51 protein-coding genes (1 of these 51 only partly in view) are annotated in these 57,671 nt (G+C 37.5%); 33 read left to right on the top strand and 18 right to left on the bottom strand.

What is annotated here, in order from left to right:
• The first annotated feature begins 40 nt into the window (after window positions 1-40).
• Both rplM and rpsI read left to right on the top strand, forming a co-directional pair.
• Window positions 41-469: a 50S ribosomal protein L13 gene (gene rplM / locus IW510_RS12075; protein WP_236674733.1), complete on the top strand. Its 429-nt coding sequence runs from the start codon at window positions 41-43 to the stop codon at window positions 467-469.
• 13 nt (window positions 470-482) lie between these two features.
• On the top strand, window positions 483-875 hold the full coding sequence (gene rpsI / locus IW510_RS12070) for a 30S ribosomal protein S9 (protein ID WP_086348639.1): 393 nt from the start codon (window positions 483-485) through the stop codon (window positions 873-875).
• A gap of 87 nt (window positions 876-962) precedes the next feature.
• Here rpsI and IW510_RS12065 read toward each other — a convergent pair whose 3' ends face one another.
• From IW510_RS12065 to IW510_RS12055, 3 genes are all read right to left on the bottom strand, one after another.
• Entirely contained in the window at window positions 963-2,153 is a 1,191-nt protein-coding gene (locus IW510_RS12065; RefSeq protein WP_202059949.1) for a tyrosine-type recombinase/integrase, read from the bottom strand.
• Window positions 2,154-2,441: 288 nt separating this feature from the next.
• Window positions 2,442-2,708, bottom strand: coding sequence for a hypothetical protein (locus tag IW510_RS12060; protein WP_202059947.1), 267 nt, complete (start codon window positions 2,706-2,708; stop codon window positions 2,442-2,444).
• Window positions 2,709-2,961: 253 nt separating this feature from the next.
• Window positions 2,962-3,936 (bottom strand): DNA cytosine methyltransferase, encoded by a 975-nt coding sequence (locus IW510_RS12055; RefSeq protein ID WP_202059946.1) that lies wholly within the window; start codon window positions 3,934-3,936, stop codon window positions 2,962-2,964.
• Between the two features lie 816 nt (window positions 3,937-4,752).
• On the opposite strand from IW510_RS12055, the gene IW510_RS12050 reads away from it, so the two are divergent.
• Window positions 4,753-5,160 carry a helix-turn-helix domain-containing protein gene (locus IW510_RS12050; protein WP_202059944.1) on the top strand — a complete coding sequence of 136 codons (408 nt, stop codon included), beginning with the start codon at window positions 4,753-4,755 and terminating at the stop codon, window positions 5,158-5,160.
• 83 nt (window positions 5,161-5,243) lie between these two features.
• On the opposite strand, the gene IW510_RS12045 is transcribed toward IW510_RS12050, so the two are convergent.
• Window positions 5,244-6,386 (bottom strand): DNA cytosine methyltransferase, encoded by a 1,143-nt coding sequence (locus IW510_RS12045; RefSeq protein WP_202059942.1) that lies wholly within the window; start codon window positions 6,384-6,386, stop codon window positions 5,244-5,246.
• A gap of 177 nt (window positions 6,387-6,563) precedes the next feature.
• Between IW510_RS12045 and IW510_RS12040 the strand changes: the two genes are divergently transcribed.
• Window positions 6,564-7,769 (top strand): restriction endonuclease PLD domain-containing protein, encoded by a 1,206-nt coding sequence (locus tag IW510_RS12040; protein WP_202059940.1) that lies wholly within the window; start codon window positions 6,564-6,566, stop codon window positions 7,767-7,769.
• Window positions 7,766-9,616 carry a Z1 domain-containing protein gene (locus IW510_RS12035; RefSeq protein ID WP_202059938.1) on the top strand — a complete coding sequence of 617 codons (1,851 nt, stop codon included), beginning with the start codon at window positions 7,766-7,768 and terminating at the stop codon, window positions 9,614-9,616. Before IW510_RS12040 ends, IW510_RS12035 begins: the two co-directional genes overlap by 4 nt.
• Window positions 9,617-9,772: 156 nt before the next feature.
• Here IW510_RS12035 and imm48 read toward each other — a convergent pair whose 3' ends face one another.
• From imm48 to IW510_RS11990, 9 genes are all read right to left on the bottom strand, one after another.
• Window positions 9,773-10,174 (bottom strand): Imm48 family immunity protein, encoded by a 402-nt coding sequence (gene imm48, locus IW510_RS12030; protein ID WP_202059936.1) that lies wholly within the window; start codon window positions 10,172-10,174, stop codon window positions 9,773-9,775.
• Between the two features lie 14 nt (window positions 10,175-10,188).
• The gene (locus IW510_RS12025) at window positions 10,189-10,665 is read right to left on the bottom strand and encodes a hypothetical protein (RefSeq protein ID WP_202059935.1); all 477 of its coding nucleotides are present in this window, start codon (window positions 10,663-10,665) and stop codon (window positions 10,189-10,191) included.
• Window positions 10,666-10,677: 12 nt separating this feature from the next.
• Window positions 10,678-12,189, bottom strand: coding sequence for a T7SS effector LXG polymorphic toxin (locus IW510_RS21575; protein WP_202059933.1), 1,512 nt, complete (start codon window positions 12,187-12,189; stop codon window positions 10,678-10,680).
• Window positions 12,176-12,547 (bottom strand): DUF3958 family protein, encoded by a 372-nt coding sequence (locus tag IW510_RS12015; protein ID WP_202059931.1) that lies wholly within the window; start codon window positions 12,545-12,547, stop codon window positions 12,176-12,178. Before IW510_RS12015 ends, IW510_RS21575 begins: the two co-directional genes overlap by 14 nt.
• Window positions 12,547-12,810: a DUF3130 family protein gene (locus IW510_RS12010; RefSeq protein WP_202059929.1), complete on the bottom strand. Its 264-nt coding sequence runs from the start codon at window positions 12,808-12,810 to the stop codon at window positions 12,547-12,549. The genes IW510_RS12015 and IW510_RS12010 overlap by 1 nt, the downstream gene beginning before the upstream one ends.
• Window positions 12,811-12,882: 72 nt before the next feature.
• The gene (locus tag IW510_RS12005; protein ID WP_442896417.1) at window positions 12,883-13,239 is read right to left on the bottom strand and encodes a DUF3846 domain-containing protein; all 357 of its coding nucleotides are present in this window, start codon (window positions 13,237-13,239) and stop codon (window positions 12,883-12,885) included.
• 970 nt (window positions 13,240-14,209) lie between these two features.
• Window positions 14,210-14,542, bottom strand: coding sequence for a hypothetical protein (locus tag IW510_RS12000; protein WP_202059926.1), 333 nt, complete (start codon window positions 14,540-14,542; stop codon window positions 14,210-14,212).
• A gap of 4 nt (window positions 14,543-14,546) precedes the next feature.
• Window positions 14,547-14,786, bottom strand: a complete 240-nt coding sequence (locus IW510_RS11995; protein ID WP_202059923.1) for a hypothetical protein — start codon at window positions 14,784-14,786, stop codon at window positions 14,547-14,549.
• Between the two features lie 74 nt (window positions 14,787-14,860).
• Window positions 14,861-15,616, bottom strand: a complete 756-nt coding sequence (locus IW510_RS11990) for a LysM peptidoglycan-binding domain-containing protein (protein ID WP_202059921.1) — start codon at window positions 15,614-15,616, stop codon at window positions 14,861-14,863.
• A gap of 157 nt (window positions 15,617-15,773) precedes the next feature.
• Between IW510_RS11990 and IW510_RS11985 the strand changes: the two genes are divergently transcribed.
• The 7 genes from IW510_RS11985 (at window position 15,774) to IW510_RS11955 (ending at window position 24,906) form a co-directional block, all read left to right on the top strand.
• Complete coding sequence (locus tag IW510_RS11985) at window positions 15,774-16,121, top strand: helix-turn-helix domain-containing protein (protein ID WP_202059919.1); 348 nt, start codon at window positions 15,774-15,776, stop codon at window positions 16,119-16,121.
• 1,458 nt (window positions 16,122-17,579) lie between these two features.
• Window positions 17,580-18,953 carry a reverse transcriptase domain-containing protein gene (locus IW510_RS11980; protein ID WP_202059917.1) on the top strand — a complete coding sequence of 458 codons (1,374 nt, stop codon included), beginning with the start codon at window positions 17,580-17,582 and terminating at the stop codon, window positions 18,951-18,953.
• A gap of 168 nt (window positions 18,954-19,121) precedes the next feature.
• Complete coding sequence (locus IW510_RS11975) at window positions 19,122-19,400, top strand: hypothetical protein (RefSeq protein ID WP_202059915.1); 279 nt, start codon at window positions 19,122-19,124, stop codon at window positions 19,398-19,400.
• 41 nt (window positions 19,401-19,441) lie between these two features.
• Window positions 19,442-20,101, top strand: coding sequence for a hypothetical protein (locus IW510_RS11970; RefSeq protein WP_202059913.1), 660 nt, complete (start codon window positions 19,442-19,444; stop codon window positions 20,099-20,101).
• Between the two features lie 533 nt (window positions 20,102-20,634).
• Complete coding sequence (locus IW510_RS11965; RefSeq protein WP_202059911.1) at window positions 20,635-21,510, top strand: Abi family protein; 876 nt, start codon at window positions 20,635-20,637, stop codon at window positions 21,508-21,510.
• Window positions 21,511-21,887: 377 nt separating this feature from the next.
• Complete coding sequence (locus tag IW510_RS11960; RefSeq protein WP_202059910.1) at window positions 21,888-23,603, top strand: metallophosphoesterase family protein; 1,716 nt, start codon at window positions 21,888-21,890, stop codon at window positions 23,601-23,603.
• Window positions 23,604-23,877: 274 nt separating this feature from the next.
• Window positions 23,878-24,906, top strand: a complete 1,029-nt coding sequence (locus tag IW510_RS11955) for an FUSC family protein (protein ID WP_202059908.1) — start codon at window positions 23,878-23,880, stop codon at window positions 24,904-24,906.
• A 143-nt stretch (window positions 24,907-25,049) separates the two neighbouring features.
• On the opposite strand, the gene IW510_RS11950 is transcribed toward IW510_RS11955, so the two are convergent.
• The gene (locus IW510_RS11950; RefSeq protein WP_202059906.1) at window positions 25,050-26,105 is read right to left on the bottom strand and encodes an ankyrin repeat domain-containing protein; all 1,056 of its coding nucleotides are present in this window, start codon (window positions 26,103-26,105) and stop codon (window positions 25,050-25,052) included.
• A 1,380-nt stretch (window positions 26,106-27,485) separates the two neighbouring features.
• Between IW510_RS11950 and IW510_RS11945 the strand changes: the two genes are divergently transcribed.
• From IW510_RS11945 to IW510_RS11890, 12 genes are all read left to right on the top strand, one after another.
• Window positions 27,486-28,598 (top strand): tyrosine-type recombinase/integrase, encoded by a 1,113-nt coding sequence (locus IW510_RS11945; RefSeq protein ID WP_202059904.1) that lies wholly within the window; start codon window positions 27,486-27,488, stop codon window positions 28,596-28,598.
• Window positions 28,599-28,796: 198 nt separating this feature from the next.
• The gene (locus IW510_RS11940; protein ID WP_202059902.1) at window positions 28,797-29,492 is read left to right on the top strand and encodes a winged helix-turn-helix domain-containing protein; all 696 of its coding nucleotides are present in this window, start codon (window positions 28,797-28,799) and stop codon (window positions 29,490-29,492) included.
• Between the two features lie 173 nt (window positions 29,493-29,665).
• Window positions 29,666-31,684: a pectate lyase-like adhesive domain-containing protein gene (locus IW510_RS11935; RefSeq protein WP_202059900.1), complete on the top strand. Its 2,019-nt coding sequence runs from the start codon at window positions 29,666-29,668 to the stop codon at window positions 31,682-31,684.
• Window positions 31,674-34,118, top strand: coding sequence for a WxL domain-containing protein (locus IW510_RS21570; RefSeq protein WP_202059898.1), 2,445 nt, complete (start codon window positions 31,674-31,676; stop codon window positions 34,116-34,118). Before IW510_RS11935 ends, IW510_RS21570 begins: the two co-directional genes overlap by 11 nt.
• 14 nt (window positions 34,119-34,132) lie before the next feature.
• The gene (locus tag IW510_RS11925) at window positions 34,133-34,504 is read left to right on the top strand and encodes an LPXTG cell wall anchor domain-containing protein (protein WP_202059896.1); all 372 of its coding nucleotides are present in this window, start codon (window positions 34,133-34,135) and stop codon (window positions 34,502-34,504) included.
• Entirely contained in the window at window positions 34,504-35,295 is a 792-nt protein-coding gene (locus tag IW510_RS11920) for a WxL domain-containing protein (RefSeq protein WP_202059894.1), read from the top strand. The genes IW510_RS11925 and IW510_RS11920 overlap by 1 nt, the downstream gene beginning before the upstream one ends.
• 33 nt (window positions 35,296-35,328) lie before the next feature.
• Window positions 35,329-36,108, top strand: coding sequence for a WxL domain-containing protein (locus IW510_RS11915; RefSeq protein ID WP_202059892.1), 780 nt, complete (start codon window positions 35,329-35,331; stop codon window positions 36,106-36,108).
• 78 nt (window positions 36,109-36,186) lie between these two features.
• Window positions 36,187-37,302: a DUF916 and DUF3324 domain-containing protein gene (locus IW510_RS21565; RefSeq protein WP_202059890.1), complete on the top strand. Its 1,116-nt coding sequence runs from the start codon at window positions 36,187-36,189 to the stop codon at window positions 37,300-37,302.
• 33 nt (window positions 37,303-37,335) lie between these two features.
• Complete coding sequence (locus tag IW510_RS11905; protein ID WP_202059888.1) at window positions 37,336-38,007, top strand: hypothetical protein; 672 nt, start codon at window positions 37,336-37,338, stop codon at window positions 38,005-38,007.
• Window positions 38,008-38,024: 17 nt separating this feature from the next.
• Window positions 38,025-38,738, top strand: coding sequence for a signal peptidase I (gene lepB, locus IW510_RS11900; protein WP_202059886.1), 714 nt, complete (start codon window positions 38,025-38,027; stop codon window positions 38,736-38,738).
• A 125-nt stretch (window positions 38,739-38,863) separates the two neighbouring features.
• Window positions 38,864-39,589 carry a signal peptidase I gene (lepB, locus tag IW510_RS11895; RefSeq protein WP_202059884.1) on the top strand — a complete coding sequence of 242 codons (726 nt, stop codon included), beginning with the start codon at window positions 38,864-38,866 and terminating at the stop codon, window positions 39,587-39,589.
• 25 nt (window positions 39,590-39,614) lie between these two features.
• Complete coding sequence (locus tag IW510_RS11890) at window positions 39,615-42,551, top strand: YfhO family protein (RefSeq protein WP_202059882.1); 2,937 nt, start codon at window positions 39,615-39,617, stop codon at window positions 42,549-42,551.
• 176 nt (window positions 42,552-42,727) lie between these two features.
• On the opposite strand, the gene IW510_RS11885 is transcribed toward IW510_RS11890, so the two are convergent.
• Entirely contained in the window at window positions 42,728-43,240 is a 513-nt protein-coding gene (locus tag IW510_RS11885; RefSeq protein WP_202059880.1) for a hypothetical protein, read from the bottom strand.
• Window positions 43,241-43,547: 307 nt separating this feature from the next.
• On the opposite strand from IW510_RS11885, the gene IW510_RS11880 reads away from it, so the two are divergent.
• Both IW510_RS11880 and recA read left to right on the top strand, forming a co-directional pair.
• Complete coding sequence (locus IW510_RS11880) at window positions 43,548-44,795, top strand: competence/damage-inducible protein A (protein WP_202059878.1); 1,248 nt, start codon at window positions 43,548-43,550, stop codon at window positions 44,793-44,795.
• 102 nt (window positions 44,796-44,897) lie between these two features.
• Window positions 44,898-45,947, top strand: a complete 1,050-nt coding sequence (recA, locus tag IW510_RS11875; RefSeq protein WP_202059987.1) for a recombinase RecA — start codon at window positions 44,898-44,900, stop codon at window positions 45,945-45,947.
• Window positions 45,948-45,997: 50 nt separating this feature from the next.
• Here the strand turns inward: recA and IW510_RS11870 are convergent, their stop codons facing one another.
• Window positions 45,998-46,819, bottom strand: coding sequence for an LssY C-terminal domain-containing protein (locus IW510_RS11870; protein WP_202059876.1), 822 nt, complete (start codon window positions 46,817-46,819; stop codon window positions 45,998-46,000).
• Between the two features lie 63 nt (window positions 46,820-46,882).
• Window positions 46,883-47,470, bottom strand: coding sequence for a TVP38/TMEM64 family protein (locus IW510_RS11865; protein ID WP_236674718.1), 588 nt, complete (start codon window positions 47,468-47,470; stop codon window positions 46,883-46,885).
• A 640-nt stretch (window positions 47,471-48,110) separates the two neighbouring features.
• On the opposite strand from IW510_RS11865, the gene rny reads away from it, so the two are divergent.
• The 4 genes from rny (at window position 48,111) to IW510_RS11845 (ending at window position 53,478) form a co-directional block, all read left to right on the top strand.
• The gene (rny, locus tag IW510_RS11860; RefSeq protein WP_202059874.1) at window positions 48,111-49,667 is read left to right on the top strand and encodes a ribonuclease Y; all 1,557 of its coding nucleotides are present in this window, start codon (window positions 48,111-48,113) and stop codon (window positions 49,665-49,667) included.
• 166 nt (window positions 49,668-49,833) lie between these two features.
• Entirely contained in the window at window positions 49,834-50,502 is a 669-nt protein-coding gene (locus IW510_RS11855; RefSeq protein WP_202059872.1) for a hypothetical protein, read from the top strand.
• Between the two features lie 373 nt (window positions 50,503-50,875).
• On the top strand, window positions 50,876-52,552 hold the full coding sequence (locus IW510_RS11850) for a peptide ABC transporter substrate-binding protein (RefSeq protein ID WP_202059870.1): 1,677 nt from the start codon (window positions 50,876-50,878) through the stop codon (window positions 52,550-52,552).
• Window positions 52,553-52,680: 128 nt separating this feature from the next.
• On the top strand, window positions 52,681-53,478 hold the full coding sequence (locus tag IW510_RS11845) for a TIGR00282 family metallophosphoesterase (RefSeq protein WP_202059868.1): 798 nt from the start codon (window positions 52,681-52,683) through the stop codon (window positions 53,476-53,478).
• Between the two features lie 65 nt (window positions 53,479-53,543).
• Here IW510_RS11845 and IW510_RS11840 read toward each other — a convergent pair whose 3' ends face one another.
• Window positions 53,544-53,876, bottom strand: coding sequence for a hypothetical protein (locus tag IW510_RS11840; protein ID WP_202059866.1), 333 nt, complete (start codon window positions 53,874-53,876; stop codon window positions 53,544-53,546).
• Between the two features lie 181 nt (window positions 53,877-54,057).
• On the opposite strand from IW510_RS11840, the gene IW510_RS11835 reads away from it, so the two are divergent.
• The 3 genes in view from IW510_RS11835 to mutL are tightly spaced (at most 25 nt apart) and all read left to right on the top strand, a layout consistent with a single transcriptional unit that may run on beyond the window.
• Window positions 54,058-54,429: a YlbF family regulator gene (locus IW510_RS11835; protein WP_202059864.1), complete on the top strand. Its 372-nt coding sequence runs from the start codon at window positions 54,058-54,060 to the stop codon at window positions 54,427-54,429.
• Window position 54,430: 1 nt separating this feature from the next.
• Complete coding sequence (mutS, locus tag IW510_RS11830; RefSeq protein ID WP_202059862.1) at window positions 54,431-57,001, top strand: DNA mismatch repair protein MutS; 2,571 nt, start codon at window positions 54,431-54,433, stop codon at window positions 56,999-57,001.
• Between the two features lie 25 nt (window positions 57,002-57,026).
• Window positions 57,027-57,671: the 5' end (the start) of a DNA mismatch repair endonuclease MutL gene (mutL, locus tag IW510_RS11825; protein ID WP_202059860.1), read on the top strand. 1,530 nt of this gene lie beyond the right edge of the window; the window shows 645 of its 2,175 coding nt (coding positions 1-645); it begins with the start codon at window positions 57,027-57,029; its stop codon lies off the right edge, out of view.

Genomic DNA, 57,671 nt, shown 5'->3' with positions numbered 1-57,671 from the left:
GAATCGAAAATTGGAGGAAAGAAACGTGCGTACAACATATATGGCCAAAGCTGGCGAAGTAGAACGTAAATGGTACGTAGTAGATGCAACTGATGTTCCTTTGGGACGCCTTTCAACAGTTGTAGCATCTGTACTACGTGGAAAAAATAAACCAACATTCACACCACATGTGGATACTGGAGATTTTGTAATTGTAATCAATGCTGACAAAGTGAAATTGACTGGTAAAAAAGCTACTGACAAGATTTACTACCGTCACAGCCAATACCCAGGTGGTTTGAAATCTGTTACTGCTGGTGAACTGCGTGAGAAAAACTCTCGTCGTCTAATCGAAAATTCTGTAAAAGGTATGCTTCCTAAAAACACTTTAGGCCGTAAACAATTTACTAAATTGAACGTATATGGTGAAGCTGAGCATCCACATGCTGCACAACAACCAGAAGTTTTAGATATCACAAACCTAATTTAAGGAGGAAAGTTCATTGGCTCAAGTACAATATATCGGCACTGGCCGTCGTAAAAATGCAGTTGCCCGTGTACGCTTAGTACCAGGTACTGGTAAAATTACTGTAAACAAAAAAGATGTTGAAGAATATATCCCACACGCTGACTTGCGTGAAGTGATCAACCAACCATTTGGCGTAACTGAAACAAAAGGCGCTTACGATGTTTTAGTTAACGTTAACGGTGGTGGTTATGCAGGACAATCAGGAGCTATCCGTCACGGAATCGCTCGTGCATTGCTGCAAGTAGATCCTGATTTCCGTTCAGCACTAAAACGCGCTGGGTTACTTACTCGTGACGCACGTATGGTTGAACGTAAAAAACCAGGTCTTAAGAAAGCTCGTAAAGCTTCACAATTTTCAAAACGTTAATCCTTGTTACACCAAGGGTTTTGGACACTTTCCACTTAGGTTGGAAAGTGTCTTTTTTATTTTGGTTACGACTTTGGTTACGAGTTTTCATAATCCAATACTTCGACGCTCTTCATTCAATCTTCTTAGAGCATCTTTTTGTTTTTCTGGATCATAATGAGTGTAACTCTTTCTTGTTACGTTGGAGCCCTCAACGTGCCCAACTAATGACTGAACAATCGATTCACTGATGTCACTATTAATTAAGTCACTGATATACGTATGACGTAATCCATGAGGCATAATGTGAGGTACCCCATATTTTAATTCCAACCTATCTAATTTATTATTTAAATAGTCAGGATGTAGGGGTTGGTTAATTAGTCCCTTCTGAGTAGTGTAAGTAAATAAGAATTGTTCATTTGACTGAAAAATACCTACTTCTTGTAGTTGCCTAAACTGTTCCATTTTCCACTCTTTTAACAATGCAACAAGTTCGGGGGAGATAGGAATATCTCTCAGCCTATGCTTATTCTTTGAACCTTGAATTCTGGTACGAATCCCTGTTTTTTTATTTTTGATTAGTTTGTGTTCTAATTGGATCGTCATATTATCAAAATCTATATCTTTCCAAATTAATGGATAAATCTCACCTTTTCCTGCTCCAATAGAATAGGTAAGTGCAAGTAAGGTATATTCTTGTAGTCCATAATGTTTGCGCATAAAGTGTAAAGATTGTTTAATAGTTTCTTTAGAATAGAATTTTTCTTTCCTACGTTGTTCTGCTTGTTTTTTGAACTCTGCATTTATAGGTAACTGAAGTAGCTCAAACGGATTTCTCTTTACAATTTCTTTTCTTTCAGCATAACGCATGACTTGTTTTGTATACGATATTAACTTTTTATAGCCTGAATATGGAGAGATATTTCTTTTTTTGTCACCAAAGGCCCAACTGAATTGTAATTTTTCAGCAAAATCAATAGTAATTTTATTCATTTGCATGTGCCCTATTTGAGGAAGTATGTGTAACCTAAACAAATCTTTTGTTCGGTCTAACGTGATTTCTTCATGATGCCTATAAACTGTATAATCATTACTCCACCACATCTGGTACACTTCTTCAAAAGTATATGATTTAGTCTTCTGTTTTACTTCTCCTTTCTTTTTTGCTAATTTTGCTTCTGCTTCAATAATTTCTGCCTCTTGTTTTGTAGACGCATATTGTACAAAACGTGAAGCATTGGCTCCCATGTAAACATTAATTTTATATTTATCATCTGCTAATTTTTTAATTGCCATTCTATTTTCTCCTTTATTGAGAAGGCACATCAAAAAAACTACATTATGATTGTACCGTCCTCGTTCTCTAGTTGTCTGCATTAATTTTTTTGTTATCTTTGTAAGAGTTAAAGGAGACTTGCTATTAACAATATTTTCACTTAGAATGAAAGTACCTGAAAGAATACACTTTTCTAAATGTATTCTCTCTAACATATCTGCCTACATATTAGAGTTGGTCGCTCATGTGGGCTTTTTTTTGTACTTTCCATAAAATTCTCCTCTTAAATCTTGACTGAACTTAATTATCTATTTTTGGTGGTCAAGCATAAATCGTTCCAATTCTTTCCTGTGGTAGTAAATTTTTCCTCCTGAAATGGGCTCACAACGTTTTAATCCTTTAGTTTCGAAACTAAGAACCGTATTTATGCTAATTCCACCAAAATATTTTGGGACATCTTTCTGTTGAATGAATTCAGGTTTCTCTACGGATTGTTCTGCTAAATTCAACATTTTTTCAAAAATTACTTGTGACTCCTCTAATAGCTTTTGTTCAAATTCCTTGCTAAATAACATTTATTCAACACTCCCTTACCTATTTTTACTCCTAAATAATTTAATTTTTTTGTTTCAATTTTGTTTCATCTCTAAATACAACTTTCCTTATTGCGTTGAAGATCTACTCTTCATGACCTAGCATCATTTGATGTTACTAAATGCCTCTAAAAATCTCTTTAAGCACATTTGCCAGTTAGTTAATGTAAATGTCTTTAAATCGCTTAAGTCTGTTAGAAAGCCTTTTTGTACTATTCCTGAGTTCCATTTATGCTCATATCTTGTTTGAATATAGTTGTTTTCTTAAAAAATTTTTTTCAATATATTTTTTTATACTCTTTGCAAGTGCACGTGACACACTGACGGTTACAGCATTCCCAGTTTGCTTGTACAACTGAGTATCCGAAACAACGTATTTCCAATTTTCCGCATCAAATCCCTGTAATTTTAAACATTCACTCGGCGTTAAGCGCCTAAGATTACTTTTTTTAGGATCGATTGCATTTTTATCATCTGTAACATAATTATTTTTAGTGCATTTGTTGTGCGTACCTGAAGATGTGAGTAGTGTTTTAGCAACCTTTTGATTGATTGGCACTTTGGATAGATCACCATTTTTGTTACTTGGGACATCCAACACATATTGTTTCACTTCTTCAGTCAAAAAATAGTTGCTCTCCACCTCCTCGTCCAGAATATCCTGTAAAGTAATAGTTAATTTTTCTCCTTTTGGAAATTGGAAGGGGATATTCTTGAAATACTTCTTATGAAAGCAAACAATAAATACTCTCTTTCGTCGTTGCGGCACTCCAAAGTCCTGACTATCTAAAACTTGATAGGATGTACTATAACCAAATACATTTAAGCATTGCAGCATATGCCTAAACGATTCTCCATTATCATGATCTATGAGGCTTGCCACATTTTCTAAAAGGATAACTTTAGGCTGTCTAACACGAATGACATCTAAAACATCAAAAAACACAAGCCCTCTGTCATCATAAAAACCTTCGAGTTTACCTGCTAATGACCAACTTTGGCAAGGTGTTGAAGCTAGCAATATATCATGTGTAGGTATTTCTTTCATTGCTGCTCTTATAGAGGCGCACATAACCTTCTCTGATATATTTGCTTTATAGCTCTTTATGCACTCTTTATCAAAATCCACCGCCAACTCTAAATCAAATCCCTCTTCAAGAAATGGAAGACCTAAACCGCCAATACCTGAACATAGCTCTACTATTTTCATTTTTCATGCTCCTACATATGGTTTTATTAAGTTTAAACTTATTTTTCTACTTATTCTGATTTTCGTTAACGTCTTTCTCGTGATCACATTTACAGTATACACCATAAAAAACGCCCTTCTCCGTCATTTTTACACTGATTTCATTTTTCTAAAAAAAATAGCTACAATATAAGACTTGTCTATACTTACAAATATGTTTTCTCTTCCATTTTAGACCATACTAATTCAATCATCTTCGTTACAATAACTTTCACACAATTATTTTTTAGCTCATATACACCTCTGTATAATACTTATTCTGTCTACTGTTCATTTATAGAAATTATTCTTATTTATCCGTACAGATGCATTTTCAATTATTTCATAGAACAATTTTTTATTTTTAAATTCTTTTCTACAAATCAAACCCTAATTCATTGGAACACTTACTTAATATGAACATCCCTATACCTTAATACTAATTCTCACTACTCAATTTCAGCTTGCTACTAAGCCATTTTCAATCTTTAGACAATTGTAGTAGGCAATAAATCGTTCAAATCCTTATACTTCTTGCTTTTGATCTTTATATGAAAACTTTCTAGATTATCTGCCTATCTTTTTTGTCATCGCAATAATCGTCATTTAATGATAGAGGTATTGTTGTTGCATCAAGCTTTTAAGTATTAAGTTACCCAAAAAAATATATTTTCAAGGAAACGTTGAAATATTTTTTAACTTATCTGCTTACTTACCAAATTAGTAAGAAAAAGAAAGTTGCTTCACTTCTTTTATTGTTATATTCTTGAATTATTAGATTCAATGCGGGGGTATGTTATGAAGCAGTTTGCTGTAAATATAAAAAATGCTAGGAAGAGAAAAGGGTATTCGCAAAAGGGGCTTGCCAAAGAGGTGGGATGCCCGCCGACAACGCTAGCGGGATGGGAACAAGGAAAATTTGTGCCGAATAAAAAACATCTAGGGAAGCTTTCATCTATTTTAGATTTACAAACGGAAGAATTAATTGATTCCACTGAGAACACTGAGGATGAGTTAAAAGTTTTAGCATTAGAACAGGCCCAAAACATCTCCAATTTTGAAGATGTGGATAAAAATGTGGAAACAGAACAATTGTCAGATTTAATTAAAGGGTATTGGGTTCTAAATGAAAAAGAACGTTTCCAATTGATAGAAATGATGAAAATTCTTATAAGTTCTCGAAAATTTAACAACAAAAAAAGGTAGCGAGTTGCTACCTTTTTCATTTTATGAAGTATATTCAATAAAGCTTTAAAATCTATTATATGGTTCTTTAGAAACACCAACATTTATATCCTAACTAGGTTAGCTACAACTTCTCCATCTTCTTGAAGTAAAATAGCTGGTTGTAATTTTTGCGTAGGCTCGACAAAGTCATAATCAATTCCTGCAAATGTCCTTAAAACGGCCATCATAATATGTCTCAAACCTTCGGGTGGAATAGCCATTCCAATTTGCTTTCGAACGCTTTCTTTCCCACCTTGGAAGTGATAATGATCTGGAAAAGTTTGAAGACGAGCACGTTCCCGATTTGTTAATGCTCTATTCTCAGTCCAGTGATACATATGAGTTCCACCACCACCAGAGCCTGTTACTGTATACGAAGGTGTATTTCTATTTAGTCTTTTGTATATATTACTCAATTTGGCACCTTTAACATTTAGGCGATATTCTTCAGGAATATCTTCCACCCATGCATTCCCACCTTCTGGTATATAAGAAAGCATATTAACGGTTCTAGGATTATGATTGGTTAATTCATGATTGAATGCATCGTTTGGTATTGGAGGTTCCAAGATAGCTTCAGATGAGGTCATATATTGATCAGGATAAGGTGTAGTAGGTGCAGGTACTTTAAACTCAATCCCTGCTTGTGCTAAATCATTCCTGATGCCAACAATAATAATACGATGGCGTGCTTGAGGGACACCATACTGCTCAAATTTATAAAAATGAGGTGTAAGTGTATAACCTGTTTCTTGTAATTCACGCACTATTTGAATAAATGCCTCACCTTCATTCGCAGATGAAAGACCACCAACATTTTCTGCAATAAAGACACTGGGTTGAAACTCACGAAGTGCTTCTACACCATATTGATATAGCGGTCCGTAACTTCCATCTAGTCCTTTTTGTTCCCCAACTAATGAATAATCATTACATGGAAAACCAAAAATCAAAGCATCAATATCTCCTAAAACATTTCGATCATGCAAATCAAAACTTCTAACATCTTTACAATAAACAGATGTTGCATTTGGATCCTGTAATATATTTAGCTTATATGTTTCAACAGTATCGGGGTCATATTCGTTAGCCCAAGCATGTTCGAAGCCCCATTCTTCATCATGTTCATCTACAAATCTTGAGGTCATTGCTGCGTAGGCACCGCCACCGGGTCCCGCAAACAGCTCTCCTGTATTGAATATCATTGTCGTCCTCCTTATATACGAACATAAGTTTTAGCATATGCCTATTATTATATTATACCGTAATCAAAGGAAGTGCAACAAAATTCGCTTAATTTCTAAAGAGGGTGGATAAAAAGGTGTAAACAAGCTATCATTAATGTATAAATATGTGACTACAAAAATGAGAGGATTGATCATATGGAAATTCTTTATTCAAATATTCCGCCCTTAACCATTGGACAAGATCAGAAAACTATTGCAAATGAAATCAAGGCTAACATAGCTCTTTCAGATAAAATTGTTTTTGCTGTTGGTTATGTATCAAGAAATAGCTTGATTGAACTTGACCGCTTGGTAGAAGAGCATAGCTTGAAAAATGTAACCTTAATTGCTGGTATGTACGCTACAGATGGAATTCCTGAAAGTATATATATTGAGATTACAAAATTGCATAATAAGTGGATGCGTAATAATATTGGAAACATCTATTTTGTTAACAATATGAGTTATCATGGAAAATTATATACTTTCTGGAAAAATGGAAGCATATTCAGAACGATTGAAGGTTCTGCCAATCTTAGTGTACTTGCTCCTACAGGGACTACACTAAGACAATATGAAATAGCAACTTCCATTGATGATTTACAAAAAAATATCGAGTTTGCTGAACACCTTGAGATGTTACAAAATCGTTGTACATCTATAGCTTCAGAGTTAGAAGGGTTTAGAATTGTTCATGAACCGATTGAGCTATTAAATGGAATTGAAAATATAACTGATCTTACCCAAAGTGCTGTTGAAACATACCAAAATTCACAAATAGATATTACAATTCGCTTTCCTATAAAAGCTCCTCTTTTTGATAAGCGTTTTAGTAATGACCGTAATGATTTTGCAAAATCAAATATTAATGTTTGTTATGGTGTAGGGAGAAAGAATTCTAAAGGGACTTACGACCGACGTAATTGGTATGAAACTCAATTAACTGTTGCAAAAGATGTTTGGAGTTTACCTTCATACCCCACCGACAAACCATTTTTCGTTATTACTGATGATGGGTATCAATTCGAAGCACACACTACAAGTGATAATCATAAACAATTTACTGCTTATGATAGTGATCGTATTCTGGGGAGATGGATTAAAGGGAGACTTGTAGCTAATGGTTTATTGTTACCAGTTGATGATGTAAACAAAGACCCAGATCATTTGGGTGTTGTTACTTCAGAGATGCTTCAACAAGCTAATATGGAAGTATTGGTCTTAACCAAAACTAACCGTCAGGAATTAGGGCGTGTATATAATAGAAAAGATAATGGTCGATTGGATAAGAGTCAATGGACTTATGAACCACTAGATGTATGGACTATTAGCTTTGACAAGGAAAGGGGAGAAAATGGATGACTTATTTAGAAACATATGTACAAAGTATTAGAGATAATAACCAAGATGAATTAGCAGATTCTGTCAAAAAAACAGCTGATGATGTTGGGAATAAATATCTGTCTAAATTTAATTATAGATCAAATCAAATAGGTATGCTACTTGGCAATGTTCAATCAGGAAAGACCGGACAAGTCTTTGCTATAGCATCAGAAGCTGTTGATAGAGGTTTTCCTTTTTTTATTTTATTAACTACTGATAACACTCGCTTACAACAACAAACTTTTGAACGAACACAAAAGGATTTAACCGCATTTGTTGTTTGTGATGAAAAAGAAGAACAAAAATTTAAAAATGCAAATGGAAAACCAGCAATACTCGTTTTAAAGAAAAATACCAGTATATTAAGAGAGTGGGCAAATATTTTAAAAAATATGCAAAGTTTTAGAGGGAATCCGCTATTTATCATAGATGATGAAGCTGACGCTGCTTCTTTAAATACTAAAGTAAATCAAAATGATGTTTCTACAATTAATAAGTATTTAACTGAAATCCGAGATACAGCTATAGCGAGTATCTATCTTCAAGTAACTGGAACACCGCAAGCTTTGCTACTTCAATCATTAAATACAGAATGGCATCCAAGCTTTACTTACTACTTTGAACCTGGAAAGGGGTATCTAGGAGGGAATTTTTTCTTTCCAAATTCAGGTGAAGTTCCAAAACATGTAAGGTTTGTAGATAATAAAACCTCAGTAGAGTGTATGAAAGAAGTTGTGATTCGGCATCTAGTTGTTACGGCACAGGCTTTTTTGAATAATGAAAATGTATCCAATTGTTTAATGCATCCAGGTATTCGACAGGCTTCCCATGAGAAGGTAAAAAAAGAGCTGGAAGAAATGCTTTTGTATCTAAAAGCACATATTAACGATATTGAGATTTTAGAAATGATCAAATATGAATACGATTTAATTGATCCTAAAAAAAGTTCTAAGGTTCTCCTTTCTGATTTAAACGATAAGGTCAAGTCATTGTTGATTTCATCTGATTATCAGATATTGACTCTAAATGGAACTAGTACGGATACCAGCTCTGATTATGAAACTGGTTGCAACTTTATCATTGGAGGAAATACACTTGGCCGAGGCATAACCTTCAATCGATTAAACACATTTTATTATATAAGAACTAGCAAGGCCCCCCAAGCAGATACAATGTGGCAACACAATCGGATGTTTGGTTACGACAGAGATCCAGGATTGGTTAGTTTATATTGTACTCAAGAACTGTATCAGTTATTTTATGATATAAATGAAACTAATAATCACATTATTGACCAAGTAAAAAGAGGAGCCAATTTTACTATCGCATATCCAAGTGGCCTTAATCCCACACGAAATAATGTATTAGATAAATCTATACTAGATATTGTGATTGGAGGCTCTAATCATTTTCCACTTGAACCAGAAAACCATTCTTTTGATGATATTACGGCTATGGTTGATGGATTTAGAGATGAAGATGATGCGATAAATGTCAGTTTGGGATTTGTCCTCCAACTCTTAAAGCATTTTAAGGCAGAAGAATCATTTAATTTAAAAGGTTATATGAATATTATTGAATCTTTGTTCAAAAGTAGTCCAGCTACTCAAGGTCGCTTATTAGTGAGAAGAGATAGAGATATCACTCGTGCAACAAGAGCATTGCTTTCTCCAAATGATTGGGCTGAAACTAATCAATATGAAGATCAATTTGTTTTAACACTGTACTGTGTGAAAGGTCAAAAAGAGAAAGGTTGGGAAGGTCACCCAATATGGGTACCAAACATCAAATTACCGAAATCGAAAGACTACTATATCATAGAATAAAAAAGTTAATAACTTAACAAATAAAAGGAACGTTACTAGCTCTATCAGAGTATAACGTTCCTTATTCGTTTCGATTTAAAGATGAAGATATCGTCTTGTCGAATAAAAGTTATAATTGTATGGATTGTTGTCATTCACTAATAATGCTATTTTTATCTAGTCAGTTTCCTTTTTTATAGTATCTAAAATTTCAGTAAAATCATTCACCAATTTAGTATAATCTTTTTCTTTGTACATATAGTAACCTTCTAATCCGCGATGGATTATAGAAAACATTGTAGGATGAAATTCTCTATCTGTTGAGTTAATAATAAATTGACTTAGTTGAGTTGCACTTTCGATGGAATAATTAAGTTTGTTTGTTAATAACTTAATTAAATTAGCTTGAATATCTGTAGGTTTAACTCCGCATTCTCTACCAAGGCCATTTAGCATACCAAATAGATATGTGCTTAATATCTGTTTTTCTTGCTCATCATTCAAATTTATTTTAACCACTTTAAGTAGTTCGTCTGATATTACTTCACTCTGATTGAAAAAATTATTATTTTCTTCCAAAACATTCACTCCATTCAAATTACTTTTATAGTTCCTTTGGGATATTGTCCATTCCAACCACAGGGAATATAGCCACTTTGGTAAATATTTGATAATAAATCATAAAATTCAGATGTGTAAATATCATCATAACTTTTGTACAACGCAATATTTATTATATCAAATAAAATTTGGTTTATCATTTCTTTCAAAATTTTTTGTTCTTCAATTAAGGTAGTTAACTTTTTCTCAATAGTTGGAATGACTTGTTTCTTTATTTCTATTGCTAGTTCATTCCAAGTCTTTTTATATAGTTCTTTATGATTTTTTGAGAGAAATGCAGTAACATTACCAATCTCTTCTAAACAAAGATTTTCCCATTGTAGATTGTTTATGCTTTTTGCTGCATCTTTCAAATCTTTTGGGTATTCAAAAGGAATATTCAAGTCTTTAGTATGTGATAAAAAATCAATGGTACATAAGGAAAGGATAATCTCTTTTTTTAAATTCATTGGTATTCTCCATTAAGGTTTTGGTTTTGGCAGATTTATTCTCCCAGGGATTCGAGGGATAAAATCATCAGAAAATAACCCTGCATTTGCTTGTTGGGCAGCAGCTTTTAATACAGCTGCATCTGCTTGTGCTTCGGATAATCCGGCATTTAGAAGCGATTGCTTTAATGCAGCATTATAATCAGATAATGAAGGTTTTAATCCAAGTAGATCGCCATTTTTTCTATAATTATTCCAAAAACCTTCTAAGCTTTCGTGAGCGTTATAATGTGGGCTTCCAATGTCTGTAAAAATATTCCCTTCTAATTTTACTGCTAATCCATCATTTTTAGGAATATAATCTCTAAATGCAGCATCTTGATTTAAGTGGTGGGCTTGACCAGGTATGTCTTTATTAGTTCTTAAGTTCTTATATGAATCGACCAAAATATCATCAGAGACGGTACTTGCCCTAGCAATATCATCTGCAATATCTACACCTTGCATCATTGCATAACCTTTTTGTAAATTTGTTAGCATCTTGATTCCTTCAGCAGTAGATACGGCTCCTAGCAATCCTAATAAGCCAGAAAGGGAGCGCTGATTATTTGTTAGCTTTTCTCCGGTAATAGGGTCAACACCATTAAAATATCTATAGAAATCATTGATTCCTGTCGTTTCTAAGATAAAATTACCCAACTCACCTAACTGAGCTTCTCTCATCATATCAGTCATTTTAGTTGTTAATTCTTCATTTCTTTCGCCATTTCTATAAATTTCGTAAACAACTTCATAACCCAGCAGTGTTCCATTTTCTCTATACATTGCTTTATAAGTTTTCACCATTTCTAGGCGTTCTGTTGGTTGTGTTTCATTATATTTACCAATATTTTTATACCATTCTTTATCTTTTAGGGAAATAGTAGAAAAGTTTCCTGTGCCTGCTTCAAAAGAAACCGACCGATTTAATTCTGACAAACCTGTTTTTAATTGAGTGAGTGCATCTTGAACAGTAGAGAAATCATTAGCATGTGCTGCTTCAAAAGATACATATTTTTCAAGTATTTCAATATCTTTGTTTAAATCTTCAATAGAGTTATCTAATGCGGTAGTTCCAAGACTGGAGAAAGAAGTACCAAACATGGTTGTTTGTGGTCCATATTTTACTATATTTGCGCCTCGTTGAATTTCAGCTAAGATAGAGGCCTTTTCACTTTTTATACTATTTAAACGATTGTTTAAATCAATAAGTTCTTCCGAATCCAATCTGTTTTTAGGGCTACCAACCTCTGATTGAAAACTAGAAAGATAGAGGTCTAATGTTTCACCAACCTCTGCCAACGTGTTGAATACTCCTGTTACGACGGGCGGAAGTTGAGTTAAATAGTTTTTAGCAGAGTCCCATGAATCTCCTGTAAGCTCAGATTCACCAGAAAACTCATTTATAGTAGTGTTGAATGGATTAAAATGATCTAAAATAGCTAATCTAGCTTGTTGAACAGTTTGTTGAACACTTGTTAATTCAGAATAGTCAATCTTCGTCACTAGTTGTTTCCTCCTGATTTTCTATGTTCATTCGTTGATATTCTGTGTCACTTAAAGTCTCCCTTAATGAACGTTTTTGTTGTTGGAATGCTTCTTCAATATCTGAGAATGTTTGTCTTCTTTGGCGTTCAATTAGTTGATGCTCATCATAAGATCGAAGGGCAGAGGCTTCGGCTACTGTTCCTTGGCTCAGAAAAGCAACTTCTTCTAACAAACGTTGTTCTTGTTGTTGGATTTGCTCATAAATTTCCAAATTTTCGGACATTTTCCTTTCTTCTCTATCCAAGTCTTCAAGGTATTCCGCTAATTGACGTTCTTTTTTTTGCAATTCTTCTGTAGAGAGAGTTTCTTTCGTCATTAGTTTGCTCCCCCAGCAATTTCAGCATCTTTTGCTATCCAATAATTAGATAACTTAGTAATATTATCTCCTTCTTTAGTAGCAACCTGAGAAAATAGAGTGACTACTTCAGTAGAAAGTGCCAAAGCCTGTGTTAGCCCAGATACTGCTCCGCTTTCTGAAAAACTAATAGTTACTGCAGGATCAAATGAGACGGTACCATGTGTTTTTAGCTGTGATGCATAGTGTTCCGCACGTTCTGGATTATTTTTGATAACAGCCATATATTTTAATCTCCTTATTATTCAATTTGTTTAATATATTATAACTTCTGTTACCACTGTTGTAAAACTCACTTAGTTAATAAAGCCAATTGGTTTTTGCCAAATTTGGATATTGTGATTGATCCACTCTATTTCTTTTTTCGATAAACCACGTGTTTTTCCGGTGTCGCTATCTAACCCTAACAATAGAATTTTCCCTACTAGTTGGTAATCGTGACTATTGATGTTTAAACCAATGATATAATTCCCTTTTTTTAATGCTCCAAAATCATCAACCCAAGCATCAATTGAGTTAGTTAGTGATTGAACATCTGCGGAATCAACATTTAAGCTTTTCTGAATTACATCTAGGTCATTTTCATCGTTCCAAGTGATTCTGTGAGACATAACCACATCATCTTTAAGATATATTTTTATTGCATATGACATTATCAACTAGTCCTTTCTATTACTCTCTAACCTTAATTTTATCATAGTATATATATTTGTATTCAAAAAATAGGGGAGTTGAATTTTTAATATAAAATAACGAATATGGATTTTCTAAACATAAAATTGAGTGATATAGTTTGGTGAGAATACTCTACACATATTAGTTGAAAAAAGTAGGAGTTTATCATCATGATAAACTTTTTAAATAAATAGCTGTTCTACAAAAAAAGTACTATTTAAGCAGTTTTTTTGTTTATTTTTGAAGAAATTGCTTGGAGTTTATCATGATGATAAACTAATTTTTTTGGTGATGTGCTCAATTTTCTCTCATTCAAACTCATTTTCTATGTCTAATATGTTCAGATGATTCTCACAATTTAATTTCATAAATACTAAAATGTCTATATAATTCTCACGATTTTAGTAAAATACAATGATTTCATATTTGATATGTCTAATTAATTCTCACTAAAAAAATCAATCAGCTATAATGTTCAACTGATTCTCACTAGCAAATAGCATGACAGCAACGAAAAAGAGAATTAACTATTTTATTCACGAAAATAGTTAGTTCTCCTCAAAATGAATAAATAACAATTTATACAATCATTTCTTCCACATTAAAAAGACATATTAGAAATCTTTTAAGGACATCTAAATGAACCATATCATCCACCTTTTTATCAAAAATGCATATTTCTGATAGGTAAACTTCTAGAATATAGTGGTATGGTTCGGTATTAATAAAGATTTTAACAGGATTTTCACCAACCAGTTGTTTGGTATCTTTTAGATTTAGCCATTCAATGTCAGAAAATAGTTGTGAATAATCTATTGCCATCACCTCTTTAAAAACCATTTTATCGCATAATTATAGGTAACACAGCTAGAATAAAGGATTTTTAAATACAGAAAATATTAATCATCTTTAAAAAGTTACTGAACAAATAGACATCTATGAAGATGTCTATTCCCACGTATTCCTCTTGTTAAATATGCGGTCACTCCGTTTTTGTTTTTCCATTTCTCGTTGCTGTTGAGTAGCTTGTTTTATTTTTTTTCGAACTTGCATTTCATCTTTCTGTAATTGTTCTCGTTCTTTTGCTTTGGGACTAAAAAAGTTATGGTAAATGGATCTTTTTGTCATGTAAATAAAGAATACTGCTAGCAGTATCACTATAAAAAATGCGAAAAGCATGACTAAAAACCCTAAAATGGTTTTGTAGAATAAAAAGAACAAAATGAATAGAACCGGAGTAGCCTGTAAAAACAATTTTTTTTTAGTCATTAAATCTTTCATATGTTTATTCCTTTAGATTAAAGTGCTGTTGAAGTATTTGTTTTGCATGAGGCCAATTGGTATCTGATAATGTGAATCCTTGGCCTATTAAGGAAATATCATTTAAGAAGAGTGAGTATGTTGTTTCTTTTCCAAAGAGTGGAGAAGAGACACGAAGTTCAACAGGAGAATTATTAGCAACTTCTTTTGCTGTCATTAATTCGTACCACTCATCTTTTGTAAAGCAATCTTTATAGTCAACCATGTTATTACCTCCTAATATGAATGAAAATAATAGACTATCTACATACTTATATACGTTTCTTTATTCGTACTAACTTATTGGGTTACCCACACCGCATAGAATCCATAACCATTATTTAAAATCACATAATCCCAATCTGAGCCATGTAAATCATTCGTTAGCTTGTAATCATCCATCGCATCCATTAGCGCAGTTTCATCTGAATAAGTTCCTACAATTCCATTCTCAACACCTGGAATTTGGGTTCCAGTATAAGGGGGCTGTGGTAATTCGGGTTCTGGATCAGTAGGCTCCGCTGGATTAATTGGTTCCGTTGGATCTACTGGATCAATCGGATTAGTAGGTTCAACAGGTTTTGTAGGCTCTGTTGGTATTGCTGGCTTAACTGATGTATCTGGGACAACAGGACTTACAGGTGTGGTTGGAGTTGTAACTGACGGATCAACTGTTACACCAATATCTTGATTTGGGTTAATTTTTTGCTCGTCACTCACTACAGTTTCGCTTATAACATTTCCATTTATTTCTTTTACAATAACTGTATTTCCATCAAAATAAATTGTGCGTCCTACTGGCAATAAGTATTGTTCTCCTAAATTTAAATTAATGCCATTGATATCTGCTAAAGCTTGAACAGTCAGGTTAGTCCGCTGAGATATCGCCCATAAAGTATCTCCAAGGATCATAGTATAACTAGTTTGTCCGTCCTGAATTTTTAACATGTCTGGTGTATTAGCTGTCCATGGATTGGCATAAGCTGTTTTTGTACTTGTTAATCCTGTGGTTAATAGGACTCCGCTAAATAATGACATAAATAAAAACTTTTTCATTGATATATTCCTCCCTTGAATTATGACTATTTACAAATACGATTTTAACATTTGATAGTGTTTTAAACAACACTTATTTTTATAAAAAGTGGCTTTAGACGCCATTAAAGTGTTCTGGAAACCACTATATGATAAAAGAATAAGGGTGGTGTATGGAATGGAAAAAAGTAACCTTAGAAATTTTATAGCTAAAAGAGTAAAGTATTTTAGGAAAGAACTAGGATTTAGCCAAGAAACTGTATCAGAAAAGGCTGGTTTAGAACCTAAGTATATAAACAAATTAGAAAATGAAAAATATAATCTCAAAATAGATACTTTGGAACAAATTCTAGATGCTTTAAATATCTCGTTAGATAATTTTTTCAACTTTAAATTTCCTGCTAGTAGTAAAGGGATTGAAAATTTATTAAAGGATTTAGAGAAAGTTCCCGAAGAAGATCAAGAGGCTGTTATTGATGCAATTTCAGTTTTAGTGAGTAAAATCGTCAATAAAAAAGAAAAGTAAAATGATGATAGTAAGTACTAATTAAAATATATTTATAGCTGTAGTTTTTTTGATGTACCATAATCTAATTTGGTTACGATTTTTGGTTACGGCGTAATGAATATGGCTTAAAGTCGTTTATAGTAAATCAACAAAGTTGAGCTAAATTTCCTCTACTCTAATGCGGATTGAAACTAGGTGAAATCAGGGAGTGACCAACCAGGGCTTAAGAAAGCTCGTAAAGCTTCACAGTTCTCTAAGCGTTAATTGCTGGAGTCGTTGCGAATTTATTCGCTTACGAATACAGTATGGAACGGAGATTTCTCAGGAAATCGAGTGCCATTCAATCGAAAGATTTCAAGACACTTTCCAGTTTTTGGAAGGTGTCTTTTTTTTGTTTTGGTTACGACTATTTAGCCAGTCGTAACCAAGCTCTTACTCTTGTCTTCCATAATTCTCTAATAATTAAATCGTATTGATTTTTGTTTGGTTATTTGCATGACCGTAAACATCACGAATTATGTTAGAGGTTTCTCCATGCCCAACCGGTGACTTGATGATTAGATTGTCTACTAAATCAGAAACAAAGCTATGTCTTAAACCATGAGGAATAATGTGAGGAAGCTCATATTTTTTCTCTAACTGATTTATTTTATTATTTAGCAAATCAGGATGCAAGGGTTGATTGACTTCGCCTTTTTGTGCTACATAGGTAAATAAAAATTGTTGAGAAGTCTGTTTGATTCCTAGTTTTTTTAGTTATATTGCTTGTTTCTTTTTCCAATTACACTATGTTTATATAGATAATAATATTTGGTTTGGAGGAGGAAATTACTATGATTGAAGATAAACATGAAGCAAAAGTCGAGATATTGATAAATGAGTTGCTAGCAGAAAAATTTAAGAGAATTAGCTAGATTATAAAGAATAGAACCATCAAATTTAAGTAATATTTCTAACGATAGAATGAAAGAGAAGCTATCTGTAACATATTGAGTGGATAGCGGATGCCTTGAAGATTGATGATATATTGAGGATTATGAGATTGAAAAAAGAGAATTGAACAGTCTGAGAATAAAAAAATATTTTGATATGAAATTATTTTCATTTTGTGATAAAATGAAAGTGTCCACAAATTTTAAGATTGATGGAATATGATGTTTGAAACTGTCTACTAACAATTTAATCAGCCAACTTGGCAAGTATTGGATTGGGGTTATTTCAATTATTAATAACGTTATTACTAATCGAAATAACCAACTGAGTGAGGAGATAAACAATTGGATATATATTTCCATGAGATCACCTTTCTTTGAGTTATCTGGATAGTCATTAATATCATAACATATGAGTTGAGTAACCCTGGCATGCTGCACATAAAAAATGGGGCAATAGTGTGGCGATTATGTCCCGGTGCAGGAGAAATATGTATCAGGGGCTAGGCCTGATATTTCTCCCGCTCAAAAGTGAGGTATAGAAATGCTAGATAGAGAAATTGTTGATAAGCATTTTAATATAAAAGGTTATCTTCATTTTGACAGACGAGTACATTTTAGAAATGTTGAAAACTATGTAACTAATCCTAAAAAGATTATGTTTCATAGTTTTTTGCCTTTCCTTCACTATGTTGATATGTCTGAAAAATTTACAGGAAAAGCTAATCCTAAAATAGAAAATCGTCCTATCAAAGAGAAGAAAAGAAAAATCATGTATGCTGGACATTTAGATGGCTATATTTATAAGTATTATTCCATTTTAGTAAATAAGGACTATGATATATGGGCGAGTAGACATAAAATTGATAACTGTTCTCTCGCTTATCGAGATAACAAGCCTAGACAGTCGAATATAGATTTTTCTGCAGAAATTATCAATAAAATTGTTTGTTTTGGAAATGCATATGTTTTGGTTGGAGATTTTACTGATTTTTTTGATAGGCTTGATCATAGAATTTTGAAAAATAATCTAATTGATGTTCTAGCTGATGCTAAACTGATGGAAAATAGGAAACTGAGTAAAGATTGGTACAATGTTTTTCGTTCTGTTACTAAATTTGGCTATTATGATAAAGTGGAGATTAACGAGATTTGTGGAGAGGATCAGGAATTATGGGGAAATAAGCAACATAGGTATTTCAAATCAATTAATGAATTAAGAAAATATCAAAAAGAACATAAAGCACAATACAACAAAAATTCTTTTGGTATTCCTCAAGGAACTGCGATTAGTGGTGTACTTGCCAATATATATAGTGTCAATTTTGATTTAGAATTAATGAAAATAGCTAATCAATATGGAGGAGTATATAATCGTTATTCCGATGATTTTATTTTGGTGATTCCTAAAGCTCAAATAGTTAACATGGGATTGAGTGAATTTAATGAAATAGAGTCTGAAGTTCGAAGGATAGCGAAAGAAAATAAAATTATTTTGCAGGAAAAAAAGACAGCTAAGTATGAATATGATGGTTCTAAAATAGTTAATTTAGAGAATCAGGAAGACTCACGCGTGGACTATCTAGGTTTCGTTTTTGACGGGAAAAGTGTTAGGATGAGAGGGAAAAGCCCTTATAAATTTTATAGAAATGCATATGATTTAGTTAGAAGAGGTAATCGTATTAAGAGAAAAAAGAATTTGAAGAAAATACCTTATAGAAAACAGTTATATTTGTTATACACTGATTTAGGGACGGAATTAAAGCCGTATGGAAACTTTATTTCATATGCAAAAAGATCACAAGAAAAATTTGATGAGCTGTCTCCGAAGACAAAGAATCTGATGATGCGTCAAATAAAAAATCGCAAAAGGAAAATTGAAAAAAGGCTTGGGATTAAATTACATGTTAAGATATAAATGGTTTAATATAACTGTTACATTTTCTAATTATACTTTGAATTGAATAATTTGAAAAAAGTAAAAGGTACTTTTCTAGTCTGAAAAGTGCCTTTTAAATATTGTCTACATTTGATAAAATATATTTAGTTCTAAAAGTTTTTAAAAATGTTTTTTTAGAGAGGATTAATGATGGGGATATCTAAAGAGTTGAGAAAAGAATTAAAATTACCAATAACAAAAGACATAGTCTATTATAAACGTGTCATTGGTAAAGAATATGATAAGTTTAATGTAGATGCTATTGAAAAATTAAATCAATACAAACCTTCTGGAAGTTACTCATTACGAATTATATTATCAGGTTCATTAATGAATGAGTCAGAACAAGTGGATATACTTTCAGATTTCTTAGCTCAAATGCAAAAGCCAACTTTTATTCAAGATGTTAATGATATAGATTATTAATTAATCGCTACAAATAATGATATATTTATGGAGGAAAAGAAGTGGATTCTAAAACTCAATGGTATAAAAAAGCTGAAAAAGATAATTGGAAAGCTAAGTTTAAAGTTATAGTTAAAAATGTGGAATGGCATAGTGAAGAGAATTATGTAAAATTTTTAGGTGAAGTCATTGAGCATCAATCTGAATATATGCGTAAAAATCCTTCTTTAATTCCTTTATTCAAAGGATATGTAGATCACCGATTATCGGAAGGAGAAGTTTTAGAGTGTATAGGGAGAGGTCGATTGGGTCATAAATTAGGACACTATGAGATAAGCTTCATCAATCCAAAAGTCATTGTACTGAAAGAAAGTCTTGTTGAGGTTACAGAAATATTGAGTGAACCAACAGGAGCGGTAGAAAGTTCAAATGGAGAAATTAGATACTATGTGAGACATGGAGATTTAAATGCAACATATAGTCAGTCCACCAGTTATGAAGGGATAAAGAAATCTCTAAAAAATGTCGGAAGAAACAGGCTCATGAACGATTGTGGATCGTTTAATCTAAAAGAATTACGCATGAATGATAAAAATAACTCTCCAGTCACTTTAGCGCGAAAATATTGGGAATATCGGTCAATTGAAGACATTAAAAATAATGAAAACTATAAAAAAATTAATGGAGAAGCTGAATATAAAATAATAGAATTATTGTATTAAATGTGAATGTGCATTCTGACGTGCAAGATATTTATTCGATTACGAATATAGTACGGGACGGAGATTTCTCAGGAAATCGAGTACCATTCAACCGAAATGTTTCGAGGCACTTTCCATTCTTTGGGAGGTGTCTTTTTTTTACAAAGTATAAAGGAAAAAGAATTCATAATTACTGGGAAAATTAGTTGTTCTAAATATGACGAATAAGTGGAATGAAGGGGATAATTATGGAGAAATTTATAGGTTTGTAGACAATATGAAAGTATTCTATTTTAGTTATTGTTTTATACATAAGAAGTAACTTTAAAATGAACTAAATGCGAAGTTTTAGACAAGAATTTTGAGGTATATTTATATTAGAGAAAATTACTACTTTTTTATGACATACAGAGATATGATAGTTACGGTAGTTTGATTCTTGATTAAAAGCGATTGACTTATAATATTTTATAAGATATATTTGAGTTAATAGAACCCCGCACACCTCTCAACGATGTGTCCCAAGCGGGGACGTTTTTTTATAGGAGATTAATATGGTTGATTATAATAAGCCTGCTACTACTTATGACGAACAAATAGAATTGTTAAAAAAACGTAATTTGGTTATTGAAGATGAGAACACAGCTAAAAAATATCTTAAGAGTATAGGCTATTTTAGGCTCTCTGGTTATTGGCTTACTCTTTGTAAAAGTAAAGATAATTTTAAGAATGGAGCATCTTTTAATCAGATTATCAATATTTATGATACAGATGCAGAACTAAAAAAGCTTCTATTTGGTTTATTAGAAGATATCGAAATTAATTATAGAACTATTATTTCACATGCATTTGCATTTCACTATAGCCCAGTTGATCACTATAATAAACAAAATTTTGTTAAAGAAGACTGGTATGATAGATGGGCAGCAACTTTTGAGGAATCGGTAAAGAGGGCCATTAAAAGAAACGAGTTGTTTGTAAAGCACTATAACCAAAAATATGAAAAGATATTTCCGATATGGACTGCATTGGAAATGTCTAGTTTTGGCGATTTATCAAAATTTTATAATAATCTGAAACCCGATATGAAGAAGATTATAGCCAAAGAAACAATAGGCTTTAGCAGTATATATTTAGAAAACTGGCTATATGTTCTCTCTGTTATACGAAATATGTGTGGGCATAATAGTAGGTTGTATGATAGAAGGTTAAACATAAAACCAAAGTTAACAAAAAAAGAAATTACAAAAATTAGTAATTCATCATTATTTTCAGTTTTAGTTATTTGTAGAAAAGTTTCTTTGCAAGAAGGCAGTTGGCAGTCGTTCTATGAAAATATTTTAAGAATTAGGAATGAAAATAGGGATGGAATAGATTGGAAGTTATATGGATTTCCAGAAAATTGGAAAGAATATCTTTCTGACGAATAAATTATGAATATTTTTAGGCTCGCATATTTTCATTTGAAATTCAATAAAATTTTTGAACATGAATCACGCTGTATCCACTGACACTAAAGGTTTTTGAAACTCATTCAAAGTCCGAACAATCGAACCGGGTCTTAAGAAAGCCCGTGAAGCTTCACAGTTCTCAAAACGTTAAACCTTGTTATATCAAGGGTTTTAGGACACTTTCTCATTGCGAGAAGGTGTCTTTTTTAATATTCATTCCCCCCACCCAATTTTTAAGCACTTACCTCTTTTATCCCCTCCCACCAACTAAAGAAATGCTATAATAAGCGTAGCAAATACATAGTTTTATAAACTACGACAAAATAAGCATTAATCCTCGGAGGTGAGAGGTACGAATGGCATCAGATAAAAGCAAAGAGCTGATAATAAGAGAAAATCAATCACTTTCATCCATGAAAGCAGAAGCTGGTTTACCAGCAGCATTGGCTGACAGGTTAGAGCTGTATCCTGAAAACAAGCGGCGTCCTGTGAATAAAACGTTGTTTAGAAATGATTATTTCCAATTAACCTGTAACATGAGGGACAATTCGATGTCCATCTCATCAAGAGGTGATATTGTCTATTCAGCGATTCCTTATGATACAGCGAGAAACTATATTCAACGGGCAGCGATTCAGTATCTGCTTCATCCGGAAGAGGTACGCCGTTATATCGACATGCATAAGCCGAACATCGAGCAGTATTTGGTGCTCAGCATTTTTCAGGTGACGGGGAAGCGAGTGAGCAAAGACTCTCCTGAAGTCGCACAAGCCTATCGTGCAATTCTGGAAAATCCTTTGTTGGAGATTCAAATTTTAGGGCGTTTGCTGCAGCATGATGAAACGGGGCCGTTGTCAGCTAATCTGGCGGGGAAGTTCTTGTTTAGTGAAAATGTAAAAACAGGAATAGCCGGCTATGTTTCGGAATACCTCAACTTTGTCGTACAGCTTACACAGGCCTTACCATTGACGACAGATGGGAAAAACATCCAGCTGTTGGAGTCTACGATACCGGCAGCTCTGGAAGGTGAAGAAATGTATAAACAGCTGACCTACGAATCAGATATCGCACCAGCATTGGATCTGCTGCCTCAAGAAATCAAGCAAACCATTGAACGTTCAATCCTCCATGCGACACAACCGATGCTTACGAATAACCAACCGCTATTACGCTCAGCGTATGGGAAAGAGCTTTCTGACGTTCGTAGGAATTACGTAGCACATAGTGTGGAACCGCAAGAATTGAAGCAGTATTTTGAAAATGTGTTGCCGACAGAGAATATGAATATAATTAATGTCGTGTCGGATATGCATATTACTGATGGCAGATTCCCCTTCAGCAATACACACTATAATATTTTGGCTGGAGATATTATAGATTCAGATGTCACCAATGAAAAAATCAAAGGTATCTATGTTTTAGGAAATCATGAATTAGCTGCAGTTTTACCTAAAAATCTTGAAACGAGCAATGAAGAGTGGGAGAAATGGCAGCCCTTCGCTAAGTATGAATGGTTTAAGCTGCTTATGGAAAATCCCGATGACGCGTGGCCATTGCTGCCTGTTGGCGATCACGACTATTACGAAGTTGTGAAGGAAGAAGTTGAAAAAAGATTTCCTAAGATGCAGGTGCTGAATAATAGCAGTATCATTCATGAGGGGATTCGCTATATCGGTCTGACCATCCCTGTGGCATTGGTTCAACGAAAGAAGAGCCTGCAGAAATTTATTCTGAAGTCGTTGAAGAAAGAGCTTGGTGAAGATAAAGAGATTCCAACCATCATCGTTTCTCATGCGCCGTTGTTCAATGAGTTGAGCAGACTGTCACCAAGAAGCAAGTCCTATAATAAGGCCTATGTATGTTCAGAATCGGCAATCGAGCAGTTATTTGAGCAGTATAACATCATTGGCGCCATTCATGGACATCATCACATACCAGCAGCTTTTGGCAGATATGGTGTAGTGGAGTTTGCAGGCAAAGAGCGATTCATTGTTTGTTCCATTTATTCAGATATGAACACCGGTTTTGAATTGATGAGTTTGATTAACCAACAGGATTTGAGTGGAAGATAGAGTCTGTTACTAGACGCTGCGCAGTCTTTGTGCGGTGTCTTTTGTTAGAAATTGTGATGTTTACTTTATCCGAAAATTTGGATAGAACAATTTTTATGTAAAGTAAAGCTGTAAAAATAAGTATTTCTTCCTATCCTTACTAGGCGTTTTGATACTGTTCACGAGTTTGACTAATTTCCTTTATCATTTTCAGTAACTGATTCTCGTCGAGCGCGCGTTAGCAAAGATTTCAATGAAAAAACTGTACAATAAAATATAGAAACGGAGGGTATTTATGAAGGATAAAAATACAATATTGCGTCCATTAGGCTCTGGATTGGCGATGGCTGTTCCTCTAGTGATAGGTATCCTAACGAACGATCTGAAAATCAGTTCAGTAGGAACGATGGGGGCTTTTTCTTATTTAGCGTTTCAACATCGCTCACTGGCCTATAACATGAAGGCTATTTCTATTCATGGTCTTTCTTTATTGACGGCGTTTATATTGGGAGCTGGAACGGCGATGATTCCTTGGAGTGCACCGTTCATTATTAGTATATTATCTTTTGCGGCTTTTGTAGCCTCGAAGGTTTTTCGTATTCCAAAGCCGGATTATTTTTTTGTGATTATGCTTTACGCCACAGGGTTCAATTTTCAGGCAGATTCATTTGTTGGAATTTTGCATCATAGCACCTACCTGTTATATGGAATAGCCGGTTCATTATTCTCAGGCTGTTTGATTTCATTGCTGGAAAAGCTTCCGCATAAAATACCGAAAGAACGCTATCAGCAGTTGTCTGCTGTTGATAAATATTATCTGACGATGTATGAGCATCCGAATACGCTGGTAAAGGCACTGCACTTCTCTATGGTTTTATTTATTGCGACATACATAGCTTATCTTTTAAGGGGGAGCAATGGTTATTGGGTCTTGATTTCTGCGGCTGCGGTACTGGCCGGAGAACATATGGACAGAATCAAGAATCGGACAGTTGGTCGAGTAGTGGGCGGGATTGTTGGTATCATGCTGGGCTTTCTTTTAGTAACTTTGGGATTGCCGCTGGAAATCAATGCAGTAATATTGGTTATTCTCAATATTTTGACGGAATTTTATATGCCAATCAATTATATGGTAGCAAATTTCTTTACGAATCCGCAGGTACTGCTTCTGATGGCCATCGGTACAAATTTTGTGCCACTTGAGTTGATTCCAATGCGTTTATCCGGTGCATTGATCGGAAGTTTACTGGCGATGTGTTTGATTTTTGTGATGGAGTACTGTTTGCAGCAGCTTCAACCGGATAAGGGAGCATCAGATAGATGATGTTCACTTCGGGAAACTGATAATGGACGGATAGGGGTAAAAAGTAAGTACCCGATTCTTAGTAATCTTACTTATAAGCTTGAACACTAAAGCGTATCACAACTCTTTTGATATCTGAAAAGAAGGTTGTGATACGCTTTATTTTATCGCTTATAATCAGGTGTCTCTAATTTAAACGGCACAGGATTCAGCAATACCCACTGAACGGCCAATTCACTGAGTCGCCCCAGCTCCTCATCGCCATTACCGCCACTGATTGCTTTTGTAAGCTGCTTGGTTTCTGTCAATTGTTCTTGAGGAAGTGGTTTCCCAACCATAAAATAGTCATTCAACGAACGAACCATTTTATTATAGTCACGATCCCAATTACCGCCGCCGTTTCGGAAAATCTCGTCTGCCGCTTTTCCGGTAATACGAATGACTTCGCCTTGTACTGTTTGACAAGGACCGCTCCCTGGTACTAATAACTCCCAAAGCTCTCCGTGCTGCTTCTGCCAGGTTGTTGCGTTGACCGAGATGGGAGAGAGACCATCATGCTCTCTTCTTCTGGAAATTGGCGTCACGTTGAACTGTTTGTATAATGTTTGCAGTGCTACATCTGTTTCTTCAAGGCTTTCCGGATTGAAATTGCTGCGGTAAAATTCAAAGGTTTCACCGATTTTTTTTACATGGTCAGCCATCTTTTCATTTTTTTCTGCTCCGGCTTCCACTAATAATTCGACGACTTTCGCGGCTTCTGTCAAACTAGCGTTTGTGCATTGGATTAGACAGAGCTCTAAAGGGGTTATTCCTGCATCATTTTTCCCATCAATTGGTGCATGATAAGCGAGCAACGATTTTACCGCTGCCGTTCTGGCGGCTCTAGCTGCCTCGTGCAAGGGCGTGTTTCCGTTGGCGTCAACAACAAGAACCGAAGCATCATTTTGCAGTAAAGCACCGATACTGGATTTCCAATAAACGGCATGATGATGTAGTGCTGTTTTCTTATAGGTATCCTGTGCGTTAATGTCCGCTCCTTGCTCTTTTAGCCAAACAATGAAGCTTTCAGGGATACCGAAACAGCTGTAGGCGGTAGCTTTGCTATAGCCGGTATAAGCTTCTAAATCACAGTGTTGATAAACAGCTTCTAACTCATTAAGCTGTCCACGTGCACAGATGTCTTCAAAATCTTTGGGTAATGTCTTTCTTTTTCTTTTCACAAGATGACCTCCAAGGTTAGCTTTGTTTCTTTTATTATAATATAAACGATAGAAGAGAAATATAGTGGGAAATAATCTATGTGGATAAAGAAAAGATAGAAGCGAGGAGATTTCTGCTAGGAGTTGTCTATCTATTTCATAAAGACTGGTTTTCAAAGAACGTGAAACCCCGCATATTTACTGATAATTATTGATGCTATCGCTAATTTAGCTTGACTATTAAACGGATTCTCTTTAAAATAAAGCATGTAATAGTAGCGTAAATCAAAATAAAAAAAGGCACTTTGCTTCATGGCGGCAACCATGAAACAAAGCCCTGTAAGGATAGTGTGACCTATCAATACAAGTTGCCTTAGTCAGCCAACGCGAGCGTTGACCTGTATTTATTTTACTCAATTTCATTAGAAATTTCCACTCTTTTTATTTTTCTGTATTTCGTATGCAGAGAAACAGAATGAGGAGAGGACAAAGGACGATGATTGTTTCGGATTGGTTTTTTGAAAAAGGCCGAACGGGATTGAGTAAATGCGGACAGGGATAGATAATTGTTGATTAAGCAGTATTGAGAGAGACATATGTCCCCTCGATACTGTTTTTTTGGTTTACCTACTATTGCCTTAATGAAAAGTTTAAAGCGGAATTCTTTTCGACCGTACTGTCAGTGACTATACGACCTTAAAAAAATGAGATTATATTAGACCTGAACCTGACAAACAACGCTTCATAAGATAATACTACCTACCCATAACACAACTGAAAATACTGACAGTACGTAAAAAAAGACCGGAGAAATCCGGTCTTTTTTTGCACATCGTGAGTTGATTATATGAGAGGAACATAAGATTCTTAAAATAATAGTAAAAAAATAAACTATTGAGATGAAATGGAATCACTGACTATTTCATCAAAAGAGCTTAAAGGGTATATTTATAAAAATACCATTTTAATATTAGTACGTACTATAAGAATACACAGGTATTATTTTTCTTAACTTTGTACGTATGAATTTTTATTATCAAGTAAAAACTTTACCAAAAAGATAAAATACATATTTGTTAGCTATAACACGAAGGAAATGCCTTATTATGTAATTAATGGAGTATTTTATCATTTAAATTTATGTTTAAAATAAGATTCTTGTAATTTAGTATTACAAGAAAAGAAAATATTGATATTATTTCGATGTATTCAAATTATAATTCATATTTTTTTGATAGTCTATACCAAAAACGGTAAATATTTCTAATATTTTTCATTTATTAAACAAAAAAATGAGAGAATATATTTTATTTTTGATGTATTGTAAGTTATTTCAAGGAATCTGCTTTTAAAGAATGCAAATAAGTCGTCAAATGAAACGTCAAATGGGAGTGAAGCAACGTGGCTAAAAGAGGAGAAAACATTTACAAAAGGAAAGATGGGCGATGGGAGGGAAGATATAAGAAAGCTCGAAATAAAAATGGACGAATCATTTATGGGTACATATATGGAAGAAAGTATAGCGAGGTTCGACAAAAACTGTCAGAAAAGAGGGTGCATTTTCCAGCTGCTAACCTCAAGGTATTTGATGGTACAACCGCTGAATGGTTGGACTATTGGTTGTATACGGCAATTAAAGAACAGGTAAAGCAATCCACATGGACAAGCTATGAATCGAAACTGAGAAATCATATTGTTCCATTTCTGGGAAATAAAAAGCTTCATTTAGTAGAACAAAAAGATGTTCAGGCATTTTTAGAGCAGCTGTCGACAAAAAAATATTCCGAGAATACGATTCAAAATGTTTTTACCATATTAAGCAGCAGTTTTAATTATGCTGTTCAAACGGGTCAGTTAGCAGTGAATCCTTGTCGTAAGCTGACGGTTTCTTCACGTAATAAAGTAAGAGAAGTGCATGCTTTGTCTATTGAACAGCAAAAGAAATTGGAACAGCTGGCCTTTCAAGAAACGGGCTGTTCAGCAGTCATTATTGGTTTGGCAACCGGGATGAGAGTCGGAGAAATCTGCGGACTGAGATGGTCAGATATTGATTTCGATTATGGAATCATTCACGTGACCCGTACACTACAAAGAATTCCAGACCCAGATAATTTGAGACAAACGAAAGTATTAATTGATACACCAAAGACAAAAAGTTCTATTCGGAAGATACCTCTTGCCAAACGCTTGAAGAAATATCTGCTTGAAAAAAGGAAGAGTAGCGATTCAGAATATGTGGTTTCTATTAATGGGCATTTTGCGGAACCAAGAGTCATAAATTATCGCTTACAGCGCTTAATTGAGCGGACGGGGCTGGAATCTTTTCATTTTCATATGCTGAGACATACATTTGCGACACGCTGTATAGAGAATAATGTAGATATTTCTTCATTGAGTAAATTATTAGGACATACATCGGTTAAGTTGACCTTAGATACCTATGCAGATTCATTGTGGGAAAAAAGAAAAGAAGCGATGCAAATTATCGATCGGTTGCAGTTTAAAAACAGCTGAGACGAATCTATTCACCGTCATAAAAATCGTCAGTTATTGAAAAAGACCTTGATTTCATTGAGAAATCAAGGTCTTTTCTTGTAATACTAAATTACAAGAAAAGTGTTTTTGCTTGTCTATCTGCTTCACTAAATAATAAAACATCGATAAAAAAATTGGAAATTTAATGCTGTAACTACATAAGAAGGAGGATGAAGGATGTATAACATAGGTGTCAATCAGCCAACAGATGAATTTGAGCATACGTACATAGAAAACTTGAGTAATTCTAAATGCAATCTTGTTCAGGTTGATTCGGAGAATATGGATGCAATAATCAGTGACTTGGATGGTGTCTTTCTTAAGGAAGACACTAATCAAAATATTGGGAAAATCTGCGGACTAATCATGAAAATTAAGGAAAAGTCCAATCCGCTTATCTGGGTATTTTCTGAGGAACCTTCTCCGATTCAAAAAATTATTTATCTTCAAATGGGGGCGGATGGCGCCTTCACAAAAGAAGATGAGCCGGAAGCGGTAAATTTGATGATTAACAATTCGCTGAAACGGTACCAGCAAGATAAGAAAGAGGAAATGATTGAGCAGTTTGTTGACAAGCCTTGTGGGATTGAGTTAATCCCGCATAACCTGAGTGTTAAATTTTCTGGAAATTCAGAGGAAATTGCATTAACGAGACTGGAGTTTCAGTTGATGCAGCTGCTGTGTGATAACTACTTGAAAGGGGTCTCCTACCAAGAGATTCATGAGCATATCTGGCAAACCTCTTATAAAAATAATAAGTATAAGGTGGCGAATCTGGTTTTTCACTTAAGAAGTAAATTGGAAAAGTCAGGTGTAGAGCCGATGCTTATTCGAACGGTGCGTTCCAAAGGGTATATGCTAAGCGAAGTCTAGCAATTGGTATAGAGTGGTATTTCATTTTCTGAAAAAGTGGAAGGGTTATGTTGGAGGGTACACAATATGAAATCTAATCCACAACCATTCATTTTTAAGGGGAATTGAAATAGATGTATATCTGCCTTTAGATATGCAAAAAAATAAGAAAGGAAAGGAGATGAAATTATAGAATGAAAAAAGGCAAGAAGAAAATTGCTTCATCCTTATTTGCGACAGTAGTTACTGTAGGAATATTGGGCTCATTCTTATTGGGAAATGTAAGTCCAATTCGTGCAAACGACTCTCTTTATGGTAATGATATTCCCGCTTCATCAGAAAATGAGGAAGCAGATTCAGAATCATTTGTTTTACCATTAGTTGGCGATGATCGCTCAGTTACTGCGTTATCTTCCAGCACATATTCAACAGATTTTGATTATGGAGTATCTTACAAATCAGATTCAGACCCAAATTGGGGAAAGATTGAAAATGCAACGACGATAGTCCATGTATACAATTGGACACAATTGCATAAAGCAGTAGTAAGTGGGACTGCAACAGCAGATCGTTTTGTAGCAGCTGATGGTGTCGATCCAGTAGATGGTGTTGCATATTCGGAGAAAAACAATGCTGATTATATTGTCTTGATGAACGATATCATTGGTACATCATTTGCAATTGGCGTAGCTAGACAAAATTCTCCAGCTACTCGTCCAGATTACGTAATTGATGGAAATGGCTTTAAATTGGATTCGGGTGCTCGTTCGTTTGGTTTTCCTGAAAAAGCTGCAGCCACCGCTTGGCAAACACCAAACAATGTATACGTAAAGAATATTACCATGTATTCTACTAATCCGTATGGAGCATTTATGGGGCCGGAAAACAGCTATAACTTCTATACAATTACCTATGAAGATGTCAACTATATCGGTTCACAGCTGACGGCTTCGTGGACATCTACATTGATTTTCAGAGGGACAAACCATGTGGAGAGTACAAACTCCTATACGATGTCTTATGAAAATGTCAACAATACGGGTGTTAGCGCAACTGTAACTAGACCGACTTATACAAATCAATCTGGTTTAGAAGCGCATCGTGTTATTTTCGATAAAGATAGCGTGAATACATTCGATATTGAAAATGGAGATGGTCTGTTGATTGGAGGCTATCTTAGTAATAACGTAGCTAACGGCACAAACGGTAGTGGACGGGCGATTCCTTACGCGGCAGTTCGTGAGAATGCTGATGTGACGATGACTTCAAAAGGGAATTCTGGTGAATCGTATAGTTATAATGCCGGTACTTCAGGGGTTATGTATGCGGGAATCAACATTCAAAATGGTGGTCAGCTATACGTTGGAGAAAATGCAGACCTGTTAATGAATACAGCAGGAACAACACGTGCTGGTATGCGTTTGACAGCATCAACAGCAGCAGTCAACGCAGGAAGACGTCCGGTTGCTACTATTGCCAGCGGCGGAAATCTTCAATTCAACATGGATGGCAATATGAACACTGGAACCTATTATTCAGGCTTTTTCTTGGAGGGCTATGCGACAATCAACGTTGCTGAGAGTGGGCACTTAGGTTTGAGCATGAAGAATGAACAAAATGGCAAACCAGCTATTCGAATGGATGCCAACAGTACAGTCAATATAGGGTCTGAAGGTCTATTGAAAGTAGACATGGATAATTCTATAGGTAGTGCGATGCAATTAGGAACCAGTTCGAAGTTTGATGTGGAAGCGTTAGGACAGGCAGCTTTTACCCTATCAAATCAGGGAGGAGCTAGTTCAAACGTTATCAATGTGGCCGGAGGAACTTTTACGATTGGAAAAAAAGGAATTTTTGATCTGAAAGTAGCTGATGGTACTGCGGCGAGAAATATGTTCTCTGTATCCAGCGGTTCATTTACATTTGCCGATGCTTACCGAGTTGACTTGGACGCACAAGGCAATGACAACGTAAATATTGTCAATATGAACGGTAGCTTTAATGCGGATATTCAAGCGGTTTATGCGTGGAATAAAGGCAATCAAGCGACAGCTAAAGAGAATTCAGACTTTGATTGGACACCAATTTATAACGCAAAGGTAACCTACTCAGGTGCTAATACAACAGCAGTTACTGCAAACAGTGTTTCAACAACGACAAAAAACTCTTTTCAGGATAATTACAGAACACAGAATTTCAACCGTGTGGTATGAATGGATACCGGATGTCGAGGTTGAGGTAAACGAAGTTTCAGATAACGAAACAATTCTAAGTGGTCAGCAAATCTCAGGACGTACCAATCCGTTGGCGATGGTGACATTCTATATTACTCGTGTTGGTTCGTCGACAGAGGAGAAACTCAGCGGTGCTAATTTGACAAACGAGGTTGATGACTGGGCTAGTGATTCTAGTTACAACTACCATGTCAATGCGGATGCAAATGGGGACTATGTCTTTACTCTTCCAAGTGATGTGACCTTGTATGTTGGCGATACCATTCGCGTACACTCATGGCGCTATGGGAAAGAAAACGATACGACAACTGTCGTGTTGGATAGAACTGCACCAGAGGTCGTAACGAAAGATATCTACGTAATAGTCAATGGAGCGGCACCGGCTGCTTCTGATTTTGTATCAAGTGTGACGGATAAAGGGGTAACACCTGCTATTTGGGACGCGACATATAATGGTGCAACCCCTCAGGCTACGATTGACAACTGGGTAACAACGGTAGGTGACTACACTGTGAGTCTGGATGTTGCAGACCAAGCAGTAGATGCAGATGGAAACGCAGCACCAAATAGTAATGATCCTAGTACACCGTGGGAAGCAACGCTTCATGTTTTAGCGGCAGATAAGGATATTACAGCAGATGATATCACTGTTCCGGCAACAACGCTTCGAGGATTAACTGATGAAGCAGCATTGAGACAGTATATCTTGGATAACAGCAATAAGTCAGCATATAAACTGGACGGTCAAGCCTATACAGACTTGACGAATCAGGTCGCTGTAACAAACTTGGGTACATTAACTACGAATAGTGGTGCAGGAATCTATGAGGTTGTTTTAGGTGTAACTGCTGAAGGCTTAACAGTGAAAATCAATGTGACTGTTACCGACGATGTTCCTCCAACAGGGACAGGGAAGCTTACTCTGGTTCCTAAAGGCGACGCTGCTTATATTACCGGTGAGACAGATTTGACAAAATTCTTATCGGCTTATGGTGACGATGTGACTGAGAAGGCGAATATCACTATCAGCTTTGCTCCGGGTCAAGATTTTGATGCATTAGTGGCAACTGCTGATACCGGCAATTCATCAACTAAGAGCTTTGATGTGATTCTTAAGGATGAAGCTGGAAATGCGGCAACAGTTGCTGTTCCAATTTATGTTTATGATGGTGAAGTCAATGGCTCTGTCGCTGTAAAAGGCTCTGACATGCGTGTTGACCGCAGTGATTGGAATGACGCGGTAACGAATGGGACAATCCGCGACTTTATCATTAATAACGGCTTAGTTAACGCGATTGAAGTGAATAGTGCCGGTTCCATTGTTGATGTAACCTCAGATGCTGCAAAACTGGCAATCAATTATTCTTCAGTTGGACAAGACGAAGAGACTGAATATTCAATCACTTTGAAAGTCACTGGAGCAGATGGCAGTGTGGCAGAAACAACAATCAAGGTAATCTTCAATGATAAAACACCACCGACAGCTGTTGAAAAGACAGATACTCCGAGATTCCCTGTAGGAAAACCGGAATTAATTACCGGGCTTGATTCAGATGGGTTGAAAGACTTGTTTGATTCAGTTTCAGATAATGTTTCCGATGCGGCTGATGTAACGGCTGTATTAACTGCAGGACAGAATATGGCAGATATCTTTGCGACAACAGGTACAAAGACAATTTATATCGATTTAACTGATGAAGCTGGAAATACTGACAGTATCCCATTGGAAATTATTGTCTATGACGATGCTGTGATTGTTAAATTTATTGATCGTAACGGCGACGAATTATTGACGCCTGTAACGATTAATGGATTTTCTTCCGGACAGACAATTGATTTAACGGATCCTGTACAAGGAGCAGCAGTCCTTACAGCAATTAGTGATGTTGAGGATAAACGCTATCAAATCTATCAGCGTCCAAGTGATGAAAAAGCCGTCCTGGTAACAGATGCCGGCACAATTGTAACGTATGTATTCGATGGGACTCTTGCTATTTATCAAGCACCAAAAGTAATTAATTTTGGTGTAGAGAATGTTGTGGGTAAAGATATTCGAGTAGATACACCAGTTTATGATCAGGATTTTATCATTTGGGATAATCGTTACCAGCGTACGGAGTGGTATTTGACTGCTGAGCTGGATTCACCATTAACCAGACAATCAGGTACCGGCACCGTTATTCAAAATGCAATTCGCTATCGGAAAGTCAACGATGATCCGAGTAGTGAACTCATTTTAGGCTCACAGGCACAGGAAATTGTTGATCGTTCTCAAAGTACAGATACGTACAACATCTCAGATGAATGGCGTTCAGGTAATACCGGTTTTAAGTTGGAAGTTCCTGCAGGCTCCGTAAAAGGACTTGGAGAATATCAAGCAACAATTTTATGGGTACTTAGTGATACACGATAGGAGAGGAAAAAGACATGCGGAAAAATAAATTAGTTTTAAGCTTGCTTGTAGTACTCTCCCTTCTTTCATTAACGCCACTGACTGCTTTTGCAACAAGTGAGAAAGATTCAGAAAAGTCTACGAGTGTACAGACGAATGGGGCAATCACATTTGAATCGGAAGCCACTATCGACTCAACGACACCGATTACTACAGAACCCACCACTACGCCGACTGAAAAGCCGCCAGGTGGCACGACAAAGCCCGGCGGAACGTATCCGTCAACAGGTGAAATTGTGAAAAAGGGTCTGACCTTTGGTGGTGCAGGGATTGTGGCGCTTGCTCTGATTCTCTTTTTCTGGAAACGGAAAAAGGATGAAGAACATGAAGAGGGGGATGTGCATTAATGAAAACATGGACACTACTCTCATCGATTGCATGCGGCTGTATTCTATTCGGAGCTGTTTATGCAGCTGTCGAAGCAGAAGCTACATCAGGTTCGGCAACAGGTACGATTGAGTTCGAAGTAGAGGATAAACAACAGGTTTACGATCCAGAAAATCCGGGAACAGTTGTTGATCCGGGAGATTCACCAAAAACTGAAGGACCATTGAGGATTGATTTCGTTCCGCAGTTCCGTTTTGGAACAAATAAAGCTGTCAATGAAGACACTGTTTATTCAGCCTATGCACAGCTGTTTAAGGATGATACCAGTGCAAGAGGAAACTTTGTTCAGGTATCGGACTACCGAGCGGAGGAATCTGGCTGGGAGCTGTCTATCAAACAGGAAGCGCAGTTTGAAAACGAAAATGGACGTACCTTGGATGGCGCAATCATTTCTTTGGACCATTCTTGGACAAGCTCTATGAGTGACTCTGCGACGGCACCTACGGTTAAAAAGGACGTTATTACTATGAGCGTTGGGGAATCACAGATTCTTGCAACTGCAGCAACTGGTACAGGTGGGGGCACCTGGGCGATTAATTTCGGTGCTTCGGCAGCTAATTCTGCCGGGCAGCAGGACACATTGACTCCATTACTTGATGCCAATGGGAATCCGGTTCCTGACAGTACTTTTGGGGACAAACCGATTTACTTGAACTCTGCTATCGGTTTAAACATTCCGGGGAGAGCAGAGAAACAACCCGGAACCACTTATAAAACGGTGATAACTTGGACACTGTCCGAGTTGCCATAAATAAAACAAAAAGAAATTTAGGAGGAAACACACATGAAATCAAGTTACAAATTCGCTTCAGCAGCTTTGCTGGCTGCTTTAGGTCTTGGCCTAGCAGTAGCATCAGAAACAAAAGCTTACACACAAGATGAAAAAGGAACAGGGAAAATTGAGTTTACACAGTCAATTGACTCAAACGATCCAAATGAACTTAGCTTGCCACCAGATACAACTGAGCCATACATCACTCTTACTGAACCAGATGTAATCCCTGGAACAGAGGAATTACAACTACGTGTTATCACGTCAATGGATTTTGACAAGCATAACTTGGTTGCTACTGATACAGCAGCAAAAACTTGGCCTGTAAAAGCATACTCAGCTGAAAAATTAGATGGTTCAGGCAACTTCGAAATGCCTCATTTCGTACGTTTCCGTGACTACCGTGCAGAAGATGGAAAAGAAAACAACTACAAAATTTCTGCAGCAATGACAAGTCAGTTCAAGAACGGTTCAACTGTATTAGGTGGAACATTGAACTACAAAAATACTAAACTAACTACAACTACGAACCAGCAGACTTTACCAAGCCAAGCTGTAGTTCAAAGCGGTGGAGTGTTCTCATTGAATCCTGAAGGAGATTCAGTAGACGTTCTTATTCAAAATGAAAACGGAAAAGGTTTCGGATTGTTCGATCTTATGTTTGGTGAGTATAGCGAAATTACTGCTGATGGAACAACTGATGCGGTTACTTTAAGCGTGCCTGCTAACACTAAAATTGTTAAAGGAACATACACTGCAGAGATCACTTGGACACTTTCAGATACTATCTAATTGTCGAATAGGTCTTATGAGTCAAGAAATCACCGGTTTCGGTGATTTCTTGCTTAAAGTGAAGAGAGGAAAAGCAAAGTGAAGAAAATATATAAATCCATTTTAGTTATTTTATACATAATTAGTTTATTTATAGCTTCTCCAATAATCAGCTATGGAGAGGAGACAGGAACAGCGGCAGAAGAAGCTCAAGTAGAGGGTGCAACATTCAGCTATGAAGTTATTAAGCCTGAAAATCAAGTAGACCCTTCTGTTGGTTATTATAATCTGAAGCTGGCTCCAGGTCAGGAGCAGACAGTTCAGATTCGTCTAACTAACCCGAGCGCAGTAGAGGTAGCTATTGAAGTTGCCTTGAATGGAGCCGTAACCAATGGCGGCGGCGTTATTGAATATGGTCCGAATAAGATTGAAAATGATGCGTCATTGAAGTTTCCGTTTACAGAGGTTGTTTCAGCGCCGGAAGAAGTGGTACTTGCGCCTGGTGAGGAAAAGATGTTGGACATCACAATCAAAATGCCGGAAACCTCTTTTGAAGGCTATATTTCCGGAGGAATTCGTCTTTTACGTAAAGGGCAGGAAGCAGAATCTGAAACAATGGTTGTGAATAAGATTGCTTATATGGTTGGGATGCTCCTGAGTCAACAAGATCCAACGGATATTGAGAATATTTCTGAAGAGTTAGGGTTTAACCAAGTATATCCGGCAACATCAAATTATCGAAATGCTTTTATGGTTAACTTTTCTAATATTCAACCAATCTACGTAGATGATATGACAGTAGAGGTGCAAATTACCAAAGAAGGCAGCGAGGCGGTTCTTTATGATACGAAGAAATCGCAGATGCGAATGGCACCAAATTCAATGATTAATTTTCCGGTGGAGCTGAATGGTGAAGCAATGGTGCCCGGAGATTATCGTGCAAAAATTTCTGTGAAGAGTGGTAAAGGCGGCAGCTGGCAATGGGATGAAGCATTCACAGTAACAGATGAAGAAGCAGAAAAATTTAACGCACAGGATTTGTCATTAGTACAGGACCCAGGTCTGAACTGGCAGCTGATAGCGATGATTGCCGGTGGTGTATTAGGCGTTCTTCTGGTGATTTTCTTAATTATTCATTTCATCAGAAAGAAAAAAGGCGGAAACAAGAAGGCCAAACGGAAAAAAAATAAAAAGAAACCTGAGAAGAAAAAATAAATTAGGCCGATACAGAGGAAAGGAGAAATGATTATGGGGTTGGAAATGCTGGATTGGCTGCTAATCGGTCTGATTGCGGCAACAGTGATTTTCCTCGTGCTCTTCCTTGCGTATCTGATTCGTTTTTTCTTTACCTCTCGTAAGCTGTCCGTGCTAAAAAGGAAGCGTCCGAAAAAAAAGAAAAATCGAAGAAAATGGGCAGGCCAGGTCAAGAAAATGGAAAAAAAGAAGAAAGGAGCCGTCAAGCTGTTCCTATTCTTTTTACTTCTAGGTGGACTTTGCGGCGGCGGTGGCTATTATCTGAAGTATTATCAAATGACCAACCTGGCTGATAAAGATAAGGAAGCATTGGTACAAGGATATTTTCTGATGACAACAATTGAAGAGCAATTAAATGAAGCCGCAACAACAGATAGTCCTAAACGGGTTCAGGGGACGGTTTACGATCTTTCCGCACGTCTGGCAAGCTATGGTGCGACGACACCTGATGGACGCCTGTCGAAGGACGGGTACCTGTTACTAAAACGATTGTATCAATCGATGAAGGAACTTGGATTAGTCTTGACTTCAGTAACGGAGGAAAGTATTCAGAATCCGGAATCCATTGAAGAGTACATGGGAGATATTGAGAAGACGAAAGCACATCAAAAAAATGTTTTGGAGCATTTTCGCATCGATGAATCTTCCTTAAAACAAGATAATTAAGAGGGGTTGTTGGGCAAATGGTACAAAAAAAGCAGACAACAGCAAGAAAGAGATCCCTTCAAAATACCTCTAAAAATAGGAAAGAAAAAACTGTTTCTAAAATGGTGAAGCAGTCTGCTCAGCGAAAAAAACAGCGTAAAACTGCTTTCGGATACAGTAGAGGTAATAAGCAAACAAGGAAAAGGAATGATAAAAAGCGTTGGCAATCTTTCAAGAATGTTCTTGTAGAGCTAACGCTTGTCTTGTTTCTATTTGGCCTTCTCTTGATTCCGATTTTTCGTTTTTTTGTTGTCTTTCCTGAAGCAGGAGGATATGCAATGAGCCCTACCTTGCAGGATGGGGTACGTACAATGGTTTATCAACAGGGGAAAGTCAAACGGTTCTCTTTAGTCTATTTCAAGGTTCCGCAACGCAACGATGGTATAAAGACGATTCGTCGAGTGATTGGTCTTCCCGGTGAGCGTGTGGAGTATAAGGATGAATGCTTGTACATTAATGGCGAAGAGAAGGTAGAACGTTTTTTAGGTAACCAGCTTTTGGCTGCTCAAGAGGGAGGCTATACATTAACAGAGAACTTGTCACTTGAAGAGATACAGGGAACGGAAAATGGTGTAATCCCTCAAGGATATTATCTGGTTTTAGGAGATAATCGAGTGTTTTCTGTAGATAGTCGGGAATACGGGCTCGTCTCGGAAGAGGAGATTATAGGGACAGTGGAGTTGATTTTTTGACATTAGAGAGCGGATATTCTTGATAATATAGTGAAATGTGTCAGATGGTCAGTACTTTTCCCAATTTACAATGCGGTGAGCAATTTCTCTGAGATACATATGACAAATTTTAGGATGAGGACAAAGTGGAAGCGAAAAAAAAACAAACGATAAAGAATAAAAGAAAAAGGCCTACTGGGAGTAAAGGGCAGAAAAAAAGGAAGCGGCGACCTTCTACAAAAAGGACTGTGAAAAAGAAAACTGGCAAGCTGTCACGGGTACTGAATCAACTGCCAATTAAGTGTCCATTTCCGTCGTTTTGGCAAAAACTGCGGGCATATCGTGAAGGGTTCCTCCTATTTGTGATAGTGTGTGCAAGTATTTGGTGTTTTACAACCTTTACTGTTCATCAAGTTTCCGGAGAGTCGATGGTACCGGCATTGGCGGATAAGGAACGTATCGTCATTCGGAAAACAGATAGTCCGAGTCGTTATGACATTATCACTTTTATTCCGGAGGATGATCCAAAAGGAAACTATGTAAAACGAGTAGTGGGTATGCCGGGCGATGCGTTCTATATTCAAGGAAAAAGGCTATATCTGTTTTCTGCCGGTGCAGAATTTGCAGATACAGCAGATTTATTGTATTCCAGTAATTTGCCGGATAGTACAATATCGTTTTATTTAACCGATGAAGCAGTCAATCAACTGCTTGGTAAGAATAAGATTCCGAAAGATTCTTATTTTGTTGTTGGCGATAATCGTCGTCATTCAACAGATAGTCGAGCCTTTTCATTTGTTGAAAAAAACCAAATAGAAGGGGTTGTATCGTTTCGAATGTACCCTTTCAATAAATTTGGTGTCGTACATTAATCATTAAGTAAATGGAGAAAGAAGAATGAAATCAAAAATTATCAAGTTTATCAAACAAAAGGGTATACTATTTGGCTTGCTCAGCTTTTTGATTCCGGTTGTAATCATGGCGCTTGCCTATTATAAGGTCGACGTACTTCCTATTGAGGGGCACCGGTCAATTCTGGCATCAGATGCGTATTCACAATATTCGATGTTTTTCGGAGGCTTTAACAATTTAATTCGGAATGGTGAAAGCTTGTTGTTCAACTGGTATGCGTCACTTGGACTGAATAATGTAGCTTTTATGTCGTATTACTTAAATAGCCTATTTACACCACTGGCTTTGTTATTTGAAAATATTCATATGGATTACTTTATGTATTATCTCACGCTATTAAAATTTGGCTGTTTAGGGCTGGGTTTTTGGGTGTATGCTTCACAGACCTTTAAAATCAACCGATGGCAGCATTTAATCTTGGCGATTAGTTATGCCTTGATGAGCTTTGCAGTCGCTTATTCGGAAATCACGATGTGGTTTGATGGGTTAATGTATTTGCCTTTGGTTATATTGGGCGTTAATCGTTTGATGGATCAGAAGAAACCAGTCGTGCTGTTTGTGTTTTACTTCCTATTGTTTATATCTAATTTTTACATTGCTTTTATGATTGGTGTATTCTCGTTTCTCTATTTTTTGGCTCGTTTTGCTACTGGACCAAGCATATATAAACGAAGTGTTTTGCTGTATTTAGGAACATCTTTCGCGGCGGGTGGCGCTTCTATGCCGATTATTATCCCAACAGTTTTGGATATTACCAGTAATGGGGAAAGCTTGACCGAAATTACCCGCTTATTTACTAAAACAGCGGCACCGCTCAGTATTTTTATTAAAAATATGGTTGGGGTGTATGACTCTACGAAATACGATACGGTGCCGTTTATCTATGCAGGAACACTCGCGTTGGTATTCTGTATTTTCTTTTTCCTGACAAAAAAAATTACGAAGCGAATGAAGCTGGCCTATGGGAGTGTTTTAGGGTTCATTTTTATCAGCTTCAATATTGAAGCGTTAGATTTGCTGTGGCAAGGGTTGCATGCGCCGAATATGTTTCTGTTTCGCTACAGCTTTACCTTCTCTTTTATGGTGCTGATGCTGGCAGGTTATGGTTGGGAAAAATATTCAAAAGAAGACTTTTCTAAAATCATGCGTGTCATAGTGACTCTATTTGCCATTTTTCTAGGTGTAAAAATTTACACAAACTTTAATGAGGATAATTACAAATATTTTTATATTAGCAGCCTTTTATGGAGTACGGGTTCCCTATTCAGTCTGCTGGGTCTCTTCTGGCTGAAGCAGAAAGAGAAGCTGCCGAAAATCAGCAGTCTATTAATGGTGGGAGTTGTTGTTGTTGAACTATGGGCGAACACGACAGGCTTGGTAGTCGGTATCCTTCATGATTGGACCTATCCGAACTATATTGGTGTGACCAATGTGTACAATGATATTGAGACACTGGTTGATTATACAAAGGAGGAAACACCAGACAGTTTTTATCGAATGGAAAACTTGACTCCTATCACGATGAATGATTCCTTCCTATTTGGTTATAGTGGCGTATCGATGTTTTCTTCGATTCGAAACCGTCATTCCTCTCAATACCTTGATCAGCTGGGCTTCCGCTCGAAAGGAACAAACTTGAATGTTTTGTATGCCAATAATACCTTGCTAATGGATAGCTTGTTGGGAATAAAGTATAACCTTTCTAAAGAAGAGGACTCATTGAAGTTTGGTTATCGTGCGATTCAAACAAGTGGTGACTATACGTTGTATGAGAACGAGTATGTTTTACCATTAGGTATTTTGACAGATGACTGGATTTATCAGGAGGGAGCGGTCGATAACCAGACAAAACTGATTAATCATTTGGCTGGTCAGGATGAGAACGAATCGATGTTTGCCTTTACGGAGGCTGAGGTTATTGATAGTAAAAATATAGATTTTGATTCTCAGATAGTTGAAGGAAATAATGTAGAGATTGTTACATATGCCAGAACTAATCCGGAAGAGCCAATGGAAATCACTTATGAGGTTGAAGTTCCTGCAAAGCAGCAAGCCTATTTGACGATATATCAGGCGCAAACAGATGGCGTAACAGGTGCACCGATAATGAAAGCGGAGGTCAATGGTACCACTCACTCTTGGATGTTCGGCAGAGTTGGACAATACATTTCATTAGGATACCATGAAGAAGCACAGACTGTTCAGGTGAAGCTTACTTTTACTTATACCAAGGCCGGAGATGAGGAGAAATCAGTCATCATTTTAAAACCTGATGCAGCATTGATGGACACGGAAAAATTTGTTTCTACATTGGAAAAGATACAGGAAAAAGGAGTAGACATCGAAGTGAATGGACGCCATGCTTCGGCTTCTGTTGATTTAAAAGAAGATCAAGTGTTAATGACGACGATTCCGTATGATAAAGGGTGGAGGGCCTATGTCGATGGAGAAGAGGTCGAAATTCCGACCTTCAAGGACGCTTTCCTGACGATTCCATTAGCAGCGGGAAAATATACTGTTGAGCTGGTTTATTTCCCTTATGGCATGAGACTCGGACTTTGGATTGCCGGCGGCAGTGTCCTACTATTCTTAGCAATCATTTTCTGGCTAAGAAAAAAGCATCGTGAAGAGCCGCAATGGATGAGTAATGTATCCGCTGAGCCAGCGGGAGAGTGTACTCAGAAATTAAACCGCTTAGATGAACAGTCAACTTCTGGAGAAATACAAGAGGCTCCAAAAGAATCGACTGTCGCAGAAACAAGCGAGCCAAACGAAAGACTGGATGGAGCAGAAGGGAAAACTAAGCAAAAGCAAGAATCCTTAGTCACTACTTTTTCATTTTCTCAAAAGGAAGAAGACCCGTTTTCTTTTGATTTTGACACAACGAGGATAAAAAAATCAGAAGACCCTCCTAAGGACTAGTCGTCAGCTCGGTTTTAAGTACAACATATAAGAAAAAATCAGACACCTCATACCTAGACTCAAGTATGAGGTGTCTGATTTTTTTATTTACTTCGTTGATGGGCCGCTGTTAACCACAACTGTCGTACTATATCTATGCCCAGATTATTTAAAAATAGTAGTTTCTGTTCTGCGTATTATTGCAAGTTATTTTCTAAAACATATTGAAACTCACTGAACGCGACTTCATCAATGCCGCCGTTCATTTGCAGTAGGACCAATTTTGTTTCGTTAACTGCGGTCCATGATTTGTATTGTTCATTTTCAGCAGTTAAATTGTCATAGAAGGCTTTTGCTTCCTGTAAATCTGCTAAATTTGTATAGGCGGTTACACGACCGTTTAAATACGAAGCGGAATATTCTGAGTAAAATACTCCGAAAATAACACCCGATGCTGCTTTCATAGGTGCCAATCCGTAATCTGCTTCCGTCATATCTCGCTCTTCATATACTGCCAAGCCGGCTTCTTTGAACTTTTGAACGACTTCCTGTGCAGTGATGAGGGGTTGTGCAGGAGCTTCACTGGAAACTGTTGTACTGCTGGCTGTTGTTGTCGAACTGTTGGATGTTGTTGGTTTTTCATTGTTACTGCAAGCAGCCATCATGAAAGAGCACAAGCCCAATAAAACAAAAGCAATCCCTTTTTTCATACTTCTCCTCCTTATGCGCCAAAACTGATAAATATGTAATTTCTTGTTATCGCTATTCTAACATGTTTTTTAAAGGCAAAGCTACAAGATTAATCAAAAATGTATATATGTTTTTTTATTAAATGAAAAAAACGTCTCATTTGATTTAAACATGTACTGTTAGTAGAATTTGATGAGGAAAAGCAGGATGTAATCAATGGATGGATATTTTACATATTTTGGAGTTGCAGGTCATTTGTAACAAAATTTCTGTGTGTTAAAATGAAAGTAGAATTTTTTACGTAGATTAATTGAGAAGAGGAAAAACATGAAGGCAGAGATTATAGCGGTTGGTACAGAATTGCTGCTGGGGCAGGTAGTGAATACCAATGCAACATTTTTATCTGAAGAGTTGGCAGATTTGGGCATAGAAGTTTATTATCATACAGTAGTTGGCGACAATCTTCAACGCCTACTGGATATATTGAATGAAGCAGAACAAAGAAGTGATCTAGTTGTTCTATGTGGCGGATTAGGGCCAACTGAGGACGACCTGACAAAGGATGGCGTAGCTCTTCATCTTCAAAAAGAGCTGGTTCCAGATTCGGATGGACTGGCTAAGCTGGAAGAGTTTTTCCGTTTTTCCCAACGAAAAATGACACCGAATAACTTGCAACAAGCACTAATCATTGATGGAGGAATAAGTATTCCGAATCCAACAGGTCTGGCTGTGGGTACCTTGGTGACTGAACGGGAGACTAGTTATTTGTTGCTGCCGGGACCGCCAAGCGAGCTGAAGCCGATGGTCTTTCAGCACGTATGTCCGTTGCTAAAAGAGCTGTTTCCGACAAAAGAGCAGTTAATATCACGGGTTCTGCGTTTTTATGGTATTGGCGAGTCTCAGCTAGTCACTGATTTGAAAGAGCTAATTGATCAGCAAAGCAATCCAACCTTGGCACCATACGCCAAGCCCAATGAGGTAACACTGCGTCTTACAGCCAAGGTTACCTCTCAGGTCGAAGGAGAAGCGATGCTGCAGGAATTGGAAGAACAGATTCTGGCAATTGTAGGAGAGTTCTTTTACGGCTATGGAGATGAGAACAGCTTAGAAGAGACAACCGTTAAGCTATTGGCGGCCCATGGTAAGACCTTAGCGGCAGCTGAGAGCTTGACTGCGGGACTTTTCCAAAGCATGGTTGGTAATGTCTCTGGTGCGTCTAAGGTGCTTAAAGGCGGCTTTGTTACCTATTCTGCGGAAATGAAGACTGCGCTTCTGTCTATTCCGGAAAGCCTGATTGAAGAACACGGAACAGTTAGTGAAGCATGTGCACTGGCGATGGCTGAGAGTACACTCAGACTCACTGGTGCAGATTTGGCAGTTTCCTTTACGGGAGCTGCAGGTCCTGACTCGTTGGAGGGGCATCCGCCAGGCACCGTGTGGATTGGTCTTGCGGAGAAAGGACAGCCGACAAGAGCTGAGCTTTGCCATTTTAATAGGGATCGGCAATATGTTCGATACAGTGCAGCGATGAAAGGACTGGATTTTGTTCGACGTGCCGTTTTAGAGGGAAAATAAAATGCGAATGTTTGTTCGTTTTTTCTTGATTTTTATTTGTAAAACAGGTAAGATATGATTACTGGAAATAAAACTATGTTTATATATAAGGAGGATTATCAATTGGCTGATGATCGTAAAGTAGCACTGGATGCTGCGTTGAAAAAAATAGAAAAGAACTTTGGTAAAGGCTCAATTATGAAGCTGGGTGAAAAAATTGATCAGCAGGTGTCTACAATTCCAAGTGGTTCTTTGGCGTTGGATGTTGCTTTAGGTGTTGGCGGATATCCTCGTGGAAGAATTATTGAAGTATACGGACCGGAAAGTTCCGGTAAGACGACTGTTGCTCTTCATGCGATTGCGGAAGTCCAAAAGCAAGGCGGAACGGCTGCCTTTATTGATGCAGAGCATGCTTTAGATCCGCAGTATGCGCAAAAACTTGGTGTAAATATTGATGAACTGCTGTTGTCACAACCAGACACAGGGGAACAAGGATTGGAAATTGCAGATGCGCTGGTTTCAAGTGGTGCGATTGACATTGTTGTTATTGACTCGGTAGCTGCTTTGGTTCCGCGTGCGGAAATCGATGGAGAAATGGGTGCCAGCCACGTTGGTTTGCAAGCGCGTTTGATGTCTCAAGCATTGCGTAAACTATCTGGTTCTATCAATAAAACTAAGACGATTGCTATCTTTATTAACCAAATTCGTGAAAAAGTCGGCGTAATGTTCGGTAATCCGGAAACAACACCAGGAGGACGTGCGTTGAAATTCTACGCAACTGTTCGTTTGGAAGTACGTCGTGCAGAACAATTGAAACAAGGAACGGATATCGTCGGAAACCGTACAAAAATCAAGGTTGTAAAAAATAAAGTAGCGCCGCCTTTCAAGGTTGCTGAAGTTGATGTTATGTATGGACTGGGTATTTCCCAAGAGGGTGAACTGTTGGATATGGCTGTAGAGAAAGACCTTGTGGAAAAAAGTGGTGCATGGTACAGCTATAATGGTGAACGAATTGGTCAAGGGCGTGAAAATGTTAAGACCTATATGATTGAGCATCCTGAGATGATTGCTGAGCTTTCTCCGAAAGTCAGAGCAGCCTATGGAATCGGTGACGGATCAATCGTTGTTGAAGAAACAGAAGGGCAGGAAGAACTGCCGTTAGATGAAGAATAAGGTATAATCGACTCAATAGAAGACGCTCAATAAGACAAGGAAACAATGTCTTATTGAGCGTCTTTTTTTGTCTTCTTTTGCTGTACCTCAATGGTGATGAAAGGGAGTGCACCATCAGTATAGATAGCATCACCGCCACCATTGAAGCCATGATAGCTGGTTGTAAAATGTTCAACAATTTCGATAGACAGGGGCAGCTTCGAAATTCTAAAAGTATCCAGAACAAAGTCTCTTTCGTCATCGATATCTGAATTAATCTTGTGGGTAATTTGTCCTGTAAATGCAGAAAATCCAACTTTTCGATCGTAGGTAGCAGCTGCCAGCCAATCTGCTTCTTTTCCGCCGGGAAGGTACCAATTATCAGGTGTTTGCCAAATCCGAACATGATGCCGCCTTCTTGGATTATGGTTTATTTCTTTTTCAAAAGCTAAATCCTGTTTGCGACCAAATAGAAATAACGAACTGACCGGAGCTGCGGGATAGCTATGTCCAAACACGCTGGATATAACCATACGAATCGAGGAGGTCAGAGAGAGGGGCTGAGCCAATGTCCAACCACTTTCTGAAAATAGTTTTATGAGCTGCTCTTTTTCACCGATAAAAGCCAGATTAATGGGATCGCCAAGCAATCCGTCGTTTGTTCTGGAACGTCCAATGAAATAATCAGGTAAATAATGGTTGGTCATTACTTTATTGATTAAAGGCAAGACAAGATAAGAGCTGAACAACCACAAAATAATATAAGCAAGTATGTGGATTTTCTTTGTCAGAACCTCTTCAAGCAGAGCTTTGTAAATTAGATAGCCGATAATAATAATAAAAATAAAACGCAAGACTCTGAATAAACTATTAAGAATAAGCTGCCTTTTCATCGCTCGTTTCCTTTCTTTAATTAACAATGTTTTTCATGGCACCAAACGATGTTGGATGCATGGTTAAAATGGATGATGTTCAAATAGATACACCATGATATAGCTGTACACGCCGATAGACCAAGGCTTCAACAGCAAGATGATTCTTAAGAATTTTTTTAAGGAGATGTCTGTCATTCCCGCAACGAGACAGACGATATCATCTGGGGCAAAAGGAATGAGCAGCGTCCAAATCAGTAGTCGTTGAATTTTTCTATCATCATTGGCATTGACTAAATCTGTGAATTCCTCATATTTTTTTGGTGTTAGAATCGCTTTAACAAACCCTTTTCCATAATGTCTAACAAGTAGAAAGGCTAGAATCTCACCAATTACCAGCCCGATGTAGCTATAAAGAAGTCCATAGATATTACCAAACATCAGCATTCCCGCTACTGAAGAGATACCTCCGGGCAATATAGGAATGATTACTTGAACAATCTGAAGAAGGATAAAAACAATGATTGCCCATTGACCGAATTGATGAATGAAGTTCTTTAATAATACCGGAGACTTGAAAATTCCCAGGTGCAATCCATAAAGAACCAAACCAAAAAGAATAAATAGTCCTAGAAAAGGAAGTAAACGAAGCGATTTTTGAAGACGTGTCAATATAATTCCTCCAATCACACGCGGCTCATGTAACAGGTTAGAAGCCGTCGAATAGTACAAGTGCTGATAAAATCGTAATAACTTTGTTGCCTTAATTATATAGCCTTTCTCCAAAATGAAACAATTATCAGCATTTCAGCAGAGGTGGTAAAAGCTGGGATAGCTGAAAGACATTCAATTGCTATGCCTGAGAATTATCGTTGCCCCAAATGATTGATACAAATAAAGAAGTGGTCAACCTGTAATGTATTGGCTCAAATAGTATCGAATAAACAGCGCCATCTCTTCTATCTAAAAAGTTGGATACTTCGTTTGACTGTTGATTAAGAAGAAGTGTTTTAAAAAGCTGTAAAAAAATTTGATTTCAAATAGGATTTTTTTCCTTTTTTTTAGTTGATTGGAGCATAAAACCATTTAGTATCAACATTTGTCATTTTTAGGATAAGAACAGGTGTTTCAAATAGGCTGTGGTGTTGATTATATTAGCTATTTTAAGTTGACACACTGATAGACAACAATTAGAATAAAGTTGTGTGCATTTTCTGTGCATGCACCATTGATGTATTGATAATGACAATCACTTTTTGTCAATAAAACTACATGAATATTGAAGTGAATAGATAGTATGGAGGTGGAAACAATGGGTTTATTAATTCCCCTTGCTATCGTCGCATTAATTGTCGGTCTTGGAGGAGGGTTTTTAATTGCAAAATCCCGTCATGAAAAGGCAGTGGATGGAGCAAAAAACTCCGCTGTCGGTATTATTGAAGATGCCCGCAAAGAAGCAGAGACTCTGAAAAAAGAATTTTTGCTTGAAGCCAAGGAAGAAAACCAGAAGTATCGTTCAGAGGTTGAAAGTGAGTTGAAAGAGAGTAAACTAGAGTTAAAAACACAAGAAAATCGTCTTTTGCAAAGAGAACAGACATTGGATCGTAAAGATGATGTTCTCGAAAAACGTGAAAGCTCACTGGAAGACAAAGAAGAAAAACTGGTCGCAAAGCGGCAATTAATTGATGAGCGGGAAAAAGAAGTAGAACAACTGGTAGAGAAGCAGCAGCAGGAAATTGAACGCGTTGCATCCCTATCTAAAGACGAAGCCAAAGACATCATTATGAAATCAACAGAACAAGAATTGAACCATGAACTGGCTGTGCTGGTTAAGGAATCAGAGCAGCGAGCAAAAGAAGAGGCAGATCGTAAGGCGAAAAACCTGCTTTCTCTGGCAATTCAACGTTGTGCAGCAGACTCAATATCAGAAACAACCGTTTCTGTTGTCAGCTTACCAAATGATGAAATGAAGGGTCGAATCATCGGTCGTGAAGGTCGTAATATTCGAACACTGGAAACTTTGACAGGGATTGATTTGATTATTGATGATACACCGGAAGCGGTCGTACTTTCCGGCTTTGATCCAATTCGAAGAGAAATCGCACGCATGACTCTTGAGCGCTTGATTCAGGACGGACGTATCCATCCGGCTCGCATTGAAGAGACTGTAGAGAAATCTCGTAAGGAAATGGATGAACGGATTCGCGAATATGGGGAGCAGGCAGCCTTTGAAGTCGGTGCCCATACGTTACATCCGGATTTAATCAAAATTCTAGGTCGGTTGCGTTTCCGTACCAGCTATGGTCAGAATGTATTGAATCACTCAATTGAAGTTGCTAAACTGACAGGTGTGCTAGCTGCCGAGCTGGGAGAAGATGTTCAACTGGCAAAACGTGCAGGACTGCTTCATGACATAGGGAAAGCTTTGGATCATGAGATTGAAGGCTCCCACGTGGAGATTGGTGCAGAACTAGCTGCGAAGTATAAGGAAAATGCTACAGTGATTAACGCAATTGCTTCTCACCATGGTGATATTGAAGCGACATCCGTTATTTCTGTGCTGGTTGCAGCCGCAGATGCTCTATCTGCAGCAAGACCGGGTGCTCGTAGTGAATCTCTGGAAAATTACATCCGTCGTTTAGAGAACCTTGAAAATATCTCTAATGGTTTTGCCGGAGTAGAATCAAGCTTTGCTGTACAGGCTGGGCGCGAGATTCGTGTAATGGTGAAACCGGAAGAAGTTTCTGATTTAGAAGCGGTTCGCTTAGTGCGTGATATTCGTAAGAAAATTGAAGATGATTTGGATTATCCAGGTCACATCAAAGTAACTGTTGTTCGGGAAACCAGAGCAGTAGATTACGCGAAATAGAAAAAACTGTCTTTCATCGAAATAGATGAAAGACAGTTTTTTTGTTGTGTATAAAATTCTAAAAGTAAACAATATATATCTATTGATATAAAATGTATTATTTGTTAAGATTAAATAGTAAGAGATAATTAATATCTTACAAAAAGAATTTTTAAGGAGAGATAGAATGATTAAAAGTGTAACGAAAACAAGTATCATCTGGAAAGCTTTGGCATTACTAGGCGCGCTATTTATGTTTGTCGGAACTTTCGGAGCAGAAGCAGAGGCGGCAGAGAAATCTACACGGGGAATCTCTGTTTATGAACGTGGTGTATTGAATTTGACTGGTGATACACAGCAATGGGGTGTTGGCTACTACGGACCTGCAAATGCACGTGGTGTATTGAATTTGGAATACTATGCGCAGTATGGTTTCGGTGTTGGTATCGCGGACCAAACGTATTACACAGTGAAATTGCCGGATGAGTTTGCATCAATCAGTGCAATGCCTGAGTTCAAACAGGCAATCACAGGTCTTTACAGACAGAAAGCTACCGGAATCACATTGAAGAGATATGAGTATATGCAACAGGATATCGCGATTGAGAACAATACAGTTATTTTTAAAAATCCAAAATTTTCATATATCGTTGAAACAAGAATTCACGTGGATGTGCAAATTGATTTAGGTGCATTCATCAATAACACTGGTGTACACATTCCTAGAGCCGTTGGTGCGAACTATCGCTTTATGGGAACTAACATCCAAAATACAAATCTTCTGAACTGGAACATTTTCAATGGGACAGATGCAGATGCACGTACTGTAACAAACGTGTTGGATTTCATGGCATAAACGAAGTAGTTGAGCGCAGAGCAGCCTGTAAAGGAGGTTGTCCTGCGTTTTTTTTGTAAGTAAAGGGGATATAAATTTTTTAAAGATGTAACTCTAGTGAGGCAAGTGAGTGGGAAGGAATCATCGGGAAATTGTCTAGCTTTACTAACTCGTTCAGCTTTTCTAATCGGATGGTAGAGTAAATAACTCAGAAGGGCTGAAAAAGATAAAAAATAATAAGAGTATCCAGCTATAAACTACATAGGAAATTTCTCATCTTATTCTCCCTGAAAACTTACTGTTTGCTTAAAGTAGTGGAGGTGTATATCATTGCGATATTAGTATTTCTTTGATATATTTCTAATAGGTCTAATTATATATAGGAGGTTTTCTAATGGGGATCAAGAAAAAAGCAGCTCTAGGGCTTGTTACAACCGCTTGTGCAGTAGTTTTAGCTGCGTGCGGAACAACAACTGGGGGCAGCACATCTGACAGTGATAGCGGATCAGGTGGGTCTGCAAGTGGAGAACAAGTATTAAAATACATTGAAAGACAGGAAATGCCAAGTGCGGATCCATCTTTAGCAACGGATGAAGTGAGTTTTGTTGCGCTAAACAATGTATATGAAGGTATCTACCGTATGGATAAGGACAACCATCCACAACCGGCAGGTGCTTCTGAAATGGCGGAAGTCAGTGAAGATAGTCTGACTTATAAAATCAAACTGAGAGAAGATGCGGTTTGGTCAGATGGTGAACCTGTAACGGCTGCTGACTATGTCTACGGATGGCAACGTACGGTTGATCCTGATACAGCGTCAGAATACTCATACATGTTTGCACCTGTAAAAAACGCTGAAAAAATTGCAGCGGGTGAAATGGATAAAGAAGAGCTAGGAATCAAGGCTGTTAGTGATTACGAATTGGAAATTACTTTGGAAAAAGTAACACCTTATTTTGATTACTTGCTGGCATTCCCTTCATTCTTACCACAACGTCAGGATATTGTTGAAAAATATGGCAAAGATTATACAACAACAAGCGATAATGCTGTTTATAATGGCCCATTCACATTGACAGATTTTGATGGACCGGGAACTGACACAGCATGGTCTTATACGAAAAATGATACTTACTGGGATAAAGATACAGTAAAATTAGATAAAGTTGTTATTGATGTAGTAAAAGAAGCACCAACATCTCTGAATCTGTACCAAGATGGTCAAACGGATGATACACCGTTGACTGGTGAATTGGCTCTGCAAATGAAAGATGATCCGGATTATCTTGTTCTTGAAGATGCATCTACTTTCTATTTGGAAATGAACCAAAGAGATGAAGATTCTCCATACCACAACATCAATTTGCGTAAAGCATTGGCTTATGCAATTGATCGCGAATCTTTAGTAACACAAATTCTGGCAAATGGTTCAACAGTTGCGGAAGGACTTGTGCCAAAAGGTCTATCAAACAACCCGGACTCAAACGAAGATTTTGCTGAAGAAGCGGGCAATCCGATTTCTTATGATGCAGACAAAGCGAAAGAATATTGGGAAAAAGCTAAGAAAGAACTGAAAATCGACTCTCTGGATATGGATTTATTAGTTGATGATACAGATGGTTCTAAGAAAATGGCTGAGTTCTTGCAAGGTGCCTTGGGTGATACTTTAGACGGCTTGAAAGTAACTGTCAGCCCTGTACCATTCTCTGTACGTTTGGATCGCACAAGCAAAGGCGATTTTGAAGTAGCAGTTGGTGGATGGGGAGCAGACTATGCAGACCCAAGCAGCTTCTTGGATTTATTTGTTACAGGAAACTCTTACAACCGTGGACGTTACTCTAATAAAGAATATGACAAACTGATTGAAAGTGCGTCAACAAAGAATGCCAATGATCCGGAAGCACGTTGGCAAGATATGCTGGATGCGGAAAAACTGATTATGGACGACATGGGTATTATCCCGGTTTACCAAAAAGCAGAAGCGCATCTACGCTCTCCAAAAGTGAAAGACATGTTCTATCACTCTACTGGAGCAAAATATGACTTCAAGTGGGCATATATTTCTGAATAAGCCTATAAGTATTGAAACAGAGAGAAGAAGCAGAAAACTGCTTCTTCTCTTTTCTTTTTAAATCTTTTCATTCGGGGTGAAAAGCTCTATAATGAAACAGTAAGATTAAAAGAGAAGAGGAAAAGTGTTTGCGTATATTATTTATTGGAGATGTTGTAGGTTCACTTGGCAGAGAGACGATTACAGAATACTTACCAAAGCTGAAAAAGAAGTATCAGCCGCAGGTAACAATCGTAAACGGAGAGAATGCTGCAGCCGGCAGAGGGATCACTGGGAAAATCTATAAGAAGTTTTTGCAGGATGGTGTTGATGTCGTAACTCTGGGCAATCACACTTGGGATAATAGAGACATTTTTGAATTTATCGATGATGCGAAAAAGATGGTTCGACCAGCGAACTTTCCGGAAGGAACTCCAGGACAGGGAATCGTTTATGTCAAGGTCAATCAGCTTGAACTGGCGGTGATTAATTTACAGGCACGTTCATTTATGGTGGATTTGGATGATCCGTTTAGAAAAGCTGAACAGCTGGTGGAGGAAGCAAGAAAGCGGACACCATTGATTTTTGTTGATTTTCACGGTGAAACGACCAGTGAGAAGCAGGCGATGGGCTGGTTCTTGGACGGAAAGGTCAGTGCGGTAATTGGGACACATACTCATGTACAAACGAATGATCGTAGAATTTTACCAAAAGGAACGGCGTATCTGTCGGATGTTGGGATGACAGGACCCTATGATGGGATATTAGGAATGAAAAGGGAGGCAGTGTTGGAAAAATTTTGGACCGCTCTGCCTCAGAGGTTTGAAGTTGTTGAAAAAGGCCGCAGTATTTTATCTGCGTGTTTTATTGAACTGGATGATCAGACAGGTCATGCCAAAGACATTCAATTAATTCAAATCAATGAGGACCGCCCTTTTCAGGAGTAATAAAAAAGTTGAGGCAGGAACTCGTTAGGCGATCTGCTTCAACTTTTTTATTTTGAGCATGAGAGTTACTCCAACTCATTCACGATAACAGTGGCGTTGTAGCCAATATAAATGTTTGTTTTCAACCCAGTATCTGCATCGATATATTCAATGCGGCCGTCACCATAATTGATATCAAATTTCCCTGTTTTTTCATAAATCACTGAGCCATCTGCATTGTAAACCAAAATTTCCCGCTTCAGTCCATTACTGACACTGGATTGCAGATTTTTCTGCCAACGTTTTCCGCCGGCAGTGCCGAAGATGATGAACAGAATCAGCACAGCAAGAAGTAATACAGCGAAAAGGGTGCCAAATAAAGCTTTTTTCTTTTGATTTGGTGTCATTTTCTTTTCCATAAATACACTCCTTTAATTGTTTTATTATAAGTATACCAGAAAGTGCCGGCAGCTTAATCGGGTAGTCAAAAGAAGAAATGGATTTCTAGATTTTAGCAAAATTGGATTTGGCAAAAAAAAGGAATGTGTTAAAATAAATATACATATTTTGAAAGAAAATCAACGAGTGAAGGTGTGAACTATGGACTATTCCATTGACGATAAAAACATAGAGGCTGAGCTGGATAAACTGCTTCAGCTATTGGACCAAAACGAAACCATTCAGCGTTACAAAGAAATTGAGCAGCGCGTGAATAATAACGAGAAACTGACACAGCTTGTCGAAGAGATTAAGCAAGCGCAGAAGGATGCCGTGCAGTTCGCACATTATGGCAAGCCGGAAGCGGAAAAGGAAGCAATCAAACGAGCGGATGAATTAACGGCGCAATTTGATGAGCATCCGCTAGTGATTGCATATAGGGAGCAGCTGGCAGAAGCCAACGATCTTTTACAGCATATTACCGCAATGATTCAACGAGGAATCAACAATCAATTAGAGAAAGAAGGGCTATGATTTGCCTCAAAAAACAAAGCACACTCCTATGATGGAACAATACCTGACGATAAAAGGGCAATATCCGGACGCCTTTCTTTTTTACCGATTAGGCGATTTTTATGAAATGTTTTATGAAGATGCAGAGAAGGCAGCACAGTTATTGGAGCTGACATTGACAAGCAGAAACAGAAATGCGGATGACCCAATTCCGATGTGCGGTGTCCCTCATCATGCGGCGCAAGGCTACATCGATACATTGGTTGAGATGGGCTACAAGGTGGCGATTTGTGAGCAGGTAGAAGACCCAAAAACTACTAAAGGGATGGTCAAGCGCGAAGTGGTTCAACTGGTTACTCCCGGAACAGTCATGGAAAGCAAAGGGCTGGAAGCAAAAGACAATAACTATCTGACCGCTATTGTGGAAAATAACGGCGTTTACGGTCTGGCCTATGTCGATCTATCCACAGGCGAGCTGAAAAGTACCACGTTAACGGAAGAAGAGCATGTTGTTAATGAGGTTGCGGCGCTACAAACCAAGGAAATCGTAATGGGCAGTGCTTTACCGGAATCTCTGATTGCGGTTTTGGAGCAGCGTCTGACCGTTGTCTTTTCCGAGCAAATGAGTACAGAAGAAAATTCGGAGTTCAGCTTTTTGACGAGTACTTTATCACAGGAAATCGAAAGTGATGTGACACAAAAACTGTTGACCTACCTGGCGGTTACGCAAAAAAGAAGCTTGGGACATATTCAACAGGCGGTGGAATATCAGCCGAACCATTATTTGAAAATGGATTATTATTCTAAATTCAATTTGGAGCTGACACGTTCGATTCGTTCCGGTAAAAAGCAAGGAACCTTGCTTTGGCTGCTGGATGAAACGAAAACGGCGATGGGAGGTCGCTTGCTGAAGCAATGGTTGGATCGTCCGTTAATTCAAGAGAAGCAAATTGTTAAACGTCAGGAGATGGTTCAGTCTTTACTGAATGCATACTTTGAGCGTGTGGATTTACAAGCAGCTTTTGCGAAGGTCTATGACTTGGAACGTTTAGCCGGACGCGTGGCTTTTGGCAGTGTCAATGGTCGAGATTTGATTCAGTTGAAGACTTCTTTGGAGCAGGTACCGATGATTCGAGAACTGATTATTGGCATCAACCAAGGGGAATGGAATGATCTTTTAGTAGAGCTGAATCCGATAGAGGACATTGTTGAACTGATTGGACAGGCGATTATGGAGGAGGCTCCTCTGCAAATTACTGAAGGAAATGTCATCAAGGACGGCTATAATGAAACACTGGATGAGTACCGAGATGCGATGCGTAACGGGAAGAAATGGCTGGCGGAGTTGGAAGCAAGAGAACGTCAGGAAACTGGGATTAAGACCTTGAAGGTTGGATTTAACCGAGTATTTGGTTACTATATCGAAGTGACAAAAGCCAATTTGGGGAACCTTGAAGAAGGTAAATACGATAGAAAACAGACGCTGGCAAATGCCGAGCGCTTTATCACGCCGGAATTGAAGGAAATGGAAAAACTGATTTTAGATGCAGAGGAAAAATCTGTAGATTTGGAATATCAGCTGTTTCTGGAGGTCCGCGAACAGGTGAAAGGAAGCATCGATCGTTTGCAAAGACTGGCTAAATCGTTGAGTACAGTCGATGTTTTACAAGCCTTTGCGACAGTCAGTGAACGATATCAATATGTTCGTCCGACCTTAAAAGCAGGTAATGGCGAGCTGCATATCAAAGAAGGCCGACATCCTGTTGTAGAAAAGGTTTTAGGGCATCAAGAGTATATTCCGAACAGTATCCATATGAACGGCGAAGACTTGATTCTCTTGATTACCGGTCCGAATATGTCCGGTAAGAGCACGTATATGCGGCAGTTGGCATTAACTGTAGTGATGGCACAGGTAGGCTGCTTTGTCCCTGCTGAAGCAGCGGAGCTTCCTATTTTTGACCAGATATTTACGCGTATTGGTGCCTCGGATGATTTGATTGCCGGTCAAAGTACCTTTATGGTTGAAATGATGGAAGCCAATCAGGCATTGCGTCATGCAACGCCAAACAGCTTGGTACTGTTTGATGAATTAGGACGCGGAACAGCAACCTATGACGGGATGGCGTTGGCACAGGCGATTATTGAATATATCCAGAAAAATGTGAAGGCCAAAACACTGTTCTCAACTCATTATCACGAGCTGACGGTCTTGGATGAATCATTGACCGGCTTGAAAAATATTCACGTAGGTGCGGTGGAGAAAAATGGCGAGGTTGTTTTTCTGCATAAAATCATGGAGGGACCTGCGGATAAAAGCTATGGGATTCATGTAGCGAAAATTGCGGGATTACCGACTGCACTGCTTGAGCGGGCAGCAACCATCCTTTCGGCTTTAGAGGCGCAGGAAATCGGGCATGCCCCAATTAAGAGTGAAGCACCGGTGATAGATGAGGAAAGTGAACAGCTATCGTTGTTTAAAGAAGTATCTACAGATGAGTTAAGTGTGATTGATACATTGAAGAAAATGAATCTGTTGGAAATGACACCTATGGATGCATTGAATGTGTTGTATGATCTGCAAAAACGAATTTAAGACTCCATAGAGGAGGAACGAATCGATGGGGAAAATTAAAGAATTATCGGAACAGCTGGCGAATCAGATTGCTGCCGGTGAGGTTGTTGAACGTCCGGCTTCCGTTGTGAAAGAGCTGGTGGAGAACGCAATTGACGCAGGCAGTACGCAAATTGATATTTTTATAGAAGAAGCTGGCTTGAAAACCATTCAGGTCATTGATAATGGAGATGGGATTGCCAAGGAGGATGTTTTGAATGCCTTCAAGCGTCATGCGACAAGCAAAATCCACACAAGAGATGACCTGTTTAGAATTCGCAGTCTGGGCTTCCGAGGTGAAGCCTTACCAAGTATCACCTCTGTTTCTGAGGTTACATTGGAAACCGCAGTTGCAGATGAGACGGAAGGCAGTTATGCAAAGCTGATTGGCGGAAAGGTCGAAGAGCATCGTCCGGGGGCACTGCGTAAAGGAACAAAAATTACTGTTGAAAATCTGTTTTTTAATACACCCGCTCGATTGAAATATGTGAAAACGATTCAGACGGAGCTGGCGACGATTGGTGATATTGTCAATCGTCTGGCATTGAGTCATCCAACCATCGCTTTTCGATTGGTTCATGACGGCAATAAGATGATGAGTACAACCGGTAGTGGTGATTTAAAACAGACGATTGCCGGTATTTATGGGATA

This window comes from Enterococcus sp. BWR-S5 (genome assembly GCF_016745255.1).
Lineage (GTDB): Bacteria > Bacillota > Bacilli > Lactobacillales > Enterococcaceae > Enterococcus_L.
The sequence above is the reverse complement of the archived record's forward strand: the minus strand, read 5'-3'. Positions and strand labels throughout refer to the sequence as shown.

Excerpts from the sequence above, each read along its gene's own strand:
- rplM (WP_236674733.1), top strand. The coding sequence starts at position 41 with ATGGCCAAAGCTGGCGAAGTAGAACGTAAATGGTACGTAGTAGATGCA.
- IW510_RS12065 (WP_202059949.1), bottom strand. The coding sequence starts at position 2,153 with ATGGCAATTAAAAAATTAGCAGATGATAAATATAAAATTAATGTTTAC.
- IW510_RS12060 (WP_202059947.1), bottom strand. The coding sequence starts at position 2,708 with ATGTTATTTAGCAAGGAATTTGAACAAAAGCTATTAGAGGAGTCACAA.
- IW510_RS12055 (WP_202059946.1), bottom strand. The coding sequence starts at position 3,936 with ATGAAAATAGTAGAGCTATGTTCAGGTATTGGCGGTTTAGGTCTTCCA.
- IW510_RS12050 (WP_202059944.1), top strand. The coding sequence starts at position 4,753 with ATGAAGCAGTTTGCTGTAAATATAAAAAATGCTAGGAAGAGAAAAGGG.
- IW510_RS12045 (WP_202059942.1), bottom strand. The coding sequence starts at position 6,386 with ATGATATTCAATACAGGAGAGCTGTTTGCGGGACCCGGTGGCGGTGCC.
- IW510_RS12040 (WP_202059940.1), top strand. The coding sequence starts at position 6,564 with ATGGAAATTCTTTATTCAAATATTCCGCCCTTAACCATTGGACAAGAT.
- IW510_RS12035 (WP_202059938.1), top strand. The coding sequence starts at position 7,766 with ATGACTTATTTAGAAACATATGTACAAAGTATTAGAGATAATAACCAA.
- IW510_RS12025 (WP_202059935.1), bottom strand. The coding sequence starts at position 10,665 with ATGAATTTAAAAAAAGAGATTATCCTTTCCTTATGTACCATTGATTTT.
- IW510_RS12015 (WP_202059931.1), bottom strand. The coding sequence starts at position 12,547 with ATGACGAAAGAAACTCTCTCTACAGAAGAATTGCAAAAAAAAGAACGT.
- IW510_RS12010 (WP_202059929.1), bottom strand. The coding sequence starts at position 12,810 with ATGGCTGTTATCAAAAATAATCCAGAACGTGCGGAACACTATGCATCA.
- IW510_RS12005 (WP_442896417.1), bottom strand. The coding sequence starts at position 13,239 with ATGTCATATGCAATAAAAATATATCTTAAAGATGATGTGGTTATGTCT.
- IW510_RS12000 (WP_202059926.1), bottom strand. The coding sequence starts at position 14,542 with ATGAAAGATTTAATGACTAAAAAAAAATTGTTTTTACAGGCTACTCCG.
- IW510_RS11995 (WP_202059923.1), bottom strand. The coding sequence starts at position 14,786 with ATGGTTGACTATAAAGATTGCTTTACAAAAGATGAGTGGTACGAATTA.
- IW510_RS11990 (WP_202059921.1), bottom strand. The coding sequence starts at position 15,616 with ATGAAAAAGTTTTTATTTATGTCATTATTTAGCGGAGTCCTATTAACC.
- IW510_RS11985 (WP_202059919.1), top strand. The coding sequence starts at position 15,774 with ATGGAAAAAAGTAACCTTAGAAATTTTATAGCTAAAAGAGTAAAGTAT.
- IW510_RS11980 (WP_202059917.1), top strand. The coding sequence starts at position 17,580 with ATGCTAGATAGAGAAATTGTTGATAAGCATTTTAATATAAAAGGTTAT.
- IW510_RS11975 (WP_202059915.1), top strand. The coding sequence starts at position 19,122 with ATGATGGGGATATCTAAAGAGTTGAGAAAAGAATTAAAATTACCAATA.
- IW510_RS11965 (WP_202059911.1), top strand. The coding sequence starts at position 20,635 with ATGGTTGATTATAATAAGCCTGCTACTACTTATGACGAACAAATAGAA.
- IW510_RS11960 (WP_202059910.1), top strand. The coding sequence starts at position 21,888 with ATGGCATCAGATAAAAGCAAAGAGCTGATAATAAGAGAAAATCAATCA.
- IW510_RS11955 (WP_202059908.1), top strand. The coding sequence starts at position 23,878 with ATGAAGGATAAAAATACAATATTGCGTCCATTAGGCTCTGGATTGGCG.
- IW510_RS11940 (WP_202059902.1), top strand. The coding sequence starts at position 28,797 with ATGTATAACATAGGTGTCAATCAGCCAACAGATGAATTTGAGCATACG.
- IW510_RS11935 (WP_202059900.1), top strand. The coding sequence starts at position 29,666 with ATGAAAAAAGGCAAGAAGAAAATTGCTTCATCCTTATTTGCGACAGTA.
- IW510_RS11925 (WP_202059896.1), top strand. The coding sequence starts at position 34,133 with ATGCGGAAAAATAAATTAGTTTTAAGCTTGCTTGTAGTACTCTCCCTT.
- IW510_RS11920 (WP_202059894.1), top strand. The coding sequence starts at position 34,504 with ATGAAAACATGGACACTACTCTCATCGATTGCATGCGGCTGTATTCTA.
- IW510_RS11915 (WP_202059892.1), top strand. The coding sequence starts at position 35,329 with ATGAAATCAAGTTACAAATTCGCTTCAGCAGCTTTGCTGGCTGCTTTA.
- IW510_RS11905 (WP_202059888.1), top strand. The coding sequence starts at position 37,336 with ATGGGGTTGGAAATGCTGGATTGGCTGCTAATCGGTCTGATTGCGGCA.
- lepB (WP_202059886.1), top strand. The coding sequence starts at position 38,025 with ATGGTACAAAAAAAGCAGACAACAGCAAGAAAGAGATCCCTTCAAAAT.
- IW510_RS11890 (WP_202059882.1), top strand. The coding sequence starts at position 39,615 with ATGAAATCAAAAATTATCAAGTTTATCAAACAAAAGGGTATACTATTT.
- IW510_RS11885 (WP_202059880.1), bottom strand. The coding sequence starts at position 43,240 with ATGAAAAAAGGGATTGCTTTTGTTTTATTGGGCTTGTGCTCTTTCATG.
- IW510_RS11880 (WP_202059878.1), top strand. The coding sequence starts at position 43,548 with ATGAAGGCAGAGATTATAGCGGTTGGTACAGAATTGCTGCTGGGGCAG.
- IW510_RS11870 (WP_202059876.1), bottom strand. The coding sequence starts at position 46,819 with ATGAAAAGGCAGCTTATTCTTAATAGTTTATTCAGAGTCTTGCGTTTT.
- rny (WP_202059874.1), top strand. The coding sequence starts at position 48,111 with ATGGGTTTATTAATTCCCCTTGCTATCGTCGCATTAATTGTCGGTCTT.
- IW510_RS11855 (WP_202059872.1), top strand. The coding sequence starts at position 49,834 with ATGATTAAAAGTGTAACGAAAACAAGTATCATCTGGAAAGCTTTGGCA.
- IW510_RS11850 (WP_202059870.1), top strand. The coding sequence starts at position 50,876 with ATGGGGATCAAGAAAAAAGCAGCTCTAGGGCTTGTTACAACCGCTTGT.
- IW510_RS11840 (WP_202059866.1), bottom strand. The coding sequence starts at position 53,876 with ATGGAAAAGAAAATGACACCAAATCAAAAGAAAAAAGCTTTATTTGGC.
- IW510_RS11835 (WP_202059864.1), top strand. The coding sequence starts at position 54,058 with ATGGACTATTCCATTGACGATAAAAACATAGAGGCTGAGCTGGATAAA.